The 57,671-nt window shown below is 31.5% G+C and carries 53 protein-coding genes (1 of these 53 cut by a window edge); 27 read left to right on the top strand and 26 right to left on the bottom strand.

Features of this window, described 5'->3' with window-relative positions:
* Positions 1–471, top strand: partial view of a mechanosensitive ion channel family protein gene (locus tag BTO16_RS16075; RefSeq protein WP_105022662.1) — the 3' portion only. It extends 336 nt beyond the left edge of the window; only the last 471 of its 807 coding nucleotides appear in the window; its start codon lies off the left edge, out of view; it ends in the stop codon at positions 469–471.
* 3 nt (positions 472–474) lie between these two features.
* Here BTO16_RS16075 and tsaB read toward each other — a convergent pair whose 3' ends face one another.
* The 15 genes from tsaB to BTO16_RS16000 all read right to left on the bottom strand — a co-directional run bounded on the left by tsaB (position 475) and on the right by BTO16_RS16000 (position 14,248).
* Entirely contained in the window at positions 475–1,161 is a 687-nt protein-coding gene (gene tsaB, locus BTO16_RS16070; RefSeq protein ID WP_105022661.1) for a tRNA (adenosine(37)-N6)-threonylcarbamoyltransferase complex dimerization subunit type 1 TsaB, read from the bottom strand.
* 84 nt (positions 1,162–1,245) lie between these two features.
* Positions 1,246–2,607 carry a TolC family protein gene (locus tag BTO16_RS16065; protein WP_105022660.1) on the bottom strand — a complete coding sequence of 454 codons (1,362 nt, stop codon included), beginning with the start codon at positions 2,605–2,607 and terminating at the stop codon, positions 1,246–1,248.
* A 119-nt stretch (positions 2,608–2,726) separates the two neighbouring features.
* Positions 2,727–2,915 carry a hypothetical protein gene (locus tag BTO16_RS16060; RefSeq protein ID WP_407675522.1) on the bottom strand — a complete coding sequence of 63 codons (189 nt, stop codon included), beginning with the start codon at positions 2,913–2,915 and terminating at the stop codon, positions 2,727–2,729.
* 28 nt (positions 2,916–2,943) lie between these two features.
* Complete coding sequence (locus tag BTO16_RS16055) at positions 2,944–3,483, bottom strand: DUF420 domain-containing protein (protein WP_105022658.1); 540 nt, start codon at positions 3,481–3,483, stop codon at positions 2,944–2,946.
* Positions 3,476–4,120, bottom strand: a complete 645-nt coding sequence (locus BTO16_RS16050; RefSeq protein WP_105022657.1) for an SCO family protein — start codon at positions 4,118–4,120, stop codon at positions 3,476–3,478. The genes BTO16_RS16055 and BTO16_RS16050 overlap by 8 nt, the downstream gene beginning before the upstream one ends.
* Positions 4,117–4,788 (bottom strand): hypothetical protein, encoded by a 672-nt coding sequence (locus BTO16_RS16045; RefSeq protein ID WP_105022656.1) that lies wholly within the window; start codon positions 4,786–4,788, stop codon positions 4,117–4,119. The genes BTO16_RS16050 and BTO16_RS16045 overlap by 4 nt, the downstream gene beginning before the upstream one ends.
* Before the next feature lie 161 nt (positions 4,789–4,949).
* A complete protein-coding gene (locus BTO16_RS16040) occupies positions 4,950–5,291 on the bottom strand; it encodes a cytochrome C oxidase subunit IV family protein (protein ID WP_105022655.1) in 342 nt (113 codons plus the stop codon).
* 19 nt (positions 5,292–5,310) lie between these two features.
* The gene (locus BTO16_RS16035) at positions 5,311–6,291 is read right to left on the bottom strand and encodes a cytochrome c oxidase subunit 3 (RefSeq protein ID WP_105022654.1); all 981 of its coding nucleotides are present in this window, start codon (positions 6,289–6,291) and stop codon (positions 5,311–5,313) included.
* Between the two features lie 54 nt (positions 6,292–6,345).
* A complete protein-coding gene (locus tag BTO16_RS16030; protein ID WP_211298243.1) occupies positions 6,346–6,933 on the bottom strand; it encodes a cytochrome c oxidase subunit 3 in 588 nt (195 codons plus the stop codon).
* A 5-nt stretch (positions 6,934–6,938) separates the two neighbouring features.
* Positions 6,939–7,841, bottom strand: coding sequence for a heme o synthase (gene cyoE, locus BTO16_RS16025; protein WP_105022653.1), 903 nt, complete (start codon positions 7,839–7,841; stop codon positions 6,939–6,941).
* 285 nt (positions 7,842–8,126) lie between these two features.
* On the bottom strand, positions 8,127–8,684 hold the full coding sequence (locus tag BTO16_RS16020; RefSeq protein ID WP_105022652.1) for a hypothetical protein: 558 nt from the start codon (positions 8,682–8,684) through the stop codon (positions 8,127–8,129).
* Positions 8,674–9,240: an MOSC domain-containing protein gene (locus BTO16_RS16015; protein WP_105022945.1), complete on the bottom strand. Its 567-nt coding sequence runs from the start codon at positions 9,238–9,240 to the stop codon at positions 8,674–8,676. The genes BTO16_RS16020 and BTO16_RS16015 overlap by 11 nt, the downstream gene beginning before the upstream one ends.
* Before the next feature lie 4 nt (positions 9,241–9,244).
* Entirely contained in the window at positions 9,245–10,015 is a 771-nt protein-coding gene (locus BTO16_RS16010) for an enoyl-CoA hydratase/isomerase family protein (RefSeq protein ID WP_105022651.1), read from the bottom strand.
* A gap of 130 nt (positions 10,016–10,145) precedes the next feature.
* A complete protein-coding gene (locus BTO16_RS16005; RefSeq protein ID WP_245892134.1) occupies positions 10,146–10,403 on the bottom strand; it encodes a SemiSWEET family sugar transporter in 258 nt (85 codons plus the stop codon).
* Between the two features lie 374 nt (positions 10,404–10,777).
* Positions 10,778–14,248 carry a leucine--tRNA ligase gene (locus BTO16_RS16000; protein ID WP_105022650.1) on the bottom strand — a complete coding sequence of 1,157 codons (3,471 nt, stop codon included), beginning with the start codon at positions 14,246–14,248 and terminating at the stop codon, positions 10,778–10,780.
* A gap of 175 nt (positions 14,249–14,423) precedes the next feature.
* On the opposite strand from BTO16_RS16000, the gene BTO16_RS15995 reads away from it, so the two are divergent.
* Positions 14,424–17,273: a M16 family metallopeptidase gene (locus BTO16_RS15995; RefSeq protein WP_105022649.1), complete on the top strand. Its 2,850-nt coding sequence runs from the start codon at positions 14,424–14,426 to the stop codon at positions 17,271–17,273.
* 72 nt (positions 17,274–17,345) lie between these two features.
* On the opposite strand, the gene BTO16_RS15990 is transcribed toward BTO16_RS15995, so the two are convergent.
* From BTO16_RS15990 to fabD, 9 genes are all read right to left on the bottom strand, one after another.
* Entirely contained in the window at positions 17,346–17,780 is a 435-nt protein-coding gene (locus tag BTO16_RS15990; protein WP_105022648.1) for a hypothetical protein, read from the bottom strand.
* 262 nt (positions 17,781–18,042) lie between these two features.
* Positions 18,043–18,786, bottom strand: a complete 744-nt coding sequence (locus BTO16_RS15985) for a LytR/AlgR family response regulator transcription factor (RefSeq protein ID WP_105022647.1) — start codon at positions 18,784–18,786, stop codon at positions 18,043–18,045.
* On the bottom strand, positions 18,783–19,742 hold the full coding sequence (locus BTO16_RS15980; RefSeq protein ID WP_105022646.1) for a sensor histidine kinase: 960 nt from the start codon (positions 19,740–19,742) through the stop codon (positions 18,783–18,785). Before BTO16_RS15980 ends, BTO16_RS15985 begins: the two co-directional genes overlap by 4 nt.
* Before the next feature lie 56 nt (positions 19,743–19,798).
* On the bottom strand, positions 19,799–21,019 hold the full coding sequence (locus BTO16_RS15975; protein WP_105022645.1) for a ligand-binding sensor domain-containing protein: 1,221 nt from the start codon (positions 21,017–21,019) through the stop codon (positions 19,799–19,801).
* 15 nt (positions 21,020–21,034) lie between these two features.
* A complete protein-coding gene (locus BTO16_RS15970) occupies positions 21,035–21,727 on the bottom strand; it encodes a two-component regulator propeller domain-containing protein (RefSeq protein WP_105022644.1) in 693 nt (230 codons plus the stop codon).
* Positions 21,728–22,067: 340 nt separating this feature from the next.
* Complete coding sequence (locus BTO16_RS15965; protein WP_146105421.1) at positions 22,068–22,550, bottom strand: hypothetical protein; 483 nt, start codon at positions 22,548–22,550, stop codon at positions 22,068–22,070.
* Positions 22,547–25,051 (bottom strand): T9SS type A sorting domain-containing protein, encoded by a 2,505-nt coding sequence (locus BTO16_RS15960; protein WP_105022642.1) that lies wholly within the window; start codon positions 25,049–25,051, stop codon positions 22,547–22,549. Before BTO16_RS15960 ends, BTO16_RS15965 begins: the two co-directional genes overlap by 4 nt.
* 170 nt (positions 25,052–25,221) lie before the next feature.
* On the bottom strand, positions 25,222–25,896 hold the full coding sequence (locus BTO16_RS15955; RefSeq protein ID WP_105022641.1) for a hypothetical protein: 675 nt from the start codon (positions 25,894–25,896) through the stop codon (positions 25,222–25,224).
* A gap of 172 nt (positions 25,897–26,068) precedes the next feature.
* Positions 26,069–26,956: an ACP S-malonyltransferase gene (fabD, locus tag BTO16_RS15950; RefSeq protein ID WP_105022640.1), complete on the bottom strand. Its 888-nt coding sequence runs from the start codon at positions 26,954–26,956 to the stop codon at positions 26,069–26,071.
* A 250-nt stretch (positions 26,957–27,206) separates the two neighbouring features.
* Between fabD and BTO16_RS15945 the strand changes: the two genes are divergently transcribed.
* From BTO16_RS15945 to BTO16_RS15830, 23 genes are all read left to right on the top strand, one after another.
* Positions 27,207–27,893: a queuosine precursor transporter gene (locus BTO16_RS15945; RefSeq protein WP_105022639.1), complete on the top strand. Its 687-nt coding sequence runs from the start codon at positions 27,207–27,209 to the stop codon at positions 27,891–27,893.
* 53 nt (positions 27,894–27,946) lie between these two features.
* A complete protein-coding gene (locus BTO16_RS15940) occupies positions 27,947–28,654 on the top strand; it encodes a DUF547 domain-containing protein (RefSeq protein WP_105022638.1) in 708 nt (235 codons plus the stop codon).
* Between the two features lie 35 nt (positions 28,655–28,689).
* Positions 28,690–29,025: an arsenosugar biosynthesis-associated peroxidase-like protein gene (locus BTO16_RS15935; protein WP_105022637.1), complete on the top strand. Its 336-nt coding sequence runs from the start codon at positions 28,690–28,692 to the stop codon at positions 29,023–29,025.
* A 404-nt stretch (positions 29,026–29,429) separates the two neighbouring features.
* Positions 29,430–30,485, top strand: coding sequence for an arsenosugar biosynthesis radical SAM (seleno)protein ArsS (gene arsS / locus BTO16_RS15930; protein WP_105022636.1), 1,056 nt, complete (start codon positions 29,430–29,432; stop codon positions 30,483–30,485).
* 41 nt (positions 30,486–30,526) lie between these two features.
* On the top strand, positions 30,527–31,198 hold the full coding sequence (locus BTO16_RS15925) for a DUF2064 domain-containing protein (protein WP_105022635.1): 672 nt from the start codon (positions 30,527–30,529) through the stop codon (positions 31,196–31,198).
* Positions 31,199–31,289: 91 nt separating this feature from the next.
* Entirely contained in the window at positions 31,290–34,484 is a 3,195-nt protein-coding gene (locus BTO16_RS15920; protein WP_105022634.1) for a SusC/RagA family TonB-linked outer membrane protein, read from the top strand.
* Between the two features lie 36 nt (positions 34,485–34,520).
* A complete protein-coding gene (locus tag BTO16_RS15915; RefSeq protein WP_105022633.1) occupies positions 34,521–35,960 on the top strand; it encodes a SusD/RagB family nutrient-binding outer membrane lipoprotein in 1,440 nt (479 codons plus the stop codon).
* Position 35,961: 1 nt separating this feature from the next.
* Complete coding sequence (locus BTO16_RS15910; RefSeq protein WP_105022632.1) at positions 35,962–37,296, top strand: sodium:solute symporter family transporter; 1,335 nt, start codon at positions 35,962–35,964, stop codon at positions 37,294–37,296.
* On the top strand, positions 37,281–38,108 hold the full coding sequence (locus BTO16_RS15905; RefSeq protein WP_105022631.1) for a metallophosphoesterase family protein: 828 nt from the start codon (positions 37,281–37,283) through the stop codon (positions 38,106–38,108). Before BTO16_RS15910 ends, BTO16_RS15905 begins: the two co-directional genes overlap by 16 nt.
* Before the next feature lie 22 nt (positions 38,109–38,130).
* The gene (arsM, locus tag BTO16_RS15900) at positions 38,131–39,099 is read left to right on the top strand and encodes an arsenosugar biosynthesis arsenite methyltransferase ArsM (RefSeq protein ID WP_105022630.1); all 969 of its coding nucleotides are present in this window, start codon (positions 38,131–38,133) and stop codon (positions 39,097–39,099) included.
* A gap of 85 nt (positions 39,100–39,184) precedes the next feature.
* Positions 39,185–39,676 carry a rhodanese-like domain-containing protein gene (locus BTO16_RS15895; RefSeq protein WP_105022629.1) on the top strand — a complete coding sequence of 164 codons (492 nt, stop codon included), beginning with the start codon at positions 39,185–39,187 and terminating at the stop codon, positions 39,674–39,676.
* Between the two features lie 57 nt (positions 39,677–39,733).
* Positions 39,734–40,345 carry a TIGR04282 family arsenosugar biosynthesis glycosyltransferase gene (locus tag BTO16_RS15890; RefSeq protein ID WP_105022628.1) on the top strand — a complete coding sequence of 204 codons (612 nt, stop codon included), beginning with the start codon at positions 39,734–39,736 and terminating at the stop codon, positions 40,343–40,345.
* Positions 40,345–41,160, top strand: a complete 816-nt coding sequence (locus BTO16_RS15885) for a purine-nucleoside phosphorylase (protein ID WP_105022627.1) — start codon at positions 40,345–40,347, stop codon at positions 41,158–41,160. Before BTO16_RS15890 ends, BTO16_RS15885 begins: the two co-directional genes overlap by 1 nt.
* A 768-nt stretch (positions 41,161–41,928) precedes the next feature.
* Complete coding sequence (locus BTO16_RS15875; protein ID WP_105022626.1) at positions 41,929–42,474, top strand: ester cyclase; 546 nt, start codon at positions 41,929–41,931, stop codon at positions 42,472–42,474.
* A 214-nt stretch (positions 42,475–42,688) separates the two neighbouring features.
* Complete coding sequence (locus tag BTO16_RS15870; protein WP_170064481.1) at positions 42,689–43,204, top strand: nuclear transport factor 2 family protein; 516 nt, start codon at positions 42,689–42,691, stop codon at positions 43,202–43,204.
* Positions 43,205–43,278: 74 nt separating this feature from the next.
* Positions 43,279–44,025 carry a DUF6090 family protein gene (locus BTO16_RS15865; protein WP_105022624.1) on the top strand — a complete coding sequence of 249 codons (747 nt, stop codon included), beginning with the start codon at positions 43,279–43,281 and terminating at the stop codon, positions 44,023–44,025.
* 22 nt (positions 44,026–44,047) lie between these two features.
* Positions 44,048–45,283, top strand: coding sequence for an alpha/beta hydrolase-fold protein (locus BTO16_RS15860; RefSeq protein ID WP_105022623.1), 1,236 nt, complete (start codon positions 44,048–44,050; stop codon positions 45,281–45,283).
* 88 nt (positions 45,284–45,371) lie between these two features.
* Positions 45,372–46,103: a DUF6090 family protein gene (locus BTO16_RS15855; RefSeq protein ID WP_105022622.1), complete on the top strand. Its 732-nt coding sequence runs from the start codon at positions 45,372–45,374 to the stop codon at positions 46,101–46,103.
* Between the two features lie 127 nt (positions 46,104–46,230).
* Entirely contained in the window at positions 46,231–47,277 is a 1,047-nt protein-coding gene (locus tag BTO16_RS15850; RefSeq protein WP_105022621.1) for a proline iminopeptidase-family hydrolase, read from the top strand.
* A 122-nt stretch (positions 47,278–47,399) separates the two neighbouring features.
* Positions 47,400–48,848: an amidohydrolase family protein gene (locus tag BTO16_RS15845; protein WP_105022620.1), complete on the top strand. Its 1,449-nt coding sequence runs from the start codon at positions 47,400–47,402 to the stop codon at positions 48,846–48,848.
* A gap of 154 nt (positions 48,849–49,002) precedes the next feature.
* Positions 49,003–52,275, top strand: coding sequence for a S41 family peptidase (locus tag BTO16_RS15840; RefSeq protein ID WP_105022619.1), 3,273 nt, complete (start codon positions 49,003–49,005; stop codon positions 52,273–52,275).
* Between the two features lie 699 nt (positions 52,276–52,974).
* The gene (locus BTO16_RS15835; protein ID WP_105022618.1) at positions 52,975–53,844 is read left to right on the top strand and encodes a cation diffusion facilitator family transporter; all 870 of its coding nucleotides are present in this window, start codon (positions 52,975–52,977) and stop codon (positions 53,842–53,844) included.
* A 435-nt stretch (positions 53,845–54,279) separates the two neighbouring features.
* Positions 54,280–54,570, top strand: coding sequence for an alpha/beta hydrolase family protein (locus BTO16_RS15830; RefSeq protein ID WP_105022617.1), 291 nt, complete (start codon positions 54,280–54,282; stop codon positions 54,568–54,570).
* Positions 54,571–55,186: 616 nt separating this feature from the next.
* Here BTO16_RS15830 and BTO16_RS15825 read toward each other — a convergent pair.
* The gene (locus BTO16_RS15825; RefSeq protein WP_105022616.1) at positions 55,187–55,492 is read right to left on the bottom strand and encodes a hypothetical protein; all 306 of its coding nucleotides are present in this window, start codon (positions 55,490–55,492) and stop codon (positions 55,187–55,189) included.
* 262 nt (positions 55,493–55,754) lie between these two features.
* On the opposite strand from BTO16_RS15825, the gene BTO16_RS15820 reads away from it, so the two are divergent.
* A complete protein-coding gene (locus BTO16_RS15820) occupies positions 55,755–56,498 on the top strand; it encodes a hypothetical protein (protein ID WP_105022615.1) in 744 nt (247 codons plus the stop codon).
* A 139-nt stretch (positions 56,499–56,637) separates the two neighbouring features.
* Here the strand turns inward: BTO16_RS15820 and BTO16_RS15815 are convergent, their stop codons facing one another.
* Positions 56,638–56,913 (bottom strand): winged helix-turn-helix transcriptional regulator, encoded by a 276-nt coding sequence (locus BTO16_RS15815; RefSeq protein ID WP_105022614.1) that lies wholly within the window; start codon positions 56,911–56,913, stop codon positions 56,638–56,640.
* Positions 56,914–57,070: 157 nt separating this feature from the next.
* On the opposite strand from BTO16_RS15815, the gene BTO16_RS15810 reads away from it, so the two are divergent.
* A complete protein-coding gene (locus tag BTO16_RS15810; protein ID WP_105022613.1) occupies positions 57,071–57,583 on the top strand; it encodes a VOC family protein in 513 nt (170 codons plus the stop codon).
* The last annotated feature ends 88 nt before the right edge of the window (positions 57,584–57,671 follow it).

Raw genomic sequence — 57,671 nt, 5'->3', positions numbered from 1 at the left:
ATGATATTTAAACCAATTAAAATTGGTGATTTTATTGAAGCACAAGGTCAAACTGGTACTGTAAAAGAAATTGAAATTTTTACAACAAAACTAAATACAACGGACAATAAGGAAGTTATAATTCCTAATGGCTCACTTTCTAACGGCAATATTGTTAATTATAGTACCGAAGCAACCCGTCGTGTAGATTTCAACTTTGGAGTTGGTTATGATTCTGATATTAAAAAAACAAAAAATATACTTTTTGGTATTCTAAATTCTCATCCATTAGTTTTAAAAGAGCCTGCCATCGCAGTGAATTTATCAGAATTAGGAGACAGTTCTATTAACTTCTTTACGCGTGGTTGGGTTAAAAAAGAAGATTATTGGACTGTTAAGTTTGAAGTAATGGAACAAGTTAAAGAAGCTCTTGATGCAGCAGGAATTGAAATTCCGTATCCACACAGAGTAAATATTAATAAAAATGAATAAGGATTAAAAAGTAGGTTTCTTTTTTTTCTCAGGAATTACCACAAAGTCTTTTAAATAAAACGGTTCAAAATAAGCGACACTTTCCGTGTCGTTTTTTTGGTATTTATCATAAGATAAAAGCGCCATCTCTTTTGCTGATGGAAATTTAGCATCCACAAATACAGCGTTTTTATGTGTTATGATTTCTTTACATTTATGAGCTCCATCACCCAGAAAATAAACTTTATTAATTTTTAAGTATTCAAAAAAAGAATTTTCGTTAATAATATCCGCTTTAATTTCTCTTACTTTCTGGTTCTTTTCATCAAAAACAGCAGCATAAACTTCTAACCTTCGTGCATCTATCATTGGTACAATAAAACCTTCTTCAATTGAAATTGAAAAAGATAAAGAAGTTAAAGTATCAATTGAAATTAATGGTTTATCAAAAGCAAAACAAAGTCCTTTTGCGGCAGAAACCCCTATTCGTAAGCCTGTATAAGAACCAGGTCCTTTACTTACTGCTACAGCATCAATTTGATTTGTAGTAATATTCGCTTCTTTTAAGATAGCTACAATAAACGGATGTAAAACTTCTGCATGAGAATAATTGCCATTATTCAATTCTTTAATTGCTATAATTTTGCCCTTATCAGCAATACTTACAGAGCAATTTTTTGTAGCTGTTTCTATGTTTAATATGATGCCCAAAATCTAATTTTTTTTTGCAAAGATAAATTAAAAAGAAAACCTCACTATGTTTAGTGAGGTTTAGATCGTATATTTTAAAAGCTGTTATTCTATGACTAAATCTCCAGAATAAAATTGTAATACTTTCGTTTTAAAAACATAATCGTATTTAGAACGAATCAATGCACCTTGAGCACTTACCAAACGCGTTCTTACTTGATCAAAATCAAACTGTGTCATTGCCCCAAAATTATAACGCTCTTGTGCATTTTTAAATGCTTCGTTTTGTGCATCTAAAGATATTGTTGCTGCCTCGTATGTTTTTAAAGCGGTTTTAACATCTAAAAAAGATTGCTCAATAGTTTGTTTTAAAGCTAGTTTTTCGCTCTCTAATCTTATTTCAAAAATTTCTTTATTAATTACAGATTGCGCAACTCTATTTTTTGTTTGAAAACGGTTAAAAATAGGAATATTTAAAGATAAGGCAACTTGATAATTTAAATTATTTTTAAATAGTTGGTTGGGAAACCTGTTATCCCTTTCAAATAATTGTCCATTAATTACAGTAGATATAAAATCTGGTTGGCCTAAAACTGTATTATAAAAAGAACTTGCACCAAAAGAATAAGATAAAGTTGGCAGAAAAGCACCTTTAGATAGCTCGATATTAAAATCAGCGTTATCAATTGCTAATTTTGCCCTTGCAATTTCTGGCATTGTTTGTAAAGATCTATCGTAAACTGATGTTGAACTTTTATAAAATAAATCTGATGAAGGAGTGCCAACATCTAAAGGTGAAATATCAAATAAAGTAACATTAACTTGTAGTAATTGTGCTAAATTTAACAATGCCAAATCCACAGCATTTTCTTGTGCAATTACAGATTGTAAGTTTGTGGCTGCGGTAGATTGTGTATTTAGTAAATCTCCTTTAGGAATTACACCTGAATTGAACCTACTTTCTGCTGCCTCTATTTGAGTTTTACTTATTTGATATTGAACATTAGCAACATTTAAATTTTCTTTTGCAAAAAGAATATTTAAATATCCATTTACAACTAATAAAGAAATATCATTTTCAATTTTTTGTAAATCTAATAAACCAGACTGAACACCTAATTGAGCTTGTTTATAAGTATTTGTGTTTCTAAATCCGTTAAAAATTATACCTCCACCATTTAATCCTAGAGATAAAACATATCTTTCTGCTGAGCTATTTGTATTATCAGCCCCTGTTGTTAAACCAAAACTCATAGAGTTACCTAAATTACTTCCAAGATTAGGTAAAAAATTTCCTTTGGCAATATCTACGTCTTTTTTAGCTAGTTCGAGACTAAGTCTATTTTGTTGTATAGAAATATTCTTTTTTAAAGCCTCATCTACACACTCTTTTAAAGTCCATTTTTTTTGTGAAAATGTAGCTATAGAAAGAAAAAAAGCTACCAATACAATGAGTTTAGTTTTCAAAACGTATTTATTTTTGATTGTTTATGTTTATAGTGCACTTAAAGAAATATTTCTTGTAGTATTACAAATAAGACGACCAAAAGTAAATTATGTTACATAAATTTACTCTTATTAGAATGTTAATTTTTAGCTTGATTTTTTTTGTATCTGTATAAAGCAAAAAACAACCCTCCAATTAATAAGTATGGAAAAACCATTAAGTAAGAAATTCCGTTGTTAACACCCTCCGCTAGCGGTACATCACCACTTTCAACAACCGCTTTGCACATGGCACATTGCGAGTAAGATGATTTTAAAGTGAAAATCATCAATAAAATATAACTAACTATTATTTTTTTAGACATAATAAGGAGAAATCATTAGATAAACTATTACACCAGTAACGGCAACATATAACCAAATAGGAAACGTAATTTTTGCTATCTTTTTATGATTTTCAAAGTTACCTAATTTAGCTCTTAAAAAAGTTGTTAAAACAAAAGGGATTACAATTATGGACAATACAATGTGCGTAATTAGAATAAAATAATATATATATTTTATAGTGCCTTCTCCTCCAAATTTTGTAGAATCAGAAGTCATGTGATACGCAATATACATTAACAAAAAAATTACCGAACAAAAAATCGCAGATGTGTTAAATTGTTCATGTAATTTTTTATTTCCTTTTTTTATAGCAATTACCGCCGCAATTAAAAGAATTGCAGTTAAACCATTTATGGAAGCATAAATTGGTGGTAAAAAAGTAAGAGGGGCTACATTATAACCTAGATCTCTTAAATTAACACCAAATAAAGCTGCAACTGCAACTGGAATCACAATTGATAAAGCTGTAATAATTTTTCTATATTTTCTCTCTTGTGCTAGATTATTCATTTAACAACAATTTAATATCTTCTTTTAACTCTTTTATCTGGTCTGGAAAAGTTTGCTCTTGTAAAGCCCTATAAAACATAATTGGGTTGCCAAACTCATCTCTTCTAGAGCGGATGTTACCTTCTTTATCTACTAAAGCGAACAAACCCGAATGTTCAAAACCTGCATGATCTGCATCGCCTTTACCTGCATAAAGTTTAAATCCTTGATTTGATAAAGCGTAAACAATTTCTTCTGATTTACCTGTTAGCAAATGCCAATTTTTATGAGTAATTCCGTTCGCCTTAGCATATTCTTTTAAAATCTCTGGAGTATCAATTTCTGGAGTAATAGATATAGAGGCAATTCCGAATTCTGGATTCCCGAAAAACGCATCCTGAATTGTTAGCATTTTCTGATTCATTAACGGGCAAATTGACGGACAAGTAGAAAAGAAAAACTCAACAACATATACCTTACCTTTGTATGTTTTGTTTGTAATAGTTTGTCCAACTTGGTCTATAAACTCAAAATCTGGCACTTTATTAAAAGTATGCAAACCGGTATCTTTAAAACGATCTACCACCTTTGGCACGGTGTAAATACCAAACAATAATATGATAAAAGCAATACCTATATAAGAATATTTTTTACTCATAATCCTACTTCTTTTCTATCTGCTTTGTTCTTGTTTCTTTCTTTAAAAGCCGCATAATACTCGTAATACAATACTTTTAAATCGTCTTTTAATTTACCATTTAAAACAGAAACCGAATTCATATTGTAACCAAAAAGCTTTCCATCTTTACTATCTTCATCATTTAGCCTTCCTCTTAAGTTAACATCTTTATCAATTAAAAAAGCATTAGGAGTCGCTAGATCGACAAGAGGAATAGCACAAGAAAAACTTGTATAGAAGGTTTCTATTTCTTCTTTGGAACTCGCCATAAAAACCCATTTTTGCATATCAGTAAAGGCACCTATTTCTTCTTTAAGCCTCTCTACTTCTACCTCTTTTCCGTTTGGATAAATTGCTAAAATTTGAAACTGTTTATACTCTATGAACTTCTTGTATATCTTTTCATTTAAATTAAATAGACCAGATCTATTTGTATTTACATCATTTCCTAAAAAACAGACAATTGTTACATTATCTTTTAGTTTAACCGTCTTAGTTGCATCAATTTCTGATACATCAATAATGTTGGGTGTAACGATAGGTAGTTTTGTAAAATTATTTTCGCCTAAGGAAAGAAGTAAAAAACAAATTAAAGGAAAAATAAAAAGTAAAAATAAAACTACTCTTTTTTTTGTAAAGAATTTCATTGTATCTTATTATATAACAAATTAATATTGGTATTAAATAAACCGGAAGTACCTACAAACAAAAAGCAATACGATTGTATTTATGTCTTTTTTAAAACTTTAACCACAATATCTAGCATATAATAAGAGGTGGTTAAAACCACCTCTTATTATATTTTTAATTACCATTTTACAAGTGGTGCTAATGTACTGTGCAGATAACCGCCTTCTATTAGAAATAGTGTTACTAAATAACAGACTAGAAAAACTGCAGTCCATACTGCGGCACGTCTAAACCATTTTTTTTCACCTTCCATGTGCATAAAGGTCCATGTAATATAGTAAGCTTTAAATAATGTAAGTATAATAAAAATCCAGTTTAACGGACTTGTACCAAGAATACTTGTTAAATGTAAAATTTCTGGTTTTACAATTCCTAAATAAACTTCAATAATTGTAACTACAGATAGTAAACCAAATACCATCCATATTCTTTTTACATTAGATTCGTGTGCGTGTGCCATCTTTTGCTATTTTTTATAATTAAACTAAGTAGAAGAAAGTAAATACAAATACCCAAACTAAATCTACAAAGTGCCAGTATAATCCTACTTTCTCTACCATCTCGTAATGCCCCTTCTTCTCATAAGTACCAAGAACGACATTAAAGAAAATGATAATATTTAATACTATTCCAGAAAATACGTGAAAACCGTGAAAACCTGTAATAAAGAAAAAGAAATTTGCGAAAATTGTATTTCCATATTCATTTGCTGATAAATTTGCGCCTTCAACAACCCTCTGGCCATTTGCCAATTCAGCCAAACCTTTTTCTCTAGATAAAATATATTTCTTTTTTTTATCCATATCAATTTTCTCTATTCTTATTTGCACAGAAGGGTCTGCTTTGTAAGAAGCTGTAATTTGAGCTAATGAATACTTTGGAACTTCATCACCGCTAACAAACCATAAACCGTTCTTTTTAGTATGAGTTACTCTTTCATCCATTCTACTACCAACAACAAAATCTGATAATGCTATTTGCTTACCATCTTTTACAAATTGTAAAACTTTACCATTAGTCGTTTTTACGGCTCCATAAGATCCATTAATAAAGGTGTTCCATTCCCATGCTTGAGAACCAACAAATATCAAACCTCCAATAATTGTAGCAAACATATACCAAGCTACTTTACTTTTTTGCATTTTATGACCAGCATCTACAGCCATTACCATTGTAACTGACGAAAATATCAATATAAATGTCATAAAAGCCACATAATACATTGGATAAATACCGTGTATAAATGGTACGTGTGTAAAAACTTCATCGGCTATTGGCCATGAATCGATAAATTTAAAACGTGTTAAACCGTAAGCCGCTAAAAAACCCGAAAAGGTTAAAGCATCTGAAACGATAAAAAACCACATCATCATTTTACCATAACTAGCGCCAAATGGTCTAACTCCACCACCATCCCAAGTGTTTTTCCCGTCTGAAGGTATAGCAATATTTGCTTCCATAAATATTCTCTGTTAATTAATTCTTAATTAGATTGTAAAAATAACTATTTTTCATCACTTAATAAAAGAGAAAAAGAAAAATAGGTAAATCCATAATAGATCTACAAAGTGCCAGAAGATTGCACCTAGTTCAAAACCAAGCATATCGTCTGATTTGTATTTGTATTTAAAATGATTATAAATAACAACCAATAGCACAACGACTCCTGCAAACAGATGTAAAACGTGCATAAATGTGATGCCAATTATAAAAGAGGTTGATACCGTACTTTCTGGACCTGTAAAAAATAACCCAATACTTTTAAGCTGATTAAAGCCAACATACTGCTGCCAAATAAAACCAATTCCTAAAAGAAAAGTTACAACTAACAAACTTAATGATAGTTGTCTTTTATTTTGTTTTAAAAATCTTTGTGATAAAAATAATGTAATACTACTTACTACGATTAAAATTGTACTTATGTAAAATGATTGAGGCAAATCAAAAGAAACCCAATCATCTCGTTTCATACTAATTACATATGCACTTGTTAATCCTGCAAAAAACATTACCATGCTAATCATAGAAATCCATAACATTGGTTTTGCAGATTTCTTTTTTGCTACTATTAACTCTTGTTGTAAAACTTGTTCTCCTATCATCCTTTCTAATGTAAAAATTTATCTACTACATATATAATTTGCACAACAGTAATATACAAAACACTAGATAACATCAGTTTTCTTGCATCTGTATTCTTTTCTGATTTATGCAATTGAACTGCATAATATAACATTATAATTCCTAACAAAGCAACAATTACCGCTGTCGCTGGATAAATGTAAAAATTTCCTGACACTTTTAATACGGGAGCTATTGAAACCAATATCATAATAAAAGTGTAAAAAATAATCTGTTTTACAGCTCCTTTATCCTTGGTGTTCATAGGCAACATATTAAACCCTGCTTTTTTATATTCTTCAAATTGTAACCAACCAATTGCCCAAAAATGTGGAAATTGCCAGAAAAACTGAATCATGAATAAAAATCCTGCTTCAATACCAAAATGATCTGTAGCGGCAACCCAACCTAACATGAAAGGTATTGCACCAGGAATTGCACCTACAAAAACGGCTAACGGTGTAACCGACTTTAAAGGTGTATAAGCACATGTATATAAGAAAATTGAAATTGCGCCAAACAAAGCAGTCTTTGGATTGATGCTATATAGAATTGAAATTCCTAAAATAGTAAACAAAATAGCGATTGCCATTGCAAAATTAACAGACATTCTATTAGTAGGCAAAGGTCTGTTTTGTGTACGAAGCATAATCGCATCTGTATCTTTCTCTATAATTTGATTAAATGCGTTAGACGCACCTACCATAAAGAAACCACCTAAAGCTAATAATAGAAGTGTTGTATAATTAATTATATCTACTGCCAACAAATAACCTGCAACCGAAGAAAAAACTACACTTAAAGACAAACCAACTTTTGTGAGTTGTTTTAAGTCTGAAAGGAGTGTATTCATTGATGTTTTTGTCTCTGATATCGCTACTGAATCCATTATTAGTTTAATCTTTTGCAAAGATATTTTATAAATATCAATTTACCATAGAAATTTTGAGGTTTTGTTTGTTAAAATTAAAAAACCCACTCAATAAATTGAGTGGGAAAATTGCTATGAAAAAGAAAAAGTGTGGCTTTCTTCAAAACCACGGTCAAATATAAATAATTATAATTTATTAAAACAAAATTTAATTGTATATTTTTTATAATTTTCACATTAATCCATTTTTTCTATTCTTTTATTCAGGAAACCATAAATAATGATTAGAATTCTAAGAAATATCTATTTCTCAACTTCATATCTTATTAGCTTTCTATTATTTGGGATTAATAAATTTTGTGTTTTGTCAAAATAATAAATACTATCAAAAATTAAATCTTTAAAAGATTTATCCTTTTTATTTAAAAAAAGAGAATCATTCTTAATATAATAGGTTCCTTTTTTAGTACAAACTTCATTTTTTAAGGCTTGTTTAACTTCAAAAGTTTTATCAGTAAATAGAATTACCCTAGAGGTTACCTCGGCTCCTACTTCGTTTTTAAAAGATATTTGCTGATTTTTGAACAAAAATTTTCCTTGATACTTTATACCTATAAACAAAGAAACAGAAAAAATAAAAACGATCAATAGCGGCACAAAGTTAAATCGTAATTTTTTGATAGATAAATTGTATAAATCATAAAAAGTAATTACTAAAAAAGCAATAACAAATACAATTGTAAGCCCAGTAATTATTAACAAATTAGCAACACCAAAACAATAATCACCCAAGTAAATTATATTTAAAAAGGGTAAAAGCGCAAACACAAAAAGCACTAAATGTATTTTTTTAAACTTCATTAGATTCCTTTTCTATTTTCCTTTTGATTAATAAATCTGCGATTGTTGGATTATTTGGACAGCTTTTTATTTGCAAAAATGCATCACCATTTTTCACGAAACCCGTTTGCAATACTTTAAAATAAACACCGCAAAAAGTAGTATTCCAAAATTGCTTTACAATTTTCATATTGTTAAAACGAATTCCTAATTTATAACAAGGACTCCTTTGCAAGGTTGCTTCTAAAATTGTTTCGCCAACTTTAAAAGTATCGCCCACATGAATTTTAGTTTCATCAAGAGCGTCAATCGTTAAATTTTCTCCAAACATTCCTAAGCTCCATGTTAACTCTGGGTACAAAGGTTTCCAAAAATCGTAATGTTTTAAAGAATATCCATAAATAGCTTGCTCAACTCCTCCATGATTTTCACGATCGCAAATTGCATCCCCTTTAACTTCTTCAACATCTAGGAAAATTGGAATATCAACAGGAAATTTAAAAATACCCGTTGTCAACTTTTCATTCATGTAAACAATTTCCTTTCGTTCGCCAATATTTGTAGATACAATTTTCATACAGTTATTTTTTAGAAAATTTAGCCAACGCATTTTTAGTGAATTCTGATAAAACCAATTCACCCGAAATTGCAGCTCTTTCGGCTAATAAATCGTCCCAATTTTGGGTGTTTTCCCATAAAACCTTTTTCATTTCCGCTAAAGCGGATGGATTATAAGACGCTAATTTTGATGCAAATATTTCTACTTCTTCGTCTAATTCTCTAATCGTTTCAAAAACTTTAGCATACAACCCTTTTTCTTTTGCCCAATAAGCATTTTTCCAATTGGTAGCATCTAAAGTTAATTCTGATAAACCTGCAACCCCTATTTTACGTTTTACCGCCGGCTCAATTACAAAAGGACCAATACCAATTGTAAATTCTGATAATTTAATGGCAGCATTTTCTGTTGCCAACACATAATCGCAAGCAGCAGCTAAACCAACTCCGCCTCCAACAGTTTTTCCTTGAACTCTACCAATAATAAGTTTACCACAAGTTCTCATGGCGTTTATTACGTTTGCAAAACCAGTAAAGAATTTTTTACCTTCTTCTAAATTTGAAATAGCAACTAATTCATCAAAAGAAGCACCTGCGCAAAATGCTTTTTCACCTTCGGATTTTAAAATGATTACAGAAATAACATCGTTTTTTGAAATTGAATTCAGCTCTTTTGTAAGTCTTTCTAACAATTCACTCGGAAAAGAGTTACTTGCAAGATGCCCAAATTCTATAGTTGCGATATTGTTTTGAAAGCTGGTGTATAAACTTCCGTTTTGTCTAGTAGTTGTCATTAAATTCAAGTTTGCTCAAAAGTAGCTTTTTATTGACAGAAAATAGATCTAAAATTTTGAAGTTATGCAGAATAAAAAAAGTCATTACACATTTTGTAATGACTTTCATTTTTTATATAAAATTGATTTCTTATTTGTACTTCAATTTCATAATCACCAAAAACAAAGATGATATTGCTGTAATTGAATTTGCTAAAATCATTGGTAAACTTTTTAAATGAATTCCGTAAATTAACCATAAAACAATCCCAACAAAAAAGGTTGTGTACATGGTTAAAGAAAGCCCAGAGGTATCTTTTGTTTTATAGGTTTTAAAAACTTGCGGTAAAAACGATGCTGTTGTTATAAACGCAGCAACTAAACCTATAACTTCGTAAAAATCAATCACTATTTTTTCTTTTTTTTTTGGATGCTTTGTAAAATTTATCGATACAATTATCTTAAAATCGAACATCACACAACCTGACAATTCCTATTATTAGTTTTTTTAAAAACATACTGTCACATCGAGTAAATTTTATTTTTTATCAAATTTGTATCGAGATGTTTTTTAATATCTAGATTTCTAAATCGTCTAAAAAGGCGCTTTTCGAAACGACAATTAGTATATAATTTAGTTTTCATAGATTCATACTTTCATATAAATACCTTTTTCAAAAGTTCTCGATACAATCCCGCCCAAAAGCAGAATCAATCGAACTGACAAAATCTCAATATTACAAACTACTCAAACAAGCTAATAGCAAACGCACACTGCGTGTGCTAACTTACAATGTTTACAATTTTACCCGGAACAATAATTACTTTTTTAGGAGCTTTACCTTCTAACTGCGCAATTGTCTTTTCGTTTTCTAAAACTGCCTTTTCTATTTCTTCTTTTGATAAATCTAACGGAAGTTCTAACGTAAAACGCATTTTTCCGTTAAAAGAAATAGGATAATTTTTAGCACTTTCTACCAAATGTTTTGCATCAAAAACAGGAAAGTCGACTGTTGAAATTGATTCTTTATTTCCTAACTGACTCCATAATTCTTCAGAAATATGAGGCGCATAAGGCGACAATAAAACCAATAATGGTTCTAGAATTTCACGTTTGTTACAGTTTAAAGCAGTTAAACCATTTACAGCAATCATAAAGGTAGAAACTGAAGTGTTAAAAGAGAAATTCTCGATATCTTCTTCTACTTTTTTAATTGTTTTGTGTAAAACTTTTAATTCTTCTGATGTTGCTTTTTCTTCAGAAACTTCAAAAACTTCTTCGTTGTAATATAGCTTCCATAATTTCTTCAAGAAAGAAGAAACTCCAGAAATACCTGCCGTATTCCAAGGTTTTGCTTGCTCTAAAGGACCTAAAAACATTTCAAATAATCTTAAGCTGTCTGCGCCATATTGCGTTACAATATCATCTGGGTTTACAACATTGTATTTAGACTTAGACATTTTTTCTACTTCACGAGAAACTTCGAAAGCGCCATCTTCTTCTGTAATAAATTCTGCATCTTTAAATTCTGCTCTCCAATTTTTAAAAGCTTCAAGATCTAATTCATCCGAAGAATTTACAAAAGAAACATCCGCATGAATTGAGCGTACTTTTAAAACTTCTTTATTCCATAAAATAGATTTAAACCCTAGTTTTTTAGCAAGTTCTAAAAGAGTTCCGTATAAATTCTTCACTTTTACAACATCCGCCTCCGCTACGTGATATTTTTCTATAATTTCATCATCACTTATTGTAGGTTTATTCCAGAAATCATAATAAAGAATCCTGTTTTTATTGATAACATCAATAACTGATTTACTAAAAAGTATTTTGGTATCCGTAGTACTACTTAAATCGTCATCTTCAGCGATAAAACTACCTTCAAAAATAGACACGAAAGCAGATGTTCCTAAAATCATTCCTTGGTTAATCAGTTTTTTTGCAAACTCATCAACAGGCACTACTCCTTTATCAAACAAGAATTTTTGCCAAAAACGTGCGTATAATAAATGGCCCGTTGCATGTTCAGAACCTCCAATATATAAATCTACTTCTTTCCAATAGTCTAAAGATTCTTTGCTTGCAAATTCAGTTGCATTTGTAGCATCCATATATCTATTAAAATACCAAGAACTTCCTGCCCAACCTGGCATTGTGTTCAATTCTAAAGGAAAAACTGTTTTATTTTTTAGCTTTTCGTTAGAAACCACTTTCTTATTACGAGAATCCCAAGCCCATTCTGTTGCGTTTCCTAAAGGTGGTTTTCCATCTTCGGTTGGCAAATATTTTTCAACTTCTGGCAACACGATTGGCAAGTGTTTTTCGTCAATCATTTGTGGCATTCCGTCTTTATAATAAACAGGAAAGGGTTCGCCCCAATAACGTTGTCTGCTAAAAACGGCATCACGCAAACGGTAATTTATTTTTCCGTAACCAAAACCACGTTTTTCCATTTCAAAAATGGCTAATTTTAATGCTTTCTTATATTTTAATCCTGATAAAAAGTCTGAATTTGCAATTTTCGTTCCGTCTTTATCTGCATGTGCTGCTTCCGAAATATCGACTCCTTCAAAAATATTCGGAATCGGAATATTAAAGTGTTTTGCAAAGTCATAATCACGTTGATCACCACAAGGAACCGCCATAACTGCACCTGTTCCGTAGTTTGCTAACACGTAATCTCCAATCCAAATTTGTACTTTCTCACCAGAAAAAGGATGAATTGCATACGCACCCGTAAACGCACCAGAAATGGTTTTTACATCTGCCATTCTATCACGCTCAGAACGTTTTGCCGTTGCTGTAATATAACTTTGAACGTCTGCTTTTTGAGCATCTGTAGTAATTTTTGCAACCAACTCGTGCTCTGGAGCTAAGGTCATAAAACTTACTCCGAAAATAGTATCTGGTCTTGTTGTAAAAACATCTATTTTGTAAGCAGATTGCTTCGTTTCACTCGCAATGACGTTCTGATTACTTTCTAACTTTTCAATTGGTTTTGAAAACTGAATTGTATTGTTTATTTTAGAAACAACCGCCAACACGTTATCAATAACTTCTTGATTGGTAAAACGAACAAAATTGAAACCTTCACTTGTAAAAAATTCAGCTCTTGCAGCTTCATCTTCTTTACCAGAAAACTCAACAATTATATTTTTTGCTAAACACACATAATCCACTAAAAATGTACCAATTGTATATTTTTTTCTGAATTTTGCCGCGCCTTTTTTATTTTTTAGTTCATCCCAAAGAATCGCTTCTGCTTTTGATAAATTTAAACGCAATACTTTTAAAGCCTCTAATTCTTTGTATGATAATTTTACTTCGGATGTTGATTTTATAGCGCCTGAATCTACTTTAAAAGTAACCATTGCGCCCTGACTTCTGCCAATCCAGTTTCTTTGAGATTCTTTTAATGGTTGTGGCCAATCGATTGTTTCTAAACCGTCTAACAAACGTTGCGCGTAGGCAGAAATTCGCATCGACCATTGTGTCATTTTTTTTCTGACAACAGGATAACCACCACGTTCGGAAACGCCGTTTACAATTTCATCATTTGCTAAAACAGTTCCTAACTCAGCACACCAGTTTACTTCTGTATCCGATAAAAAAGTTAATCGATATTGTAATAAAATTTCTTCTTGTTCTTTGGTTGAAAATGCATTCCATTCATCCGAAGAAAAAGAAGCAATTTCTTCATCACAAACGGCATTTACCGTTGCATTTCCTTCCTTTTTAAAAACAGAAATTAACGCAGCAACATCTTCTGCTTTGTCTGTATCTTTATTGTACCAAGAATTGAATAGTTGGATAAAAATCCACTGTGTCCACTTATAATATTCAGGACTAGAAGTACGTACTTCTCTACTCCAATCAAAAGAAAAACCAATTTGATCTAATTGTCTTCTGTATGTTTTAATATTTTCTTCGGTTGTTTTTGCTGGATGTTGCCCCGTTTGAATTGCATATTGTTCTGCTGGCAAACCAAAAGAATCATAACCTTGCGGATGCAACACATTAAAACCTTTATGACGCTTGTAACGTGCATAAATATCACTTGCAATATATCCTAAAGGATGGCCAACATGCAAACCTGCTCCTGACGGATAAGGAAACATATCTAACACATAATATTTAGGTTTCTCTAATTGCCCTTCAACATTGCTCAAGACAGGATTACTAGCTTTAAAAGTTTGGTTTTTTGCCCAAAATTCTTGCCATTTCTTTTCTATATCTAAGTGATTGTATTGCATCTATTTTCTTTTTAAGAAGCTGCAAATTTACGTTTATTCTTGGAAACAGTAAATTGGAAATCTGAATAAAAAACAAGAAATTAACGGTTTAAATTATTTTTAAATTTAATTTAACAAAATAGAACGCAATTCTCCTTTTCATTTTAGTAACTTTCATTGTCAAAATTCAACTCAAATGAAAAAAATAGTATTTACTTTTTTACTTGCAGCTACTTTTATTGGTTGCAAAAATTCATCCGAAGAAAAAACGCAAGGAGAAACTCAAGAATTAAGCATCAACTACAAGAAAATAAAACTAGACAATGGTTTAGAGGTTGTTTTTCATGTGGACAAATCCGATCCTGTGGTTGCTGTAGAATTAATGGTTCATGTTGGTTCTGCTAGAGAAATTGAAGGCAGAACTGGTTTTGCACATTTATTTGAACACTTATTATTCTTAGAATCAGAAAATTTAGGAAAAGGAGGTTTAGATAAAATGAGCGCAAGAATTGGTGGTTCTGGTGCAAATGGCTCTACTTCTAGAGACCGAACAAACTACCTACAAACGGTGCCAAAAGATGGTTTAGAAAAAATGATTTGGGCAGAAGCCGATAAGTTAGGTTGGTTTATAAACACGGTTACAGACGAAGTTTTAGCCAAAGAAAAGCAAGTTGTTAAAAACGAAAAAAGACAAAGTTATGACAACAGACCTTATGGACATAACCAATATGTGATTGATAAAAACCTATATCCAAAAGAGCATCCTTATAATTGGCAGGTAATTGGTTCTTTAGAAGATTTGCAAAATGCCACTTTAGAAGATGTAAAAACATTTTTTAAAAAATGGTATGTTCCAAATAATTCTACTTTAGTTTTATCTGGTGATATTGATATTGCCCAAGCTACAAAATGGGTGCACAAATATTTTGATGAAATTCCTAGAGGAACAGAAGAAATTCCTGCGCTTGTAAAAAGAGCCGGAAAAGTAGACGAAACCAAGTCTTTCTATTATGAAGATAATTTTGCCAGAGTGCCGCAATTAACAATGGCTTGGCCAACGGTAGCCTCTTATCATCCAGATTCTTATCCGTTAGAGGTTTTAACTGAATATTTATCTAGCGGTAAATCTGCTCCATTAAATGAAGTTTTAGTAGATGATTTAAAACTAACTTCTTACACAGCAATGTATAATTACAGTTCTGAATTGGCAGGACAAACACAACTTTTAGTAAGAGCTTTTGATGGCATACAATTAGACGCAATAAAAGCCGGAATTGAAAAAGCGTTTGCAAAATTTGAAGCAGAAGGAATCTCAGAAAAAGATTTAAACCGAATAAAAGCGGGTCAAGAAACTAATTTTTACAGCAGTTTATCGAGCGTTTTAGGTAAAGGAACTGGTTTGGCTTCTTACAATACGTATACAGGAAATCCTGGTTTTGTAACCGAAGATTTAAAAAACACCATCGCTGTAACCAAAGAAGATGTACTACGTGTCTATAACAAATACATCAAAAATAAAAATTATATAGCCACTAGTTTTGTGCCTAAAAACTCGGCTGATTTAGCTTTAAAAGGTGCTGTTTTAGCGGATGTTGTAGAAGAAGTAATTGTAACCGGAGCTGAGGAAAAATTTGATCCAAAAATTGCAGCAACCTACGAAAAAACTCCTTCAACTTTTGATAGAAGTATCGAACCTCCTTATGGAGAAACACCTTCTTTAGCGGTTCCTAAAGTATATGAAAGTAGTTTAGAGAATGGTTTAAAGATATTCGGAATTGAAAGCAACGAAGTGCCACTTGTACGTTTTAATATTACTATTGATGGTGGTCAGTTACTAGAATCTTTTGATAAATTAGGCGTTGCCAATTTAACTGCAGGTCTTTTAAATAAAGGAACAAAAACTAAAACGGTTAAAGAATTACAAGAAGCGATTCAAGAATTAGGCGCTTCTATCAATATTTATGCTGATACAGAAAACATTACTTTAAGCGGAACCACTTTAGCTAAAAACTACACTAAAACATTAACTTTAGCGCAAGAAATGCTTTTAGAACCAAGATTTGATGAAACAGAATTCAGCCTTTTAAAAAATGCAACAATTGCAAATTTACGTCAACAAGAAGGAAATCCAAATGCTGTAGCACAAAATGCGTATAATGAGTTGATTTACGGAAAAGATAATATCCGTTCTAAAAATACTTTAGGAACTTTAACATCCGTAGAAAAAATAACGATTGAAGATCTTAAAGCATTTTACAAAAATTATATTTCTCCTTCTGTTGCCAAAATGTTGGTTGTTGGAGACATATCAAAAGAAAAAGTAGTTGCCTCTTTAGAAAGCATCAACAAAAACTGGGTGGCTAAAGAAGTTAAAATCCCTGTGTATAAAACGCCCGATGCTCCAACAAAACCTGTCGTTTATTTTTATGACATCCCGAATGCAAAACAATCTGTTTTACAATTTGGTGCGCCTGCTTTGGCTGCAACGGATAAAGATTATTATGCGGCTTCTGTGATGAATTATATTTTAGGTGGTGGTAGTTTTGCTTCTAGGCTAACGCAAGAATTACGCGAAGGAAAAGGATATACCTACGGCATTCGTTCTGGTTTTTCTGGCACAAAAGCAAAAGGAGATTTTAATATTTCTAGTGGCGTAAGAAGCAATGTAACCTTAGAATCTGCACAAGCTGTAAAGAAAATTTTAGAAGACTATCCAAACACTTTTTCTGATAAAGATTTAGAAACTACCAAAAGCTTCTTAATTAAAAGCAACGCGAGAGCTTTTGAAACTGATTACGCAAAATTAAGAATGTTATCTAATATAAGTGACTATGGTTTAAAAGCGGATTATGTAAAAGACCAAGAAAACACCGTGAATACGATGACCAAAGAGCGAATTAAAGAATTAGCTAACAAATATGTGAATCCTAATAAAATGATTTGGTTGGTTGTTGGTGATGCAGAAACGCAACTAGAACGAATGGAAGAGTTAGGCTATGGAGAGCCTGTTTTATTGAATGAGAGACAGAAAAAAATAAAGAAATAAGAAGAATTATTTAGGTAAAAAAAAGGCTTTCAGAACATTTTGGAAGCCTTTTTTTTTATAATTTAAGAACCCTTACAAACACTGTTTGTAATCAGAACTTTTTTTATATAAAGTTGTTTGTAATTCTCCATCTCTGTAAAATTCCACAATATTAGTATCGCAAGAAACTTTTAGTTCATAGGTATAAACGTTGCCAAAGTTAAAATCTATTGTTAAAAAACCTCCTGTAATCGTATATTCTTCAGTTCCAGGAATTGGTTCTGCAGGAAATACACCAGCTACTCCGTAATGAGTAAAACGTTTTCCGTTTTTAAAAGTATGCATAACATTTGTTTCAAAACCGCTTAATAACCATTCACTGCTTTCAAGAAGTTGTGTTTTATTTTGAATAGTAAGTTCTGCTGTTAATTGTTGGCCTAAATCTTCAGTTGAATCGTTACAACTTGCAAACCCTATTGCAATAATTAGAAAGATAAAAGCTGATAATTTGTTGATGATACTTTTCATGATAATTGATTTTTTGTATTTCTGTTTTTGTTTCCACAAATAAACTACAATTCAACTGCTTACAAAGACAAAACCTTATTGAACGGGAAAATTCGACTCTAAAAAGGAAAAAAAGCCTTCATTGAAACGAATTAAAACATGTATTTTGTTCAATCTACATTAATTATAGAAAGGTCTCAATTTCAAATTGAAACTTTTTTAGTTTTATAAATAAAGATGCTTTATCCATCAATTTGAAGAAATAACAAGCAAAAAAAAGAGTTTAATTCTTTATGTTATCAATAAAATCGCTTCTTCTATTTCTAGAAATTGGAAGTTTGTGATTGTTTGTTAAAACAACATACCCTTCATTTAAATACTTTTCTATGTGATTTAAATTAATTAAATACGATTTGTGTATTAAATAAAAATCTTGATTGCTCAATAATTTAACAAAATGACCAATACTATAAGAACTTAAAATAGTTTTTAAATTTAAAAAATGAATTTTTGTATATCCTTCTGTTCCTTCACAAAAAATAATATTACTTATTTCTACAAACTCTAAACCATCGTGTGTAGGAACTACAATTTTCTTTTTCTGAAAAGTTTGTACTCCCAAATTTTGAATTAATAATTTGTTTTTTGATAAAGCAGATTTGTCTTCAATATTTTGAGCTGCTTTAATTACAGTGGCTATTAAACTTTGATTATCAACAGGTTTTAATAAATACCCAATAGCACAATAATTAATTGCATCTATGGCATACTCATCAAAAGCAGTAACAAAAATAACTTCAAATTGTGGGTTCGAAAATTTTGTAAGCATATCAAAACCACTCATTTGCGGCATAGCAATATCTAAAAAAACTAGCTGAGGCTTTTTTCTTTCTATCAAAGCAATCGCTTCATTTGGATCTTGCGTTTCGCCAATAATTACAATATTTGAACAAAATCTTTCAATCTTATTTTTAAGAATTGCAAGTGCTTTTGGCTCATCGTCTACTAAAACAGCTGTTATAGTCATAAATACTTTTGTTTAAAAGAAATGTTTACTTCTGTACCTTCTCCTCTATTTGTTTCTGATAAATCTTCTATAGAATACGTTACTTCCCAATTTTTACTTTTTTGCAATAAAGACAAACGTTCTTGCAATACAATAGTTGAGGACGATTGATAATTTTTAACTGAATTCTTATAAAATTCTTTTGCTTTTTTAATTCCAATTCCGTCATCTTTAATAGTAACCATATACGTATTACTGTCTATTAATTTAAAATCTACAGTAACCAAGCCGTTTCCTTTTTTATGAAACAACCCATGATTTACTGCATTTTCTACTATTGGCTGTAATAACATAGAAGGAATTTGCAGCTCTTCTTTATCTATTTTTTCATCAACATTTATACAATAAGAGAGCTTGTCTTCGAAACGTAATTTTTCTATCTGCAAATAATTTTCTAGCAGCGTAACCTCTTCTTCAATAGTTAAGGTTTGTTTGCGAGAATATTCAAAAAATAAACGCACTAATTTCGAGAATTTTACCAAATAATCTTCAGACAATTCTACTTCATTTCTTTGGATAAAATATTGAATTGCATTTAATGAATTATGCACAAAATGTGGATTCATTTGGCTGCGTAATGATTGCAATTCTAAACCAGCCATTTTTCTATCTAATTCTGCTTTTGCTGCTATTTTTTTCTGAATTCTATTTTTAATCAACAACATAAAAAGACCTAAAAATGAAAAAATTAAAACACTAAAAATACTTTTTGAAAATGTAGTCTGCCACCAAGTAGGAATAACGTTTAAATATATTTTTTTTATATTCTTATTAAAATGTTGATCGGTTGCTTTTACTTCGAGTGTGTAAAATTCTGGTGATAAATTAGAGAAATTTAATGTTTTTGTTTTTGTGCTTGTCCAGTTTTTTTGTGACGGTAGTAATCGATATTGATATGTTATATACTCTTGATTCACAAAATCTTGTAAAGCAAAGGTTATAGAGATATTATCTCGTTCTTCGCTTTTATAATTTAAAGTATCTTTTTTGATTTAAAAGAAAGTCGAGGCTGCTGTTTATAAATAGAATTATTGATATTTATTTTTGCTAAACCGGCATCCGAAGCAGCAAACAAAGTATCATTTTCTATATAAATATCATTTGTATTATTTTGTACTAAACCATCTGTATCATAAAAAGAATTTGTTAGTTTAGAGTTTTGTAAATCAGCATTATTCAGTGTAATTTGATGCACTCCTTTTTGTGTTGCAATCCATAAATTATTTTCTTTTTTTAAAATTTTTTGAATGCTAAATCCATCAGTATTTTTTAAATGGATTACTTCTTTTTCATCATATAAATACACACCTCTTCCATCTGTACCTATTATTAAAAAATTGTTAATAGAAGTTATACTACAAATAGATACATGAAGTAAATCGTTTTTTATTTTGGGCTTTATTAAGGTTTCGTTTTCGAGTTTGTTTAAACCATCACTGCCTGCAACATACAATTCGTCTTTAAAAACCTTCGCTAATAATAATCCTGATTTATTAGTAATTACTTTGGCACCTTTTAACTGATTTTCACTTTTTAATAATCTTGAAGTTGTTACTATATAATTTGCACCTTTATAAGAAGTGATATCTTTAAAACTACTAATAAAATAATTAGCGCTATTATCATTTAAATAATTAGTGTTTTTTATTTTAAATTCCTCAAAATTTGATTTTTTTATTGAATAAGAAAAATCGTTTACAATGAAAAAATTTTTATTTGCAAGCGAATCTTTCTTAATTTGATAAATTGCATTATCTTTTTTTGTAAACTTATGAATAAGCATAAATTCATTTGTAAGTTTATCAAACTTATAAAATCCTTTTTCATTAATACCTAAATAAAGACGACCATCAATACTATTTATTTTTTGAATTTTATTGTTTTTCTGGTAATATTTAGTTTGTAATTGGGGGTTAGGCAATAAGGATACTCCATTCATAAAATCAATAAGCCAAATATTTCCTCTACTATCTTTGTAACTAGCCCTGCTTAAATGGTCTAAAAAAGAGTAGGCTTTTTTTAGCTTTAAGTTATAATCAAAAACCATTAAGTGACCTGGAATACTAACCTGAAACTCGTTTTTTAAACTTTTTGTTCTAACATACATAGCATTTTCTACACCTACCATTTCTTTAAATGATTTATAAGTAGCTTTATAGTTGTTACAGTCTATAAATAAGATTCCTTTTTCCATTTCAAAAAAAGCAATTTAATGATACATTAACCCTCTTTTCTGCTGATTGTTTGCATTAAATGACACTGGTAAATTTATTGGAATTTCTCTTATAAATTTTAGAGAATTATTATAGATTAATACTTTTGTTTTATTGATTAAAAAATACTCTTTAGTTTCTGGATTTAATAATAATGGCATTGAATTAACAATATTAAAACCATTTTTTTGTTGAATTTTATTTAATTTATTTACAATTGAAGGGAAAAGATCCTTGTTAAATTCTGCAGCTATAATATTGGTTTCATTAATGGTTCTTAAACCTATAGAAGAATCAAAAAACCATAAACTATCTTTTGTTTTATAGGTGAAAAGTGGTGATAGTATTTCTTTTTGTTTTGTACTAAATTTATAAATACTATCGTTTTTTATATAACCTTGGTAACTACTTTTGGAGTAATACCAAAGTCTGCCTTTTAAATCGGTTTCTAGCCTCCAAGTATCATTATTAGGTAAACCGTCTTTTATAGTAAAAATTTTAAAAGCTTCGCCATCGTATTTTACCAAACCTCTATTGGTAGCAAACCACATAAAACCATTTTCATCTTCTTCAATATCATAAATATGATTTGATGGCAACCCTTGTTTTACCCTATATTGCAAAGGTTCTTGTGCATAACAATTGACACAAAAGATAAAAACAAGAAATTTGATTATTTTTCTCACCATTCTTAAAGATACGTTTTAATTAAAAAACCACAGAAAATTTCTGTGGCTTTTAGCAATGTTCTCTTTTTCATTAAATAATTCTTTTCAAAAATAGCATTTGAATTTGGTCCTTGAAACTAGTAATCTATAAAGTGTTGTTTTAACTCGATGATTGGTTGTTTTTACTTTACTATATGAAAATTATACGCTTATATCATCATCTAAATTATATGTATGTGTGTTATTAACATTTAGAAATAGAATCTTCAGATTTATTTCGACAATTACAGGCTGTGAGAATACTCATTATTACTATTAAAATATTTTTTTTGCGTTTTTAAATTATTTATAAAACCATAGCTTATTGATCTCTTGTTACATCAATTATAATAAATAGTGTATGCTGTACGTTTAAATTATCATAATATGTACCGCTAATTGTAGCTTCTATTTGCTCTCCTTCCAAACCAAAAGCTGTAACTGAATAAACTAAGTTATTACCAGCATTACCATCATCAACATCTAAACCAAAAACACTAATAAAATTACTTTCAGGTGCTTGAATTGCACCAGAACTTGGAACGACTGGTGTAACTCCTAAAACAGGAAAAAGGTTAGTTATCATAAATGTATTAGAACTATTATCTTCTGCCGTTAATCTAAAATAGTTTGGAGAACCTGTACTTGCTGGTAATAATATTAATTTGGCCTCAATGTTATTATTAAAATCAACAATAGTATTATCTATTTTCATTTCTATTCTCTCTGTCAATACAATTGTATTATTTTGACATGAATACATTGTTACGAGTGCAACAAGTACTATTATTTTTAGTACCCTCATTGTTTAATTATTTTTTTAGTTAACATACCTCTGTCTGTAAAGATTTTTAAAACATAAACTCCTTTAGAAAATCTTGTAAAATCTAATGTATTTTGGGTTACTTCTTTTATTAATTTACCTGTTAATGAATATACTTTAACTTTTTGTAATTGTAAATTACTACTTAGTTCTAAGGTTAAAAAATCTCCTACAGGATTTGGGAACAAAAACACATTTGCTTCTAAATCTAGATCATCAACAGCTAAAACTGTAGATCTACAAATTTCTTCATTGGCAACAAAGGTGTTTTTGTCATCTTTTGTCCAAGTTAATAAATAACCTGCATCTACGTCATCTACCAAAATACAGCTTAGGTTTGGCGTATTTGAGGAATCGAATGCTGTAATAGTTGCATTGTTTCCATTTTGGATGCTTACCGTTATTAAATTTGGATTATTAAATAATTTAACTACTTTTAGATTAACAAGACTGTTTAAATCAATTACCTCAAAATTATTATTGCTTAAAATTAAAGTTTCTAATGCCATTGCTGATGTTTTTGCAATGGTTTTTGTAACTCCTGATGTTTTTGCAATTACGCTAAATGTTGAGTTTGTTAACGGACTTAAATCTGTAATTCCGTTTCCAGAAACATCTAAGGTTATAATACCTGTAAATGCCTGTAAACCTTCTACGCCTGTAATACCTGAACCGCTTAAATCTAAAGTTCCTGCATAAGCTGCCGCTTCAGCCAATGATATACTTCCATTATTATCTGCATCTAAACCAGAAACTGCTAATAATGCTGTTGTGGTTGTTGGGTTTGTTTGTACAGTCCATACTGTGAAACAATCTGCATTAAAAACGTGTTGAATATCTTTAACCCAACCAAATATACCATTTGCTAGTGTTGAAGCGTCTGCGTAAATACACGTTAATGCCGAATTTCCTGTTGAGTCAAATGTTGCAAATCCTGTATTATTTCCATTAGCAATATTTAACGTTGATAACTGATTATAACTACAGTAGAATATATTTAAAAGAGCATTTGAACTTACATCTAAATCTGTAATTTGATTACTTTGAAGATAAAGACTTGTCAATGCAGTATTTGAACTTACATTTAAAGTGGTTAATAAATTTGATGAACTTGATAAAGTTTCTAATGCAACATTACTACTAACATCAATTGATGAAATTAGGTTATTATCAATGATCAATCCAATTAATGATGTATTTAAAGTTACATCTAAATTTGATATTTGATTGTAACCACAAGTTAAAAACTGTAATAGGGTATTAGAACTTACATCTAAAGTGGTAATTTGATTGCTATCGCAAATAAGTTTTTCTAATTGACTGTTTAAACTTACATCTAAAGTGGTTAATAAATTTCCACTTACACTTAATATTTCTAAAGCAGTAAAATCTTCTATTCCTGTCATATCAGCAATTGATAAATTAGCAACTTGCAAGTTTGTAACTGTATTTATGCTGTTTGTAAAAACATAGTTATCATTTGCAATACCATTTCCCATACTAATAGGAGATCCTAGGGCAACGACAGTTCCTAATGCATCATGCGTTTCTAAATAAGCTTCTAAATTATCATCTGGCACATAGGTTAATGGACAACTTGCACTAAACATTTGTTGACTGTCTTTAAACCAACCTGATAAACCAATTGGCGGTGTTGAAGCATCCGCAGTTATACAAGTTAAATTTGAATTTCCTATGGAATAAAACACTTCGATTGCTACATTATTACCATTTGCAATATTTAAAGTTGTAAGCTGATTAAAACTACAGTACAAAACTGATAACAAATTATTTACACTTACATCTAAAGCGGTTATTGCGTTCCTTTGAATCCCTAAAGATGTTAATAAAGGATTTAAACTTACATCTAAAGCGGTTAACATATTGTTGTCACAAGATAATTGAGTTAATTCTGTATTTAACGAAACATCTAACGCACTTAATTGATTATTACCGCAAAACAAGGTAGCTAATAATGGATTGGAATTTACATCTAAAACACTAATTTGATTAAAAGAACAATACAAAAATTCTAGGTTTAGATTTGAACCAACATTTAAAGTTGTTATATTATTTGATTCACAATATAGAGCTCTTAAAAGTGTATTTAAACTTAAATCAATTGTAGTTATATTATTGTTTGAATAATTTAAATCTAACAATGCTAAATTACTACTTACGTTTAAAACGGAAACGTTATTATTATTTAATGACAAAAACTGTAATGCAGTAAAATCTTGAATTCCTGTCATGTTAGTAATTAGTCCTGCTACGTTTGGCAAATTTGCATTATTTAAAGGATCTGAAATATTTAAAGAAATAACACCACTTATATTTGCCGTTAATACCTGTCCATCAATAATATCATCGTACCCTAAATCTATTAAAGCTTGTTCAAAGTTTGCGTCTGGTATTATTGTTTGAGCATTAATTGTGAAGCTGCAGAAAGCTAATACGGTTAATAAAAATAATTTTGTTTTCATAATTCATTTTTTTTGAGTTCATAATACCAAAAATGATCACATTTCTACTCTATTAAAAGAGTGATTTTATGAATGGTAGACTTCATTCGATTATCTGCAATCAGAGTTCTATAAAAGAGAAAAGACCTTTAACAAATTGTAAAGGCCTTATTTATTCGCTTAAATTTTTATTACGGATACTTTGTTGCAGTAAAAGTTTTTGCAGGATTTGCTCCCCAAGTAAAGGTGCCACTCATTGTTGTATTATTTACAGAAGTTCCTGTATAAATATAGCTTGTTGCTGCTGAATCTCCTGTCATGTTATACGTAACAACAGCGCCTTCTACAGACCAAGTACCTAATGTTGTATATACTCCAGGATAATCTGGCTCATCCCATTTTGTAGTTGCATTTGCAAAAAAATCTACATCACCAGGATAATTTGAATTAGAGACGTTATAATTCAATAAAAATGCCCATTTAGTGTCGTCTAACTTCCAAGAATTAAACATTTCTTGGTTTCCATAAGTCGTTCCAACTGCATTTATAGCGTATGCTCGTACATAGTACGTTCCACCGTTCTGACCAAGACCAATAATGTTGCTTGCAAAAACATTTGTACTAGCAGCAATTACATTATCTAAAATAGTTGGATTCTGACTTGTGCTCCAACAAATACCTCTACTGGTAATTATTTCACCTCCATCATCAGTAACATCTCCGCCACTAGTTGCGGTTGTATAGGTAATTTCTGTTGTAATATTTGTCATAACAACAGGTGCTGTGTTAGCGGTTGTACTTTCTGAGCAACTATTTAAAATAACTACAAAAAATAACAATAATCCAATTTTAATATAATTTTTCATAAATTCTGATTCTACTATTTACCAAACAAAATTAATTGAGAATATAGGTATTGTAAACGTACACTTGATAAACTGTCGTTATGAATCCATAAAGTGCTCATCTTATTTGATAAACAGAAAAAGACCATCTTTTAAAGGATGGTCTTTTTCTAAATTATAGTCATTTATATCTTTACTCAGCCATAACTGCTCCACTTGCAGTAACACTTCTATCAATTTTACGCATTAAACCTTGTAACACTTTACCGGGTCCAACTTCTATAAATTCAGTTGCTCCTCCCGCAATCATTGCTTGTATCGATTGCGTCCATTTTACAGGCGCCGTTAATTGTAGCATTAAGTTTTTCTTTATTTCATCAGGATTTGTAACAGCACTCGCAGTTACATTTTGATACACTGCACACGTAGGTTTGCTAAATGTAGTTGCTTCAATTGCAGCAGCTAACTCTTCTCTTGCTGGCTCCATCATTGGCGAGTGAAACGCCCCGCCTACAGGCAATATTACTGCCATTTTTGCGCCTTTTTCTTTTAATATTTCACAGGCTTTTTCTACCGCTTCAATTTCTCCAGAAATCACTAATTGACCCGGACAATTGTAATTTGCAGCAACAACAACTCCATCAATTGCAGTACAAACCTCTTCAACCAAGTTATCTTCTAAACCAATAATTGCAGCCATTGTGGATGGTGCAATTTCACAAGCTTTTTGCATTGCCAAAGCACGTTTAGAAACTAATTTTAATCCGTCTTCAAAAGATAAAACACCGTTTGCAACTAAAGCAGAAAGTTCTCCTAAAGAATGACCCGCAACCATTTCTGGTTGAAAAGAATCACCTAAAACTTTGGCTAAAATTACAGAATGTAAAAAAATTGCTGGCTGTGTAACCTTCGTTTCTTTTAACTGTTCTGCGGTTCCTTCAAACATAATATCTGTAATATGAAACCCTAAAATTGTGTTTGCTTTTTCAAAATATTCTTGCGCTAATGAAGACTTTTCGTATAAATCCAATCCCATTCCTGTAAATTGCGCTCCTTGCCCCGGAAAAATATATGCTTTCATTTTTTATTGTTTAATTGTTGATTTTTATAACTGTATAATCGAACGCTAAAATAATGATTTTTATTTGAAGCTAATCCCGCTTGTAGTTTATATTGAGCGAAGTCTAAATGCACTCGCTTTTTTGTAAATACAAAAAGAGCTCAAACAAGAGCCTTTCTTGAGCGCTGTCGAAAGGCTTCAATCAGGGCTAGAACTATCTAATAATTTATTAAAACTTTAAAACAAAAAGAATATTTAGTAAATTCGCTTAATGACAAAAAAAGACAAACAAGTAGCAGATAGTATCTTTTTAATTTTAGCTGCTTTATTTATCTCTTCATTGGTTGCCTCTAACTTAATTTTTCAAAAATTCTTTTATTGGGAACCTTTTGGTTGGTATCGTTTTGAAATCTCTGTAGGCATTTTACCTTACCCAATTACCTTTTTAATTACTGATATTTTATCAGAAATTTATGGAAAAAAGAAAGCAAATCAAGTAGTTATTGCCGGAATATTCGCTTCCTTTTTCTCGATGATTATTATTTTAATGGCAGATTTTGTACCGGCAATTGATAATTCGCCTATAGATAATAGCACTTTTCATCAAGTTTTTGGTTTGTCTCCTTTAGCTGTTTTTGCATCGATGATGGCATATTTATTTGCACAGTTTATAGATATCAGAATTTTTCACTTCTGGAAAAATCTTACCAATGGGAAACATTTATGGCTTCGTAATAATTTCTCAACCTTTGCATCGCAATTTATAGATACGATTACCGTAATTTTTCTGCTATGTACTTTTAAAATTTTACCTTGGCATCTTTTTTCAACCTTATTAATAGGTGGTTTTCTTTTTAAAGTACTTGTTGCAGTTCTAGACACACCTCTTTTATATGGAGCCGTTTATCTTTTTAGAAAAAGATTCAACTTAAAAATAAATGAAGAAATTTTAGACTAAATTTTGTAATCAATCAAAAAAAGTTTCGTCTATAAAATTAGAAATCCAAACAAATGAAAAAACTCCTTATCTTTTTTGTTGTTTTTAGCCTTCATCAAACAAAAGCACAAACATCAATTTTTAATGATTTACTACAAAAGCATGTTTCTAAAAACGGAATTGTAGATTACAAGTCATTCAAAAAAGACGAAAATAAGTTAGATACTTTCTTATTCTATTTAGAAAAAACTTCGCTTGAAAAAAATTGGTCTACAAATAAACAAAAAGCCTTTTGGATAAATGCTTACAACGCATATACAATTAAAATTATCTTAGAAAATTACCCACTAAAATCCATCATGGATATTAAACAAAATGGAAATTCGGCTTGGAAAATTCCGTTTGCAAAAGTTGGTGGTAAAACCTATACGCTAGATTATATAGAACACGAAATTTTACGTAAAACGTTGTTCGACCCAAGAATTCATGTGGGTGTAAATTGCGCTTCTGGTTCTTGTCCTAAGTTATCAAATACAGCATTTACTGAAAAAAATATAGAATCAGAATTATCTCGATTAATGAAAGACTTTATTAACGATGCATCAAGAAATAAAATTTCGAAAGATAAAATTGAAATTTCATCACTTTTTGATTGGTTTAAAGACGATTTTACCAAAAATGGTTCAATTATCGATTATATAAATTCATACACTAAAATTCAAATAAGTTCGGATGCAAAAATTAGTTATCTAATATATAACTGGACTTTGAACAGCAAATAAATTAGTATATTTCGCTTTTAAAAAGAAAAAAACACATGTCAAAATCATATTACGATGCTGCCGATTTAAGAAAATTCGGAAAAATAACAGAATGGAGTGAAGAACTTGGAAACAAGTTTTTTGATTATTACGGAAAAGTTTTTGAAGAAGGCGCTTTAACAGCTCGCGAAAAATCTTTAATTGCCCTGGCCGTTGCGCATACAGAACAATGTCCTTATTGTATCGATGCGTATACAAAAGATGGTTTGCAACGCGGAATTACCAAAGAACAAATGATGGAAGCAATTCATGTTGGTGCAGCAATTAAAAGTGGCGCAACTTTGGTTCATGGCGTTCAAATGATGAATAAGGTAGACAAGTTAGAAATGTAAGCAGTGAACCAATTCTGTTTTTTACAGAATTGTGAGAATCGCTTATCCTGAGAAACGAAGGATCTCATCAGCAATAACTAAATGAATCGCTTATCCCGTTTTCCGCGGGATCTATACCTTAAACTTTTGAACTAGCCTTTCGGCAAAATTTTAGAAATCGCTTAACTTGAGTTTAAAAAAGAATCTTTCAATTAGAAATTCATATACTTTTTAAGTTATCAAAAAATCACTGCAACAAGCTTAGTGTGACACTAGTTCGTTTAAATTGAATTTTGTTAATTATAAAACCAAACCACAACCAATTACGTAAGTATTAATAAACATAAAACATAAAGTTTACGGAATCAGTTGGCAGAAAAACCTGCTCAAACTGAATACTGAAACTGCCTACTTAAAACTAAAATATGGCAACTAAATCATTAAAAGCAAGAAATAACGACATTGCAAATACGTCTCGTCAAATGGAAATTCTTTCTGAAGGAATTTTCGCAAACGGAGAGCTACCCACTTTTGCTGCTAAAATTAAAGAAACCAATCAGTTTCCTTTACGTCCTAAGAAATTAGAAATTTTACAGATCAATTTAGGATATATGTGCAATCAAGTTTGTTCGCATTGTCACGTAGATGCTGGCCCAGACAGAAAAGAAATCATGACCTTAGAAACCATGAATCAATGTTTGGAAGTCATCAAAAAAACAGAAGCTCATACCTTAGATTTAACAGGTGGTGCACCAGAAATGAATCCTAATTTTAGATGGTTTGTAGAAGAAGCATCCAAAGCCGGAATTAAAGATTTTATTGTGCGTTCTAACCTAACCATTATTAGAGCTAATAAAAAATACCACGATTTACCTGAATTTTTCAAAAAACACAAAGTACATGTGGTTTCGTCTATGCCCCATTGGACACGTGGAAAAACAGATAAACAACGTGGTGATGGTGTTTTTGATAAATCGATCAAAGCTTTGCAAATGCTAAATGAAATTGGTTACGGATTAGAAGGTTCTGATTTAAAACTAGATTTAGTGTATAATCCTTCGGGCGCATTTTTACCTGGAGATCAAATGGCGTTAGAAAATGATTTTAAAAAGGCGTTAAAAAATGATTTTGAAATCGATTTTCATAGCTTATTTGCAATTACAAATTTACCAATTAGTCGTTTTTTAGATTATTTAATCGCATCAGAAAACTATGAAGATTATATGATTTCATTGGTGGATGCATACAATCCTGCAGCAGTAGCAAATGTAATGTGTACCAATACAATTTCTGTAAGTTGGGATGGCTGGTTGTATGACTGCGATTTTAATCAAATGTTAAATTTAAAAGTTGCCAGTAAAGTAAAACACATTGCCGATTATAATGAAGAATTGTTGCAAGACAGAAATATTATTATCAATCAACATTGTTATGGTTGTACTGCGGGCTCAGGAAGCAGCTGTCAAGGAGTTGTAGCTTAAAAAAACATTGTAAGGGTTTTAAAACCTTTGTCAAAATAAAAATGAAAAATAAAACTGCCGTATTAATATTTGCAAATTCTGCTGAAAAAGAAGCCGAAAGAAAATCATTTCTTTCAGCCGAAGTTTTTTCGGCATTAAATGAGCAGATAATTAAAACGGTAAAAAAATCAGGAATTGAATATTTTCATATTTCGGATAAACAACAAATTGGAAACTCATTTGGCGAACGTTTTTTAAATGCAATTGAAACTATTTTTGATAAAAATTTTAACAATGTAATTACAATTGGTAATGACACTCCACATTTAAAAACACACCATTTAGTTGATACATTAAAACAATTAGAAAAAAAAGATTTTGTTTTAGGTCCTTCTAAAGATGGTGGCTTTTATTTAATGGGAATTAAAAAAGAACATTTTAATAGAGAAACCTTTTTAAAATCTCCTTGGCAAACCAATCATTTACACAACTATTTTTCTTCGATAGCATCCGCTCAAAATTTACAGCTTCATTTTTTAGAGCCGCTGCATGATATTGATTCTAAAGAAGATATAAAATTAATAATTCAAAGTTTTAATACAATAACGAACTCCATATTAAAACTATTACAAAAATTATTTTATGCGATTAAAAAACCTTTTTTTGAAGCGCAATCTATTTTATTAAAAACTTCATTTGCTCAAAATCTAAATAAAGGTTCTCCTGTTATTTAGTCTATTTACTTTATAAAAACACTTTTTATGCCACAAGGAGAGTACTTCTTGTGAAACAAATCAATTTTATTTTACACACAAATCATTTTAAATGAAACACATTTCTATGTGGATTTTGTTGCTTTTTACGGGCATCAGTTTTTCACAAATAAAAATATCAGGTACTATTACCGATAAAAATACTGGCGATAAAATTCCTTCTGTAAGTATTTCTACATCCACAAAAAATGGCACTACTTCTGATTTAAACGGAACTTATAGTATTGAGGTTTCCGATAAAAACCAATTTTTAACTTTTACCTATTTAGGATATAAAACTCAAAAAGTATCCACAGACAATAAAACAACTATCGATATTCAATTAGTAGCAGAAGAAACTAGTTTAAATGAAATTGTAGTTACTGCTTTGGGAATTAACAGAAAAACCAAAGAGCTGGGTTATGTGGTTCAAGAATTAAAATCCGAAGAACTTACCGAAGTAAAAACACCTAATTTTTTGGATAATTTATCAGGAAAATTAGCAGGTGTAACCATTTCACAAGGCGCAACTGGCGTTGGTTCTTCTTCTAAAATAACCATTCGTGGCGAAGCCTCTTTCTCTAATAACAATCCGCTTTTTATAGTAGATGGAACACCAATAAACAACAATACTGTTTTTAATTTTACCAATGAAGCAGCGGCTGGTTTTCAAGAAATAGATTTTGGTAACGGCGCAATGGAAGTAAACCCAGACGACATAGAGTCTGTAACGGTTTTAAAAGGACCAAGTGCTGCTGCTTTGTATGGCACACGTGCTTCTAACGGAGTTATTGTGATAAAAACCAAAGACGGACGAAAAAAGAAAGGTTTGGGAATTAGCATCAACTCATCGCTTTCTTTTGAAAGTGCTTTTCGTTTGCCCGATTTTCAAAACGAATATGGACAAGGAAATTCTGGTCAATTTGAATATGTAGATGGTTTAGGTGGCGGAAAAAATGATAATATTACCTATTCTTGGGGACCAAGATTAGACGCAGGAAACTTGATTGCGCAATTTGATTCTCCGGTAACTTTACCAGACGGAACCACTGTTCGTGGTGGAGATACCTCTTTATATAATGGAGCTACAATTACACCTACATTGTTTAAATCGAACCCTAATAATCTAAAAGATTTTTATCAAACAGGTGTTACCAGCATTAACAATATTTCGATCACAGATAGTTTTGACCGCGGTTCTTACCGATTGTCTGTTACAGATTTAGACAGCGAATCGATCATTCCTGGTGTAAATTTAGACAGAAAAACAGCCGCTTTTAAGATGAATTTTAATCCGACGGAAAAGACAAAAATAACCTCTTCTATTAATTATGTAAATTCTAGCAGCGATAATAGACCCGCAAATGGTTATGGAAGTGAAAACGCAAATTATTCTTTAGTTGCCTGGGGACCAAGATCTTTAGATATTAATAGTTTAAGAGATTATTGGCAACCGGGTTTAGAAGGCGTGCAACAATATTCTTTTAACTATACTTTTTTTGACAATCCTTTCTTTATTTTACATGAAAACACCAACTCATTTAATAGAGATCGTGTTTTTGGGAATATTGCAATCAATCATAAATTTACAGATAACTTGAGCGTTTCTTTGCGTTCTGGAATGGATTATTCATCAGAAAAAAGAAAATTTAAACGTAATTTTAGTTCTAACCGTTTTAAAAACGGAGCCTATGCAGAACATGATGTTTTTTACAGAGAAGTAAACACCGATTTCTTAGTGAACTACTCAAATAATTTTGGCGATTTTTCTTTTGATGCATCAGTAGGCGGAAATAGATTAGACCAAAATGCGTCTACAAAACAATTACAAACGACCAATTTAGCACAACCTGGCATTTTTAGTTTAAACAACGCTGCTTCGCCAATTGAAGCTTTTCAGTTTGATTCTAAAAAGAGAATTAATTCTTTATACGGAATTGCAAAATTAGGCTACAAAAACTATTTATATTTAGATATTACAGGAAGAAATGATTGGTCTAGCGCATTGGCTACGCCGTTTTCTATAGACGGAACGTCTTTCTTTTATCCGTCGGTTTCTTCGAGTTTTATTCTATCAAACTATACAAAATTACCAGAAAGCATTTCGTTTGCAAAATTAAGAGCAAGTGTTGCGCAGGTTGGTAATGACACAAATCCGTATCAAACATCTGGTGCTTTTGTATCTCAAACAACGTTTAACGGACAAGCAACTTTTAGCAATCAAGACTTTATTCCGAATGCAAGTTTAAAACCAGAACTTACCACTTCGTATGAATTTGGTGCAGATATACGTTTCTTTAAAGACCGTTTAAACATCGATTTTACCTATTATAATGCAACGACTAAAGATCAAATTATTTCATTACCAATTGCAATTTCGTCTGGCTATAACCAACAAGTTATTAATGGCGGAAAAGTAAATACAACGGGTGTTGAAATTATTTTAAGCGGAAACCCAATAAAAACGACTGATTTTAAATGGAATACTACTTTTAATTTTGCCACGAACAAATCTGTCATTAAAGATTTACCGCAAGATGAAGGACGTTTAACCTTGGCATACAGCAGAATTTACAATAGCGCAAACCAAACGGTTTGGTTTCAAGTTGAAGAAGGCGGACGAATTGGAGATTTATACGGAACAGGATATCAAAAAAATGAAGACGGACAATTTCTTTTAGATGACAATGGCCGTTTTATCGCCAATAATAATTTGATTAAAATTGGGAATTACAATCCTGATTTTACCTTAGGATGGAACAACAGTTTCTCTTACAAAGACTGGACTGCAAGTTTCTTGTTCGATTGGAGACAAGGCGGAGAAATTGTTTCTAGAACCCGTGCTTTAGGAAACGTTGGTGGGCAATTAGCCGAAACTGCAAATAGACCAACAGATGGTATTATTGCGCAAGGAGTAAATATAAATACAGGGCAACCAAATACCGTTGCTGTTTCTGCAGAAAGTTATTACAGACAATTTTATGATAGAAATCATGAAGAAAATAATGTATATGATGCTTCTTATTTAAAATTACGTCAGTTTTCAATTGGCTACACCTTAAATCTTAACGAAGGCTTTTTAGGTTTGGCGGATACTTCTACAATGAGTTTTTCTTTTATCGGAAATAACTTATTTGTGATTACAGAAAATCCGCATTTTGATCCAGAACAATTAGCGGTTCAAGGAAACGGTTTTGTAAGCGGTGTAGAAGACATGAGTTATGCTTCAAGTAGAAGTTTAGGGTTTAAAGTAGGGTTTAATTTCTAGTTCTCACGAAAGTGGGAATATCAATAAAAATAAAAAATGAAAAAAATTATATATACAATCGCAATTTTTGCATTTACTTTTGCAAGCTGCACCAAGGATTTTGAAGAAATTAACACAAATCCGAATGCACCCGTTTCTGTGCAACCTAGCTTATTATTAAGACAAGTTATTTATGACTTTGGCGAAAACATGAGTTTTGAGGGTTTTGTTGCTGGCGATTTATTAGCACAACATAGAACAGCTTTAGATTTTAATTTATTTGATCGCCACGATTTAAAAAGTCCGCAATTAGGAGGTAATCCTTGGCCAATTTTTTACACCAATTTGCGTGACAATGAAATTATTTTAAAACAAGCCAAAGAAACTCCTGCTTTTAAAGTTTATGAAGGTCCTGCTTATATTTTAAAAGCATATATGGCTGCTGGTTTAACAGATTTATTTGGTGATGTTCCTTATTTTGAAGCTTTCAACGGTATTGAAGGAACCGTAACGCCTGCGTATGATTTACAGCAGGATATTTATCAAAATGAAAACGGAGTTTTAGACAACTTAGACAAAGGAATTGCAGCAATAAATGCGTACGCTGGTTCGATACCTTTAGAAGGAGATATTTTATACAACGGAAATTTAGATGCTTGGGTAAAATTTGCAAACTCTTTAAAGATTAAATATTTAATCAGAATTTCTGGTAAAGTGAATGTTTCGGCACAATTGCAAGCAATATTTACAAGCGGAAATTACATCAAAAATAATGCTGAAAATGCCATTTTTGATTTTACAAATTCAGAACCAAATAGTTTTAGACTCGCACAATTAAGAGTTGGAGATTTTAATAATTTTGTACTTTCTAAAACGATGGAAGAAGTTCTAACGGATTTAAATGATATTAGAATTAGTACTTTTTTTAGACCCTTTTCAAATTCAACTTCTAATCAATTTAATGGTTTGATAAACGGTATAAATTCATCTACAACGTCAATTGCTTTATCAGAATATTCATTGTCTGGCGCCATTTTTAGAGAAGACACCTCTACCCTAGACGCTAATTTTATAACGGCATGGGAAACTAATTTTTTACTTGCAGAAGCTGCTGAAAAAGGTTTTATAACTACCAATGCAGAAACGCTATACAGTACCGCAGTTGCCCAAGCTTTTGAATATTGGAACACAAATTTACCGGTTACTTATTTAGCAACAAAAGCAAATTATAATGCTATAGGAACATCGCATTTACAACAGATTATTACTCAAAAATGGATTGCCTCTGTACTTAATGGCTATGAAGGTTGGATAGAATTTAGAAGAACAGGTTTTCCTGCTTTAAAAAATGTTTCAGCAAGTTTAAATAACGGGAAAATTCCTGTAAGAATGCCGTATCCAGCGGAGGCTGCATCTTTAAATTCAGAAAATTATAAAATAGCAGAAACAGCAACAAACGGAAATAGTCTGGATGTAAAAGTTTGGTGGAACAAATAATATGGATGTAATTAATTGGCAATGGGCGTTGATAATAGTATCGAGTTTAATCTTGTTCTTTTTATCTCCGTTTGCAAAAACAACAGATCAGTTTTTTAAAGCGGTTCACAAAAAAAAGGCGCCAAATACTTTAGTGCTAACTGGGAGTTTAATTATTTCTTGGATTTTTGCAAAAAGTATTACAAACGCAGCAAACCTTGGCCTTAGTTTTGGGTTAGTTGGTGGCGTTGCGTATGCCGGTTATTACTTTTCTTTTGCCGTTGCCGGAATTATTATTTATCAACTAAGAACCAAAGGAGGTTTTAAAAGCATTCACGAATTTCTAATTTCTAAATTCGGAAAAAAAGCGATGGCAATTTTTTCTATTTTGATCGCTTTTCGTCTTTTTAATGAAGTATGGAGTAACACCATGGTTATTGGTAGTTATTTTGGAAACCAAGGCAGTGCCTCTTACTATTGGGCAATAATTTTGTTTACGGTTTTAACTTTGGCTTATGCCATAAAAGGCGGTTTAAGTAGTTCTATATTTACAGATGTAATTCAAATGGTCTTATTTTCTGTTTTATTGCTCATCATTTTAGGAACTATTTTTTCTACGGATGATTTTTCATCAGAACAAATAATAACATCAGGAACTTGGAGTTTCGAATTGGGTTTAAATCTCTTTTTTGCCGCAATAATTCAATCATTTAGTTACCCTTTTCACGATCCTGTTTTAACAGACAGAGGTTTTATTTCATCGCCTAAAGTAACAAAAAAAAGTTTTTTATGGGCAAGTGTTTTGGGTGCAATTTGTATTGTATTATTTAGTTTAATTGGTGTGTACGCGCAAACAAAAGGAATGTCTGGCCAAGCAGCCGTAGAGGTTGGTAAAGCATTTGGCGTTGTTATTTTATTAGTTATTAATTTTATAATGATTACCTCGGCAGCGTCTACTTTAGACTCTACCTTCTCCTCTTTTTCTAAATTATTAGCAATCGATTTAAATGTAGGTTCCTCTATTTCCTTTGGAAGAATTACCATGGTTATTGTTGCCGTTTTAGGAACAATTCCCGTATTTTTAAATGCTGAAATATTATCTGCAACTACCATTTCTGGAACAATGGTGATTGGTTTAACGCCCATTTTTATTTTTTGGCAAGTAAAAGTGCCAAAAATTAGTTTTTATTTGAGTGTTTTCTGCGGATTGATATTCGGTTTTTTTCTAATTTTTGATGTTTTTCCAGAAGCATTAATTTTTACAAAAGGAAAGTATGCCTCTTTATTATGGGTAAATATTTGGGGAATTAGTAGTTGTATCATTTTATATTTTATTCCGAAATGGATCAAAAAATAGCACATTTAGGCAAAATAACTGGCAAAACACTTCTTTTTGGTGGTGTTTACAGTAATTTACAAGCAGTAGAAGCTTTAAAGCAAATTGCAGAAAAAGAACATATTGCACCAGAAAACTGTATTTGTACAGGCGATATTGTTGGCTATTGCGCACAACCAGAAGAAACGGTGCAGTTGTTTAAATTGTGGGGCGCAAAAAGTATTGTTGGTAATGTAGAAATTCAGTTAAGAGAAAATGCAGATGATTGTGGCTGCGATTTTAGAGAAGGTTCTAGATGCGACGGTTTTTCGCTGCTTTGGTATCCTTTTGCACAAAGTAAATTATCAGAAAGTTCTTTAGATTTTCTAAAAACATTGCCAAATAATATCAATTTTAAATATGCTGATAAAGAAGTAAGTGTTGTTCATGGTTCGTATTTTAATGTATCAGAATTTATATTTAAATCGACCGATTGGGCAATTAAAAAACCAAATTTTGAAGCTACAAATTCTGATGTAATCATCGCTGGTCATTGCGGTTTGCCTTTTCATCATCAAGAAGAAAATAAACTTTGGTTAAACCCTGGCGTTATCGGAATGCCTGCAAATGACGGAAGTCCGGATGTTTGGTATGCAATTCTTGAAGACTCGAATGATTTGTTTAACTTTACACATCACACATTAAAGTACAATTACAAATTAACAAGCAAGTTGATGCAAAACGGATTGTTACCAGAAGAATACTCGCGAACCATTGTTACCGGAATTTGGGATAATACAGAAATTTTACCACCATTTGAAAGTGGCTTACAAGGATTCGGAATTCAACTTTAATAAAACATTTAAAACAATAGATATGAGCTATTTAGAAACTACACATAACGTATATAGAGAAGCTGCTTTAACACCAGATGTTGGTCTTTGCTGTACTACAAATCCTATTTGGGAATTACCAGGGTTAAAAATTCCAAGAATTATGCAAGAAATGAACTACGGCTGCGGTTCTACAGTTCATGCACGTGATTTAACCAACAATCCTAAAATGTTATATGTTGGCGTTGGTGGTGGTATGGAATTGTTACAATTTGCTTATTTCAACAGAAATAAAGGTGGCGTTATTGGTTTAGATGTTGTGGATGAAATGTTAGAAGCTTCTCAAAAAAACTTTAAAATTGCCGAAGAACAAAATGATTGGTTTAAAAGCGAGTTTGTAGATTTACGAAAAGGAGATGCGATGGATTTACCTGTGGATGATAACTCTATTGATGTTGCTGCTCAAAATTGCTTGTTTAATATTTTTAAGTCGGATGATTTAAAGAAAGCAATTGCAGAAATGTATCGGGTTTTAAAACCTCTCGGAAAGTTAGTAATGAGCGACCCAACGTGTGAGCAAGAAATGAATGAAGAATTGCGCAATGATGATCGTTTGCGCGCTTTGTGTTTAAGCGGAAGCTTATCAATTGCAAATTACGTAAAAGCGTTGACCGATGCCGGTTTTGGAACGATTGAAATTAGAGCGAGAAAACCATATCGTATTTTAGACCCGAAGAGCTATCCAACAGACGAATTAATTTATATAGAATCTATCGAAGTTGCCGCAATAAAAGATCCGATGCCAGAAGATGGTCCTTGCATTTTTACTGGAAAAGCAGCTATTTATTATGGTGAAGATGCTTTTTTTGATGACGGAAAAGGACATACTTTATTAAAAAATCAACCTTTAGCTATTTGTGATAAAACTGCTGCTGCATTAGAAAGTTTAGGCAGAGATGACATTTTCTTTTCTGCGTCTACTTTTCATTATGATGGTGGTGGATGTTGCTAGTTTTTTAAAAAACGTCATTGCGAGGCACGAAGCAACCTGCTTACAACTTAAGAATTTTCAAACATAGAACTACAAAAATATACGAATGAAAAAAATAGTACTACTTTTTCTTTTAATAAGTTCATCCACTTTTGGTCAGCAAAAATTAGATAAACTACTAAATAAATGGAACAACAAAAATGTTCCTTATATGTCTGTAGAAACATTAGCAATGCCAGAAACGAATGCTATTTTGCTAGATGCTCGAGAAGAAAATGAATTTAAAGTAAGTCATATTAAAGAGGCTATTTTTGTTGGTTACGATGATTTTAAAATTAACGAAACTCTAAAAAAATTACCCGAAGATAAAAATACTAAAATTGTGGTGTATTGCTCTTTGGGTATTCGTTCAGAAAAAATTGCAGACAAACTCATTAGAGAAGGTTATACGAATGTTTATAATCTATATGGCGGAATTTTTGAATGGAAAAATGCCGATTTTCAGGTAATTGACACCTTAGGAAACGCTACAGAAAAAGTACATACCTTTAATGAAAACTGGAGTAAATGGTTAAAGAAAGGTGAAAAAGTGTATTAGTGAAAAAAGTTTTCAGTTGTTAGTTGTTAGTTGTTAGTTGTTTAAAGTTTTTAAAAAATGAATTCAAATAGTAAAAATTTACTTTTAATATTTACAAGAAATCCCGAATTAGGAAAAGCAAAAACACGTTTAGCAAAAACGGTGGGTGATGAAACTGCTTTAGAAATCTATAAATTTTTATTAGAAAAAACACGAGAGGTTTCATCTAAAGTTACAGCTGATAAAGCGGTCTATTATTCCGTAAAAGTCAGATCTAACGATATTTGGGATGAAAATAGTTGTCAGAAACACCAACAAGTTGGAGAAGATTTAGGAATTAGAATGCTACATGCTTTTAAAAACGGATTTGATGCTGGATACCAAAAAGTACTAATTATTGGAAGTGATTTGTACGATTTAACATCAGAAATTATTGAAAATGCATTTATAGAATTAGATACTAACGATGTTGTTATCGGGCCTGCAGAAGATGGTGGTTACTATTTATTAGGGATGAATTCTTTGCATACAGCTGTTTTTAAAAATAAAGAATGGGGAACTTCATCTGTTAGAAAAGAAACTTTGGAAGATTTAAAAGATAAAAAAGTACATTTGTTGCAAGAACTAAATGATGTGGATGTTTTTGAAGATATTGAACACCATCCTGCTTTTCAACAATTTTTAAACTAATGAAAAAACAACAATTACAAGAAACTATCAATTTTTTAAAATCCGAAGGAATTACGCAACCAGAAATAGGGATTGTGCTAGGAACAGGTTTAGGAAAATTAGTGCAAGAAATTTCGATTGAAAAAGAAATTGCCTATGCCGACATTCCCAATTTCCCTGTGGCAACGGTAGAATTCCATTCTGGGAAATTAATTTACGGAGAATTATCAGGAAAAAAAGTATTGGTAATGGCTGGTAGATTTCATTTATATGAAGGATACAATGCCTGGGAAGTTACCTACGGAATTAGAACGATGCATGGTTTAGGGATTAAAAATTTATTGATTTCGAACGCTGCAGGCGCCATTAATTTATCCTATAAAAAAGGAGATTTAATGCTAATTGACGACCATATTAACTTACAAGGAAGTTCGCCTTTGGCTTTTAAAGGAGCCAATGATTTTGGTAACATTTTTGCTGATTTATTAGAACCGTATTCGAGAGAAATCAATCAAAAATTAAAAACCATCGCTAAAGAACAGAACATTCTTTTACATGAAGGTGTTTACACAAGTGTTTTAGGACCTCAACTAGAAACAAGAGCAGAATACAGAATGCTACAGATTTTAGAAACCGATGCTGTTGGTATGAGTACGGTGCCCGAAGTTATTGTTGCCAAACAACTCAATTTGCATTGTGCTGCTATTTCTGTTTTAACGGATGAATGTGATCCTAAAAATTTACAATCTGTAAATATTGCAGAAATTATTGCCATTGCGGGTAAAGCTGAACCTAAAATGATTACACTTTTTAAAGAGGTAATTAAGGTGTTGTAATTTGGATATTTTTTTTAGAGAATATTTCTTTTTTATCATATATTTATAGGCTAGCAAACTGTTTGATACACGAATATCTTTCCTTACTTTATAAAAATACTACATCTTTTACAAAAATATACTAGTATATTTGACACGATATACTAGTACTTTTTCAAAACCCACCTTGACCCGCAACAAAATACACCTTGACCGGATATAAGTTGCAGCCAGACGCGAGATAAAGTTGCACCTTGATGAAATATCAGAAACTATTGCCATTGCGGGTAAAGCTGAACCTAAAATGATTACACTTTTTAAAGAGGTAATTAAGGTGTTATAATTTAGAAAGACCCTTCAGGTTTTAAAAAACTGAAGGATCTTTATTTGAAAATTAGATGTGTAGTATACCATCTTAAAAGAGCAAAAACATATAACTTCAAAAAAACATTCTCTTTTCTTCTTTTTCGTTGCTTAGCTTAACTCTAAGCTTGTTTCTACTTTTTTAGAATGCACATTTACTTTTTATCTTTCGTCTAGCGCATTTTAATCCAAAAAAAAGGAGTAGCTTTCCGAAGTTATAAAATTGAATACGAATACTTTACACTTCCCTAAATTAAAATAAAAATACATACGTTACTGTTTAACGTAAAAGCTTTTAACATCAAAAGATAATAGTAACCAAAAAGCATCTATTATAAGGTTGCTTCTATTTTATTGGTCGTTATTAATAAAAACGGGTAAGCCGAAAACCGAAATAGAGTAGGCAACTATTTTAAAAATACATTTATGAACCTAACCAAGACCTTTTTAAGCAAATTATTTGCTTTACTACTTTTATCATCAATAATTAGCTGTAAAAATAAAGTTGTGCATGAACCAACTACAGAACATATTGCTTTAGAAATTGCCGAAAAACAATTAAATGAAAATTTAAAAATGTATGAAACTGTCTGGGATGACATACTTAACAACCGAGAAATTGACAAAATAAATGAGACAAATTTTGATCCTGATATTAAGATGATTTCTGCGACAGAAAATATAGTGGGAATTAAAGATTTTAAAGCGTATTATCAAAATTATTTAACTGGATTTTCTAATATTGAATTCACCATTGTGGATGTTTTTGGCCAAGGTGATAAAATTGTTAAACATTGGATTTTTAAAGGAACGCATACAGGAGAATTTTTCGGAATCCCTGCTTCGGGAAAAGATGTTGATATTGATGGTGTAACACTTGTTAAAATGAAAGATGGTAAAATAGCACAAGAACAAGACTTTATGGATAATTTATCTTTTTATCAGCAATTAGGTTTAATTCCGGTTGAATAATTAATTACTCACCAAAACATTATCAACTAAAACTTTATATTCTTTGCTTTTAACTCACGTTTTTTTCATTTATAAAACATTTTTCCCTAAACATTACTATTGGTTTTAATGAATTCTATTTGAGAAGTAAGTTCCATAAAAAAATAGCAATACTATCAAAAATTTACGAATGCCAACTTTACATCAAATAAATTCTAACCTAAAAAACTTTAAAATGAAAAAAATAATTCTAACCCTATTAACTGTAACTTTATTCGTATTAACATCTTGCAATACCAACAAAGTAGCAACACTAACCGACCAAGACAAAACAATAATAAAAACGGAAGTGCAAGCTGTGCTTAAACAAATTGTTGAAAGTAGTGAAGCTAGAAATTTTGAAAAAGCAACAGAACCTTACGCAGATATTCCTGAGTTTATTGCTATTAGTAATGGAGTAATTACTGGTTATGCCGATTTTATCAAATCTAATAAAGATTTTTTTGATGCATTAGACCATCAAAAATATACTGAAACCGACTTGATGTTTACATTTATTGATAAAAAAAATGTCATTTTAACCTATGGAGGATCTGCACTTGTTACAATGAAAAATCTGCAACAAATAAAAGTAGATCCATTTGCTGCAACATTAGTTTTTACAAAAATTGATGATTCTTGGAAAGTAATCTACTCTAGTGAAACTGCAATATTTATTCCGATAGTCGAAGATTCAACGATAATTAAATAACTATTTGATCTTTAATACACTTACAAAAAACTGCAATTTATGCTGTTTAAAATTAGGTCAAACTTGCTAACAAAATGATAAAATTCTTTAGAAAAATTCGCCAAAAGTTGTTGATTGAAAATAAATTCAATAAATACTTGCTATATGCATTTGGTGAAATATTTCTTGTAGTGATTGGTATTTTGATTGCTTTGCAAATAGGTATATGGACTAAAGCAAGACAAACGGACAAACTAGAACTAAAAATACAAAAAGAAATAAAAGGAAATCTAAAAAATGATCTAAACGTACTTCAACTTGTAATTCAAGTAATGCAAGAAGTAGACACTGCTTGCACTTTCTTAAAAACATCAATAGAACATAAGAAAAATCTTTCAAAAGGTTTTCTAAAAAATGCGGCTCTATTGAGAATTACTCCGCATTTTGATCCAAATAAAAGCGGCTATGATTTATTGGTTTCAAAAGGTATTGAGATTATATCGAATGATAGTTTAAGAAACGCCATTTCTACAAATTATGAAAGATTATATCCTTATTACAGAAGATATGAAGACGAGCGTCTTTTGTTTCACACAAATCATAGTGGGTCTAGATTGATAGAATATTTTAATTTAGAGTTTAGTAGAGATTTTGATTTCCATATTAAAGCACACATTACCTCTAAAGACTATGAAAGAATGCTTGCTGATGCGTCATTTTATAAATTATTATCCGCAATTAAATGCGAAAACAAGGCGGTTATAGATAGAGCTATGAGAGTAGAAAAGAGTATTATATCGCTTATTGCATTTCTTGAAAATGAAATTGCTACAACAAAATAAGAGAACCAAACTAAAATAAATTATGAAAAAATTATATATCGTTTTCTTTCTGTGCTTCGGCCTTTTTACAACGAATGCACAACACAATACGGATATTACTATCGGTAAAATTGACAGTTTAAATTCTAAAATAGTAGACGAACAACGAAAAATATGGATTCATGTTCCAGAAGAGAATTCTGATGGCATATATCAAAAGAAAAAATACCCTGTTGTTTATCTGTTAGATGGAGATGACCATTTTTCTTCAATAGTTGGAATGATTCAGCGAATGAGTTCTGAATCTGGAGGTGCTAATTGCCCTCAAATGATTGTGGTTGGAATCCCGAATACCAATAGATGGCGAGATTTAACACCTACAAAAGCAAAACTAGAGCTGCCTCTTATAGATAGTGTCATGGTTGCAAATTCTGGCGGAGGAGAAAATTTTATGTCTTTTATTGAGAAAGAATTAATTCCGTATATCGACTCAAAGTATCCTACAGACCCATATCGCATGTTTATTGGCCATTCTCTTGGCGGGCTAACTGTTATGAATACATTGATAAACAAACCTAATTTATTTAATGCTTATGTTGCAATTGATCCTTCTATGTCCTGGGATGATACTAAATTACTACAAACCATTAAGAAAACAGTACTAGATAAAAAGTACAGTAATAAAAGGCTCTTTTTAGGAATTGCCAATACTATGACTGCAGGCATGGATACCATAAGTGTTAAAAAAGATACCTCCGAAGATTCAAGACATATACGAGCTATTTTAGAACTTGAAATGCATCTTAAAAATGACACTCAAAAACGCCTGTCTTTTAAATCGAAATACTATAAAGAAGATGATCATGGAAGCGTAACATTAATTGCAGGTTATGATGCAATGCGCGCTATTTTTGACTTCTATCAATTTAAATTTAAGTTGGAATATTACGACAATCCTGAAAGTGATTTTGCAACCAAAGTTGAAAGTCACTACAAACAATTATCAAAAGAGTTTGGAAGAGAAATAAAACCAGATGAAGACTATTTGAACACTTGGGGATATCGGTTTTTAAATATGAAACAATTTAAAAAGTCAGAACAATTTTTTAAGCTTTACGTAAAAAGTTACCCTCAAAGTTATAATGCTTATGATTCACTAGGAGATTTTTATGTGGCGATAGAGAATAAAGATCTAGCAATCGAAAATTATAAGAAATCTGTTTCTTTGGATAAAGACGCTTCTTCTAAAGACAAATTAAAAAAACTCGAAGAGAAATAATAACTAGTTTTAAGTGCATTTACTTTTAGTATAATTAACCAATAAACCAATGTTAAAATTCTTTAGGCGTATGCGCCAAAACGTGCTTATGGAAAAACTGCCTGCCGGTAAGGCTGGTAAAACTGGAAAATATTTTAAATATGCAATTGGAGAAATTATTTTAGTAGTAATTGGAATCCTAATTGCATTGCAAGTAAATAACTGGAACATCGAAAGAACGGATAAAGACAGAGAAGCGAAGTATCTCTCTACCATTGTTCTTGACCTAAAGAAAGATCTAGTAAGATTAGACTACCTAATTAACTTTAGAAAAAACAGAGTTCTTGGAGACCAAAAATTGATACAACAAATAAATGGTGAACCAATTAATAACGTAACTAACTTAGCAAAAAATGTGGTCAATAGCTTAATGGAAGAAAATTTTTCTGCAAACAATACCACCTTTTTAGAGCTGTCCAATTCTGGGAATCTTAATCTAATCTCAAATGATGCTATAAAGTTGCTTTTACTTGAGTTGGAAGAACTTTATAAAACAAACAATTTAAACATAGCGCACGAAACTTTTGACTATCGTGAGTATATTTCTAAACCTGCATCCAAACACTTAGATATAGAAAAACTTTTTCCTGTATTTATAGGCCAAAAAACAGTTGAAGAACAGAAAATAACCATCGATAGTTTCAACTCATTATTAAAAAGTAAAGAATACAAAAATGGCTTATTCATCATGACTATTATGTCTAGTTCCTATATAGCATCCTATGAAAAAATGAAATCAAAATCAGAAACCATCATAAAATTGATCCAATTTAAAAAATAACAAGCGTTGCATAAAATTAATTACCTAGTAAAAATCTACGGATGAGAATGCTAACAGGTTTTAAATTCGGAGATAGTTTCTTAACCTAACACAAATAAGTAGCAATACCTAAACCAAACCTAAAATTATGAAACATGTAATAACATCAATAGTACTGATATTGCTACTCGTAATGAGTTGCACAAATAAAAAAACAGCTCTTATTAATACTGATAAAAGCAGTTATTTCGATTACTCTAAGAGTGACGACCAAACTACAGGCGGTATTAAAATGATTCCTATCGTAACGCCAAAAGGCACTTTTAATGTCTATACAAAACGGATGGGAAACAATCCTAAAATGCGCGTTTTGCTTCTTCACGGTGGTCCTGGCGGAACGCATGAGGAATTTGGAAATTTTGACGGCTATTTGCCCAATGAAGAAATTGAGTACATCTACTACGATCAATTAGATTCTTATTACAGTGATAAACCAAACGATTCTACCCTTTGGACAACGGCGCATTTTGTGGAGGAAGTTGAACAAATAAGAAAGGCTTTAAACCTTAATAAAGATAACTTTTATCTGCTTGGTCAATCTTGGGGCGGAATTTTAGCGATGGAATATGCCTTAAAATATCAGGATAATTTAAAAGGACTCATCATTTCAAATATGATGGCAAGTGCACCAGCATATACAAAATATGCCAATGAAGTTTTAGGGCAACAAATGGATCCTGCTATTCTAAAAGAAATTATGAATCTGGAAGCAAATAACGATTTTGATAATCCAAGATATAGCGAGCTTTTAATGAATAATTATTATACAGAACATATTTTAAGAAAGCCTGTCGAACAATGGCCAAAATCAATAAACTTACTTTTTGAACATCTCAATCCAAATATTTACGTCTATATGCAGGGTCATAGTGAGTTTGGAATGACTGGTAATGCGACCTTAAAAAATTGGGATGTTTCTAGTAGACTCAAAGAAATTAAAACACCCACTTTAATGCTCGGAGCAAAATATGATACAATGGATCCAAAATACATGTCATGGATGGCTACAGAGGTACAAAACGGCAGAAGCGTAACCACAAACGGAAGCCATCTTTCCCAATTTGACGACCCAGAAACTTACTTCCCTGCATTGATAAAATTTATCAAAGATGTAGATACGGATCAATTTAAATAATCCAAAAAGAATATAAAAGTTCGCTTCTAATCAAGTGAATTTATTCATAAGAAAACAAAAATTATACGTTTAAATACTAAAAGCAAGTATCCTCTTTAAAAAAGAGCTAAAAAACAAAATATATGAGAAAAGTCTTAAAATTTATTGGTATCGTAGTAGGTGTCCTTTTACTGATTGGTGTAACAGGTTATTTCGTTTGGTTCCATAATTCAGAAAAACATGTGCTAAAACTTCAAGCTTCCCTGGTTTATAGCCCAGATAAAAGCAGTGGTTTTTTAATTACCAATGCAAATATTATTGATGTTGAAGCTGGTATCGTTCTTAAAAATCAACATCTAATCATAGAGAACGGTGTTTTTAAGCAGATTTTTGAAGGTCAAATTTCTGATAGTCTAAAAGCAAGTTATAAAATTGTAGACGCAAAAAATAGATACCTGATGCCCGGGATGATTGATATGCACACCCATTTAAATAGCGGCGGATTAATACCTCCAGAAGAATCTACCCGACCAATGGCATTAGAGCAATTTGCAAGATACGGTGTGAGTACGATTTTTACGTTAGGCGGCCACGGATTTAATCAAGAGGTTACCGCAGAACTTATACAAAAACAACAAAAGCATCAAATCGTAGCCCCGATGATTTTAGCAACTGGAAGTATACTAACGGCACCAGGTGGTTATCCAATTCCATTTGTATCTGGTATGACGGGCCTACCAGAAGATCAAATAGATCTTCATGAACAAGGCATATTTACAATTACAGATGAAACTGATTTGGATGCAATGTTTTCTAAAAAGAAAAAACTTGGCCTCAACGGCGTTAAAGTAATGGTAGAATCTGGTTTAGGTGGTGCTTCAGAAGAACCACGATTATCAAATGAATTGACAAAAAAAATCGTTCAAAAAGCATCAGAATACAACCTACCTGTTTTTGCTCACATTACGCGTAAAGCTGATTTGCAAGACGCTGTAAACACCGGCGCAAATGTTATTGTTCATACCCCAGAAGATCAGTTACTAACAAGTGCTGATCCTATCTTAGAAAAAATGATTCAAGATTCGATTGCCTATACACCAACGCTTTCTGTGGCATATATATTTCAATATGTTGGCTCTGCAGAAATTTTAGAAGATCCTTTTATGCAGCAATACAGTTCTGCAAAAACTAATCGCAGCCTAGAAAACTGGTTCGTTAGACAAATGATGGTTCGCAGTTACAATCTTGATCCAGATTTGCATAAAGAAAATATTCTTAAAAATTTTACGACAATGTACAAAGCGGGTGTTACTATACTCATGGGTTCAGATGCAGGGAACCCTTCAATAATTCCTGGTTATAGTGCGCACAAAGAATTAATATTTATGTCTGAAGCGGGCATGACCAATGCAGAAGTTCTTCGTTCTGCAACTATTGCGCCTGCTAAATTTTTAAAAATGGAAGATACAATTGGAAGTATTAAAGAAGGCAAAATTGCCAGTTTCTTGATGCTAGACAAAAACCCGTTAGATGCTATAAAAAATTCGCAAACCATCTATAAAGTAATGCTCGAAGGGTATTGGATTGAATAACTCGTTAAAACATGCTATCAAATTTATTGTTTGCTCTTGCCTTCTTTCAAAAAATATACGGATTAAAAGCTAATTCGTTTTATTTTAGTAATTTAGAGCTTACTCAACAAAAACCATTTAAAGTCAATTCTTTACATGAACTAACCAAATTATTATGAAAAAAATACTCACACTTTTTTTTGCTTTTATTAGCTTCTATTCTTACAGTCAAATTAACGCGAAGCTTTTGCGCTATGTCGATGTTTCTCAAACTCAAATTTGTTTCGTTTATGGCGGTGATATTTGGGTACTGGATAAAAACGGAGGCGTTGCAACCCAACTAACCAATTCCCCAGGCGAAGAATCCTATCCAAAATTTTCTCCAAATGGCGAAGAAATAGCATTTACTGCCAGTTACAGAGGAAATCCTGATGTATATGTAATGAACATCAAAGGAGGTGTTCCAAAAAGAATTACCTATGGCTCACATTCAGATCGAATGGTTGAATGGCATCCTAATGGTGAAAAAATTCTTTTCGCCTCTCGTCGCGAAACAGGGATTCCGTCAGGTCGTGTAAACCAACTTTTTTTAATTTCAAAAAACGGAGGAATGCCCGAGAAATTAGCGATTCCCTATGGTGAAATAGCTTCTTTTTCTGCTGATGGAAAACAGTTGGCATACATTACCAAGATTACAGAAACGTATCCGTTTAAAAGATATCGTGGTGGTTTAACATCCGATGTTATCTTATTTAATTTAGAAAACAACACTGCTAAAAACATCACGAATAACACAGCAAACGACGGCAAACCTGCTTGGGCTGGCGATAAAATTTACTTCTTATCAGATCGTGCAGATGATATGCGTTTAAATGTGTGGAGTTATGACACAAAAAACGAAGCCATTAAGCAAGTTACCCAATTTAAAGATTTTGACATCACCTATTTATCCGCAGGACCCTCAAATCTTGTGTTTGAAGTTGGTGGCACATTGCACCTTATGGATCTTGCTACCGAACAGTCCAAAGAAATAAAAGTATCCGTAGTTAGTGATTTAACCTTAGAAATGTCTAAACGAGTTAATGTTCAGAGAAACATTAACAATGCAACAGTGTCTCCTGGCGCAAAACGTATAGTTTTTGAGGCTCGTGGAGAGTTGTTTAATGTACCTGTAAAAGATGGTTTTGTGCATAATATTACAGCAAGTTCGGGTGCTTTCGACCGCAGTCCATCTTGGTCTCCAAACGGCGACCATTTAGCGTATTGGAGTGATGCTTCTGGAGAGAATGAAATTTACATCCAAGCAATGCGCGAAGAAAAAGCGCCAAGAAAAATTACCTCTCGAAATAAAGGATATGGCTATGCGCTTTACTGGTCTCCAGATAGCAACAAGCTCGCCTTTATCGACGAAAAAAATGATATTAGCATTGTCGATGTGGCTTCAGGCAAAATAGAAATTGCAGATAATTATATGTGGAATTATGGTCACGGTAGCCGCAATGGATACGCTATCAACTGGTCGCACGATTCAAATTATCTAACCTACGCTATTGGTATGGAAAATTCGAACGAAGCTATTTTTATCTATGATATAAATAGTAAAGAATCAAAACAGGTAACCAGCGGTTTTTATAACGACAGTGATCCTGTTTTTAGCAAAGATGGCAAGTACCTTTTCTTTCTTACCAATAGAAATTTTGATGCTGCTTATAGTGCCTTAGGTGATGGAACTTGGATTTATCCAAACGCAACGCAATTGGCAGCAATTAGTTTAAGTGATGCTTCGCCTTATATTTTACAAGCAAAAAATGATGCTTTAGAAGCTGAAAAGAAAGAAGAACTTTCAGAAAACAAAGAGAAGTCTAAGAAAGCCAAACCAGAGAGCCAACCGATTAAAATTGATTGGAACGGACTCGAAAACAGACTTGTTATTTTACCAATTAAACCAGGTAATTTAGGAGAACTAATGGCCTTCGACGGTAAAGTTACCTACATGCGCTACCCAAATACAGGATCGGATGGAGGCGACCCTGCATTGCTATTTTATGACCTAAAAGACCGCGAAGAGAAATCGATTATATCAAAAGTTCGCAACGTAATTCAAACAGCCGATGGCGCATCACTTTTAGTGCAAGTCGGTGCACAATTTGCAATTGTTAAACCAGAGCCAGATCAAAAAATTAAGGATGCAATACCTACAGATGGTTTAGTAATGGAACTTCATCCGAAGGAAGAATGGCGACAAATATTTAAGGATACTTGGAGAAGATACCGTGATTTCTTTTATGATGAAGAAATGCAACAGGTAGACTGGCAAGCAATGCGAACGCGTTATGGTGCTCTTATCGAAGACGCAAGATCTCGTTGGGATATTTCTTATCTACAATCGAACATGTTGGCAGAATTAAGTGCAGGACATACTTATACTCGTGGCGGCGATAATGAAACTGTAGACTACGTTAGCACAGGTTATTTAGGGATTGATTGGGGCATGGATTCTAAAGGTTATAGAATAAAAAGAATTGTAAAACCCGCAGCTTGGGATGCAGAAAACAGGTCGCCTTTTGACAGACCAGGTGTTGATGTTTCTGAGGGTGATTATATCCATTCTGTAAACGGTGTGGCGTTGCCCTTAGACAAAGAACCGTTTGCAGCCTTTGAAGGTTTAAATGGTAAAACAGTTGTTTTAAAAATAAGTAAGACAGGTAAATTAAGCGATGCAAAAGACATCGTTGTTACTTGTTTAACAGAAAATGAAGAAGAAAATATTCGCTATTTAAATTGGATTGAAACCAACCGATTACTCGTCGAAAAACTTTCTGACGGCAAACTAGGTTATGTATACATGACAGATACTTCGCCAAGAGGACAGCTAGATCTTGTAAAAATGTACTATGGGCAACTAGACAAAGAAGGGTTTATTATTGATGAACGCTTTAACGGTGGTGGCCAATTGGCAGACAGGTTCCTTGAATTGCTAACAAGACCCGTTATTTATAATTTGTATTGGAGACATGGCAAAACAACTACCCAACCTGCAAAAACGAATACAGGACCGATGGGAATGTTAATTAACGGTTGGGCAGGTTCTGGTGGCGACGGCCTTCCTTGGGCGTTTAGAGAGCTTGATGCTGGCCCAATTGTGGGTGAACGAACCATTGGTATTTTAGTTGGCCCAGCAACGGGGCATCAGTTAATTGATGGCGGAGGTATAACAGTTCCTGGTGCTAGATTGTATTACAACTCGGGCAAATGGTTTGACGAAGGTGTGGGTGTTAAGCCAGATTTTACTGTTTGGGACGACCCAAACTTATTACTAAAAGGACGTGATCCTCAAATGGAAAAGGTAGTGCTTGAGGTGCTAAAGTTAGTTAAAACAAACCCAAAAACGAGCACGCCAACACCTGCCAAAGAAGATCGTACTGCAGAAGGATTGCGTAAAAATTAACATACATAAATAGTAAAGTAGGCAAGTATAGAAACATGAATAATAGCTTCTTCTTGCCTACTCTATAATCATCACAAATTTTCGATGATATAATACACCCAACAAAGCGGCATAGAAAGACTTTTTATGGCTACTTATATTGGTGGAATAAATATCTTAGAGCTAGAAATTCCGTCTTTGAAATGAGACCAAATAATTTTGACCTATTAAAAAAGGCAAGTGAATTTAAAAATTTCCTAGCTTTTTTCAACAGCAACTTCCGGGTCGTTTAGATTAAACTACAGTTACAATATATTAAAGCAGACTAAAGATTTACTTACCAACATAGAAAAAAAAATCGCTAGGCTCGAAAATTAAACCGCCCTTTAAATCTTAAAAAAATAACTTACAAAACTAAATACCAAGAAGTCTTAAATGAAAACGTTCGTATTATATAATTTTTTAGTAACCTTGCACAACTCACTAGTTTTGAAGGTTCGGATATCATTGCCAAATTTTATAAGCGTAATTGAATAATGTAAACCAACTTCTTAGAAATCCCGATGATAAAAAAAACTCATTTTAATGGTTATAGGTTCAACACACACTACTTATTTTAATTTTTTTATTGAAAATAGTCCTAAATATTTCTTGGTAAACGTATCTAATTAGACAACCTTTGCAGTAATACAGTAAGCACCACAATTCTAATAAATTTAAATGACCAACGAACAAACTGCAATACGAACCACTTATTTTAGTATTATTGGCAATACTATTTTAGCGATTGTAAAAGGGCTTGCAGGCTTTTTTGGTAATTCGTACGCACTAATTGCAGACGCTATTGAATCTACCACAGATATTTTTGCTTCCTTTTTAGTTTTACTAGGTTTTAAATATGCAAAAAGACCTGCGGATGAAAATCATCCTTACGGACATGGCAAAATTGAGCCTTTAATTACTTTTGGTGTTGTTGTTTTTTTGGTAGTTTCTGCCACAATAATTGCTTATAAGAGTATTCTAAACATTCAAACACCACATAAAATTCCAAAATCTTGGACTTTAATTGTGTTGGGCATCATTATCATATGGAAAGAAATCTCCTATCAAATTGTAATTAAAAAAAGTAGACAAATAAATAGTTCTTCGCTTAAAGCGGATGCTTGGCATCATAGAAGTGATGCAATAACTTCGGTAATGGCATTTATTGGTATTTCGATAGCAATTATTTTTGGTAAAGGATATGAAACTGCAGATGACTGGGCTGCTTTGTTAGCTGCTGGTTTTATTCTTTATAATAGTTACTTAATTTTAAGACCTGCTTTAGGCGAAGTTATGGACGAGCAATTGTATGACGATCTTATTCTTGAAATTAGAGCAAAATCAATCGAAGTACAAGGTGTTTTAGGAACCGAAAAATGTTTTATCAGAAAATCTGGAATGAAATTCCACGTAGATTTGCATGTAATTGTAAATAGTGAAATATCTGTAAAAATAGGGCACGATATTGCGCACACATTAAAAGATTATTTAAGATCAGAAATTAAAAATTTAGGACACGTGCTCATTCATATTGAACCGCACAATTAAAAAGGAAAATACTTGTAGCTCTAAAGCATCTTGCATCAACCTTGCCCTAGCGCAGAGGTATATTACTCTTAATGAATGACTTTTTGCCCTTACCCAATTATATTTTACCATAATTAAATCATTTTTGATAGTATTTATAGACCTAGCGCAACCACATATTGCCCTTAATGAATGACTTTTTATCCTTGATGAATGATATTATTACGAAAAGCAGCCACTTCTCACCCTTGATGAATCACATTTGATTGATTTTAACTCATTTTACGCTGGTTTGCATTCAAAATAAATATTTTGCATAAAATTTCATCAAAATATAAACAGCCTATTTATAAATACAACATTTTGTGGGGAGATTAAAAATAATTCTTGCGTACACACTTTAATCGTATACAAAAATGCTCCAAATCGCCACAACAAATTACCGCAACCTAACAAGTGCAAAAAGATGTTTCTTGTGGTATTGATACAGCACAAAAAACGGACATTTATCTACCTAAAGACGCTAAATCTTTTGGCAAGCAGAATTACACAATTGTATTTTTAAACGGCGGTGGTTATTATATAAGTGATAAAAGCGAAGAAGAAAGATATATTGAGCTTTATTTAAAAAAAGGAGTAAATGTTGTAAATCTTAATTACCGATTAAAAAAAGGAATTCCGATTGTAACAACCGACCTAACTGGATGTGTTACTATAGAGACCAAAAAGCTTTCACAGCCCAAGTGAAGCGGAATTAAAAGATGCATATCTAAAAATATTTACTTTTTTAGGTAATTTATAGAAGGAATGTCATTATTACCCGATAAAAGACTCAAGACCACTCCGCTTTAGAACAAAGACCCAATACTTAACTTTAACTATTTGACAAATAGCTATAACTAAAAATAAAATTATTTTAAAAAAGCAAGTTTTAATTTAGAAAATCTTCTTATATCTTATTTTAAGAGGATTCACCAAACTATAACTATTTTAATTGAGCACAAAGAAAGAATATATATGAGGTTTAATTTAAATGAGATGATAAAATGTAATCTTAAGATTGCAATCCATTCTTTTAAACAAATTAAAATAAGAGCACTTTAAAAATATATAAAATTGTACCTAAAAAAGATCCTTAATTTATTTCCACTTTGAGTTATTTACAAGCGTAGCTTTATTCTTGAACAAAAGATTTAAAATGCAGAAATAACAATCTATAAACTAACAGTAAATTAAATTGTTTATGGAGACTATCTGTAAAATGAAATAGAAAAAGCGGTAATATAGGGCTATTACCGCTTTTTCTGTTTAAAATATACCATCCTTAAAAGTAAAAATTAGGGAGCAAATAAGAAACTGATACTTACAGTATAATGATTATTAATAGAATAATGATAATTGCAGTAGCAGATATATAGATTCCGTTTCCTGATGATCTTACATTAGATTTAAGTGCACGAGTCTCTACACGAAGTTCCTTTTTCTCAGCACGATTAAGATTGGATTTATCCATCTCTTTTATTTCTTCTAGGCGATTAAGCATCACCTGAATTTCTGCAGGAATCTCTGTAGGCGTTGTTGTTTTTGGATTTTTATCAGCAGCACTGATTGTTGTAAAAGTACTTAATGAGATCATCATTATTAGTGCATAAAGTCTTGTTTTTTTCATTTTAGGGCTTTTTAAATTGATAAAATATTTGTTGTAAAGGTACAAGATAATCCTTCTCAAAATATTACACAATTTTTTTTTAAACTTACATAATTCACAGATGAGAATAAAAATAGTGTAGTTCTTGCCTTTTTTACATTAATATTCTACCTGTTTTTTTGATAGTTAATTCCTATTCTTACTCTAAGTAGCTTTTATTTAGTAAATTAGAGGTTGAAAGTTTATAAATACATAGGTCTTCATTAACACCAACAACTACCCAATGATGAAATTCTTTAAAAGTGCTAGATACCAACTTATGGATAAAAACAGAAAGTATATAAGGTATGCTATTGGCGAAACTTTTCTGGTAGTAATCGGAATTTTAATCGCAGTTCAAATTAATAACTGGAATGAAGACAGAACTATCCGAAACCTTGAAAAAACCTATCTAGAAAACATAAAACTAGATCTTAACTTAAATCGAACGTCTCTCGAAGCCTTTGTTATTGATAGGGAGAACTCTATAAAGTCAACCGATAGTATTCTGGACTATTTTAATAAAAGAAAGGAGTTAGATGTGGTTGCTTTTAATAGGCATAGTTTAAATATTATGGTTTGGCTTCCATTTGAGCAGCATGACAATACGTACCAAGAATTATTGAACTCAGGTAATTTTTCTATCCTAACAAACAAAGACGTACAAGATCATTTACAGAATATGCAAAGCAAATTCAAGAAAGTTGCTTTTATAGAGAACGAAATGCAACAAGACTTTGAAAGTTATCTATATGATCCTTTCTTTACCACGGTCGACTTAGAGACTTCCTTAAAAAGTTTAAATGAAACCTCTGTTAAGCTTGATGTAAATCAAGTAAACGCCCTACTCAATAATCAGACATATAAAAACGGATTTATTCTTTCTGCTTTTAACAGCAGTACCTTAACCAAAGAGTATTCCGAAATGATTAAAACAACCGATGCGCTCATAGTAATAATTGATAAAGAATTGCAAAAAGACGAATAGGAAGTGATCGAAGTGCATGCTAAATTTAGCACGGGTTCTTAGGCACCTTTGTAAAAGTAAGCTGAATCTTTGTTTTTTACATTGGAATGTATTAAAAACTTAAAAGACCGTTATCAGAAAGCAATAATATGTTATTTAATTAGTTTTGAATATCCTCCAAACCCCATGTATCTAAACCTCTTAAAATAGTTTCAAGAGATTTACCTCTTTCGGTTAATTTATATTCCACTTTTGGCGGAACCACAGGAAATACTTTTCTTGATATCAATCCATATTTCTCTAATTCTCTAACCGTTTGTGTAAACATTTTATTTGAAATACCTTCAATCTGCTTTTGTAATATCCCTGAGCGTAAATTGCCTTCTAAAAGATGAAATAAAACTAAAGGTTTCCATTTTGTACCTATTAAATTCATCGTGTAATTTAAAGGACAAATACTTTCTTTATTCAATTTTATATTTTTAAAGTTTTAATAATCATCAATTTACTCGTCTGGGTAACTATGCTACTTTTTAGTAAGATATTGCTTACAAAGTAAATATAGATTAATTTTGTAGGCTAAATTACATTTTATGACAGCAATTAAAAATTATCCTAAATCATTTTCGCATATTGGTATTACAGTTCCAGATATCAAAAAGGCCGTAAAATTCTATTCAGAAGTTATGGGTTGGTATATTATTATGGAACCTGCTACCGTTAAAAAAGAAACCGAAACAGCTATAGGCCAAATGTGTATTGATGTTTTTGGAAGCGATTGGACTGAATTTGAAATTGCTCATTTAGCAACATCAGATGGAATTGGAATTGAATTATTTTCTTTTCCTCATGGCATTAAAGAAGCTCCAGAATTTAACCCTTTTAATACTGGCCTTTTTCATTTCTGTATTCAAGACCCAAACATTGAAGAGCTTATTGATAAAATTATAGCTTATGGCGGAAAACAAAGAATGCCAATTAGAGAATATTACCCAAAAGACAAGCCCTTTAAGATGTGTTATGTAGAAGATCCTTTCGGAATCGTTTTTGAAATATACACACATAGTTATGAGTTAACATATTCATCAGGAGCTTATTCAAAATAAATAATAGTTCTAATTAGAAAATTAAGAAATAGATTGAATTTCGTCGATACATGATTGTGCTTTGAAAAGCTTCCATTTATATAAAAAG

The organism is Polaribacter glomeratus, assembly GCF_002954665.1.
In the GTDB taxonomy this organism is placed as follows: domain Bacteria; phylum Bacteroidota; class Bacteroidia; order Flavobacteriales; family Flavobacteriaceae; genus Polaribacter; species Polaribacter glomeratus.
Note: the sequence above shows the minus strand (reverse complement) of the source record. Positions and strands in the feature narration are given on the sequence as shown.

Excerpts from the sequence above, each read along its gene's own strand:
- BTO16_RS15870 (WP_170064481.1), top strand. The coding sequence starts at position 42,689 with ATGAAAAAAATAATTCTAACCCTATTAACTGTAACTTTATTCGTATTA.
- BTO16_RS16015 (WP_105022945.1), bottom strand. The coding sequence starts at position 9,240 with ATGAAAATTGTATCTACAAATATTGGCGAACGAAAGGAAATTGTTTAC.
- BTO16_RS15840 (WP_105022619.1), top strand. The coding sequence starts at position 49,003 with ATGAAAAAAATACTCACACTTTTTTTTGCTTTTATTAGCTTCTATTCT.
- BTO16_RS15835 (WP_105022618.1), top strand. The coding sequence starts at position 52,975 with ATGACCAACGAACAAACTGCAATACGAACCACTTATTTTAGTATTATT.
- BTO16_RS15915 (WP_105022633.1), top strand. The coding sequence starts at position 34,521 with ATGAAAAAAATTATATATACAATCGCAATTTTTGCATTTACTTTTGCA.
- BTO16_RS16060 (WP_407675522.1), bottom strand. The coding sequence starts at position 2,915 with ATGATTTTCACTTTAAAATCATCTTACTCGCAATGTGCCATGTGCAAA.
- BTO16_RS15855 (WP_105022622.1), top strand. The coding sequence starts at position 45,372 with ATGGAAAAACTGCCTGCCGGTAAGGCTGGTAAAACTGGAAAATATTTT.
- BTO16_RS15860 (WP_105022623.1), top strand. The coding sequence starts at position 44,048 with ATGAAAAAATTATATATCGTTTTCTTTCTGTGCTTCGGCCTTTTTACA.
- BTO16_RS16010 (WP_105022651.1), bottom strand. The coding sequence starts at position 10,015 with ATGACAACTACTAGACAAAACGGAAGTTTATACACCAGCTTTCAAAAC.
- BTO16_RS15960 (WP_105022642.1), bottom strand. The coding sequence starts at position 25,051 with ATGAAAACAAAATTATTTTTATTAACCGTATTAGCTTTCTGCAGCTTC.
- BTO16_RS15935 (WP_105022637.1), top strand. The coding sequence starts at position 28,690 with ATGTCAAAATCATATTACGATGCTGCCGATTTAAGAAAATTCGGAAAA.
- BTO16_RS15865 (WP_105022624.1), top strand. The coding sequence starts at position 43,279 with ATGATAAAATTCTTTAGAAAAATTCGCCAAAAGTTGTTGATTGAAAAT.
- BTO16_RS15875 (WP_105022626.1), top strand. The coding sequence starts at position 41,929 with ATGAACCTAACCAAGACCTTTTTAAGCAAATTATTTGCTTTACTACTT.
- BTO16_RS16040 (WP_105022655.1), bottom strand. The coding sequence starts at position 5,291 with ATGGCACACGCACACGAATCTAATGTAAAAAGAATATGGATGGTATTT.
- BTO16_RS15885 (WP_105022627.1), top strand. The coding sequence starts at position 40,345 with ATGAAAAAACAACAATTACAAGAAACTATCAATTTTTTAAAATCCGAA.
- BTO16_RS15975 (WP_105022645.1), bottom strand. The coding sequence starts at position 21,019 with ATGGAAAAAGGAATCTTATTTATAGACTGTAACAACTATAAAGCTACT.
- fabD (WP_105022640.1), bottom strand. The coding sequence starts at position 26,956 with ATGAAAGCATATATTTTTCCGGGGCAAGGAGCGCAATTTACAGGAATG.
- BTO16_RS15820 (WP_105022615.1), top strand. The coding sequence starts at position 55,755 with ATGATGAAATTCTTTAAAAGTGCTAGATACCAACTTATGGATAAAAAC.
- BTO16_RS15905 (WP_105022631.1), top strand. The coding sequence starts at position 37,281 with ATGGATCAAAAAATAGCACATTTAGGCAAAATAACTGGCAAAACACTT.
- BTO16_RS15995 (WP_105022649.1), top strand. The coding sequence starts at position 14,424 with ATGAAAAAAATAGTATTTACTTTTTTACTTGCAGCTACTTTTATTGGT.
- BTO16_RS15990 (WP_105022648.1), bottom strand. The coding sequence starts at position 17,780 with ATGAAAAGTATCATCAACAAATTATCAGCTTTTATCTTTCTAATTATT.
- BTO16_RS15965 (WP_146105421.1), bottom strand. The coding sequence starts at position 22,550 with ATGAGGGTACTAAAAATAATAGTACTTGTTGCACTCGTAACAATGTAT.
- BTO16_RS16045 (WP_105022656.1), bottom strand. The coding sequence starts at position 4,788 with ATGAAATTCTTTACAAAAAAAAGAGTAGTTTTATTTTTACTTTTTATT.
- BTO16_RS15815 (WP_105022614.1), bottom strand. The coding sequence starts at position 56,913 with ATGAATTTAATAGGTACAAAATGGAAACCTTTAGTTTTATTTCATCTT.
- BTO16_RS15985 (WP_105022647.1), bottom strand. The coding sequence starts at position 18,786 with ATGACTATAACAGCTGTTTTAGTAGACGATGAGCCAAAAGCACTTGCA.
- BTO16_RS15890 (WP_105022628.1), top strand. The coding sequence starts at position 39,734 with ATGAATTCAAATAGTAAAAATTTACTTTTAATATTTACAAGAAATCCC.
- BTO16_RS15970 (WP_105022644.1), bottom strand. The coding sequence starts at position 21,727 with ATGGTGAGAAAAATAATCAAATTTCTTGTTTTTATCTTTTGTGTCAAT.
- BTO16_RS15825 (WP_105022616.1), bottom strand. The coding sequence starts at position 55,492 with ATGAAAAAAACAAGACTTTATGCACTAATAATGATGATCTCATTAAGT.
- BTO16_RS16050 (WP_105022657.1), bottom strand. The coding sequence starts at position 4,120 with ATGAGTAAAAAATATTCTTATATAGGTATTGCTTTTATCATATTATTG.
- BTO16_RS16055 (WP_105022658.1), bottom strand. The coding sequence starts at position 3,483 with ATGAATAATCTAGCACAAGAGAGAAAATATAGAAAAATTATTACAGCT.
- BTO16_RS15920 (WP_105022634.1), top strand. The coding sequence starts at position 31,290 with ATGAAACACATTTCTATGTGGATTTTGTTGCTTTTTACGGGCATCAGT.
- BTO16_RS15955 (WP_105022641.1), bottom strand. The coding sequence starts at position 25,896 with ATGAAAAATTATATTAAAATTGGATTATTGTTATTTTTTGTAGTTATT.
- BTO16_RS15910 (WP_105022632.1), top strand. The coding sequence starts at position 35,962 with ATGGATGTAATTAATTGGCAATGGGCGTTGATAATAGTATCGAGTTTA.
- cyoE (WP_105022653.1), bottom strand. The coding sequence starts at position 7,841 with ATGGATTCAGTAGCGATATCAGAGACAAAAACATCAATGAATACACTC.
- BTO16_RS15850 (WP_105022621.1), top strand. The coding sequence starts at position 46,231 with ATGAAACATGTAATAACATCAATAGTACTGATATTGCTACTCGTAATG.
- BTO16_RS15945 (WP_105022639.1), top strand. The coding sequence starts at position 27,207 with ATGACAAAAAAAGACAAACAAGTAGCAGATAGTATCTTTTTAATTTTA.
- BTO16_RS16030 (WP_211298243.1), bottom strand. The coding sequence starts at position 6,933 with ATGATAGGAGAACAAGTTTTACAACAAGAGTTAATAGTAGCAAAAAAG.
- BTO16_RS16020 (WP_105022652.1), bottom strand. The coding sequence starts at position 8,684 with ATGAAGTTTAAAAAAATACATTTAGTGCTTTTTGTGTTTGCGCTTTTA.
- BTO16_RS16035 (WP_105022654.1), bottom strand. The coding sequence starts at position 6,291 with ATGGAAGCAAATATTGCTATACCTTCAGACGGGAAAAACACTTGGGAT.
- BTO16_RS15925 (WP_105022635.1), top strand. The coding sequence starts at position 30,527 with ATGAAAAATAAAACTGCCGTATTAATATTTGCAAATTCTGCTGAAAAA.
- arsS (WP_105022636.1), top strand. The coding sequence starts at position 29,430 with ATGGCAACTAAATCATTAAAAGCAAGAAATAACGACATTGCAAATACG.
- BTO16_RS15940 (WP_105022638.1), top strand. The coding sequence starts at position 27,947 with ATGAAAAAACTCCTTATCTTTTTTGTTGTTTTTAGCCTTCATCAAACA.
- BTO16_RS15845 (WP_105022620.1), top strand. The coding sequence starts at position 47,400 with ATGAGAAAAGTCTTAAAATTTATTGGTATCGTAGTAGGTGTCCTTTTA.
- BTO16_RS15895 (WP_105022629.1), top strand. The coding sequence starts at position 39,185 with ATGAAAAAAATAGTACTACTTTTTCTTTTAATAAGTTCATCCACTTTT.
- arsM (WP_105022630.1), top strand. The coding sequence starts at position 38,131 with ATGAGCTATTTAGAAACTACACATAACGTATATAGAGAAGCTGCTTTA.
- BTO16_RS15810 (WP_105022613.1), top strand. The coding sequence starts at position 57,071 with ATGACAGCAATTAAAAATTATCCTAAATCATTTTCGCATATTGGTATT.
- BTO16_RS16000 (WP_105022650.1), bottom strand. The coding sequence starts at position 14,248 with ATGCAATACAATCACTTAGATATAGAAAAGAAATGGCAAGAATTTTGG.